The organism is Streptomyces sp. NPDC036813 (genome assembly GCF_055609245.1).
On record NZ_JBVJPV010000005.1, the window covers coordinates 1 to 55711 of the forward strand.

Sequence of the window (55711 nt, forward strand, 5' to 3'; positions counted from 1 at the left end):
AAGCCCTTCTTGATCGCCAGTTCCCGCACGGCGGCGTAGGAACCGGCGAACCCGATCCCCGCGATGATCAGGGCGCCGGACACGACCACACCGATCAGGATCCGGTGGACCCGGGTGAGCACCACCCGCGGCGTCCCACCGGGCGGCCATGGTGTCCCGCCGCTCCCCGCAGACCCGTGTCGCTCACCCGTGGCGTGTCGCTCCCCCGCCGGCACGTGGCATTCCCCCGTTCGAACCTCGGATGTGATCGCTTCTCACACTCTCATGATCGAGCGGCGCGGGGCCCGGCGCCCGCCCCCGGCACGTGCCGCAGGGTCGCGTGGCGGAAGATGGGGCGGACAGCACCGTGTGTGACAGGCCGAGGACCGGGCCGGAAAGGCCGGGGAAGGAGCACCGCCGATGGGTGGTACGGAGGAGGCCGCGGACCGGCGAGGTGAGCCGCCCGTGCCGCGCACGCTGTGCGACGTACGGGCTCTCGCCGTGCCCGGCGCCGCGCCCGGCGTGTCGTGGAAGCTCGCGGAGGCCGGGCGGCAACTGGACGCCAACGTGGTCCATCTGCCGCCGGGCCGGAGCGTGGACACCCACGTCGAACCCGACCTGGACGTGCTGCTCCTGGTGGTCGCGGGCGAGGGCACCGTCAGCGGTGGTGGCACCGACGAGCAGGTCCGGGAGGGGGCCCTGGTGTGGCTGCCCCGGGGCAGCAGCCGCAGCCTGGCGGCGGGCGACGGCGGGCTGCATTACCTGACGGTGCATCAGCGCCGGCCGGGGCTGCGGATCGGGCGGCGCGGACCCTCCGCACCATGAGCGTTTGACGATCCGTCAGCTCAGGGCCTGGGGTGTCAGGGACTCGGGTGTCGGCCGCAGGACCAGCGTGACGAAGCCGAACGCGTCGCGGTAGCCGTGCAGCCACTCGCTCCGGTGGGTGGTCGCCGCCTCCAGGGCCTGGACGCTGCCCGGATCGCCGGCGTGGTCCAGGGCCCATGCGGCCAGTGAGCCGGTCCAGGACCATTCGTAGGCGTCGAGTTCGTGCCGCGTGCTGATGTGGGCGTGGACCGGGGTCCATCCGTCGGCGACGATCCGGTCGACGGTGGTCGGCAGGTCGTCCATGTCGCCGAGCATCTCGACGGCGTCGGGGCCGGGCTCACGCTCCCAGAAGCCGTCGCCGACCAGGACGCGTCCGCCGGGCGCCAGGTGCTTGCGGGCGGCGGCCAGGGTGGCGAGCAGGCCGCCGAAGGCGTGGGTGGCGCCGACGCTGATCACCAGGTCGAAGGGGGCGGGCGCGGTGAAGTCCGCGGCGTCCTGGCGGTGGAGCACGAGACGCTCGTCCACGCCGAGGTCGCTCGCGCGTTCACGGGCGTGTGCCAGCCCGCGTTCGGATATGTCGACGCCCTCCGCACGCAGCCGTGGATGGGCGGTGAGGGCGCGCAGCAGCCACTCCGCGCCGCCGCAGCCGAGGTCGAGGACGCGGGCGTCGGCACGCGGGACGGCACGGTCCAGCAGCCGCCGTACCGCTTCGTCGTCGAGCGGGGCCGCGATGGGGTGGTCCGCGTGGGCGAGTCGGGAGATCTGTTCGCGATTCACCGACGGAGCGTGCCACGGCAGGCGACCGCACGCATGCGGTTTTCCCACAGGACCGCACGCATGCGGTTTTCCCACAGGGCGGTACGCCCGCCTGCTCGGCGGAACCGGCCCCACCGCGCCCGGTCCACGCTCCCCCGTACGATCACCTCGTCCCCCGTCCCGCGAGGAGTCCCGTCCGGTGAGTGCCGTCGTCCCGCCGTCCCGTTCCGCTTCCGGCCTGCTGCCCGTGCGGCCGTGGGCCCGCCGGGAGGGGGGCGAGCGGCTCCACGCGCTGGCGTGGCGGGCCGGGCCGGGCTGGCGGATGATCAGCAGCGCCGTCCTCGGCGGCGGCCTCGGAGAGCGGCGCTGGGTGCTCAACGCGCAGGTGTCGCACGGTTACCGGCGCACGGATCCCGACCGCCACCTCGCCGAACTGGCCGCGGACGCCGGGCTGCGGGGGCCCGGTGTGGGGCTGGTGACGGCCGCCGACGTCTCGCGTTCCGGTCAGGCCCGCGACGGCGGTGTGGAGGCGGTGGTCACCGCCGGGCTCGGGGTGCGGGGCTGGGCGGCCTCCCCCGCCGAGGGCGCGACCGTGCCGGCGCCCGCGGGCACGGTCAACATCGTCGTCGCGCTGCCGGTCGCGCTGACCGACGCCGCGCTGGTCAACGCGGTGGCCACGGCGACGGAGGCGAAGGTGCAGGCGCTGCTGGACGCCGGGTACGACTGCTCGGGCACGCCCACCGACGCGGTGTGTGTCGCCGCGCGGACGCCGCGCGCCGGCGAGGACGCCCACCCCTTCGCCGGCCCGCGCTCCCTCTGGGGCGCCCGCCTGGCCCGCGCCGTCCACGCCGCCGTACTCGACGCGGCGGGGCCGTGACGGACACGCGCCCCGGCCGTCGCCCTCCCCACTCCCCCTGCCGCGTGGCTGTCGCCGCCACCCGGCGACGTCGACGCGTCGGGCAGTTGGCCCTCACCCCGGCTCCCGCTCGCGGCCGTCACCGGCCGCTTCTCCCCGCCCCTCGTGGGCCGGTTCGCGCGGCCGGCTGCTGTCGGTCAGGACGGTGAGGGCTCGTTGCACCTCGCCGCGCGCCTCCCGCCGCAGTTCGTCCTGCTCGCGGGGGACGGCGTACCCGAGGTGCTCGGACCGATCGTGCAGCGGGGACGCAGCGCTTTGGTGAGGAACGCGGCCCGGGTGATGGGGCCGAGGCCGCACCAGCCGTGCAGGGCCCGCCCGGTGGGACGGACTCCCCGCCGCCCTCGCCCCGGCCCGCGGTCCGGACGCCATGGGCGAATGTGCCGATGCCGGGTACCGGGGACGGTTATGCCGGTCCGCCCTGCGAGCGGACGGGGTGCATGGCCCAGCGGATGGTGCGGGTCACGGCCTCGCCGGCCGGGCGCACCGTGAGCTCCTCGACGAGGGGCAGCCGGGGCAGCCACAGCAGGCTGCGCCCCCAGGGCGGCAGCAGGGCCACGGCGTTGGCGGCGAGCGGGGCGTACAGCGGCCGGACGGCGAGCGGCAGGGGCGGTTGCAGCAGCAGGAAGCGTGCCGCGGCCCGCGCTTCGGCGGTGGCCCGCAGTTCCGGCCGGTAAGCCTCCAGTACGGCGGTCAGCTCGGCCCGGTCGCGGGGCGGGTCGGGCACGCCGAGCGCCTCGGCGACGCGTGCGGTGTCGGCGACGTAGGCGTCGTACCCGGCGGCGTCCAGCGGATGCGCGCCGAAGCGCTGGTGGGCGCGGAGGAAGCTGTCGGTCTCGGCGGCGTGCACCCAGCCGAGCAGATGCGGATCGGCGGCGTGGTACGGCGTCCCGTCGGATGTGGTGCCGCGGATCCTGTCGTGGATGGCGCGGACCTGCTCGACGGCCCGCTGGGCGTCGGCGGCGGTGCCGTAGGTGGTGACGGCCAGGAAGGTGCTGGTGCGCTGGAGGCGGCCCCAGGGGTCGCCGCGGAAGCCGGAGTGCGCGGCCACGGCCGCCATGGCGAGCGGGTGCAGGGACTGCAGCAGCAGGGCGCCGAGCCCGCCGATGAACATGGACGCGTCGCCGTGCACGGTACGGATGGGACGGTCGGGGGCGAACCAGCGCGGGCCGGGGGTGTGGTGGATGCGGGCGCGGGTGCTCGGCCCGTCCGGTCCTGCCACCCGGCGGAACAGGGCCTGCCCCAGCTGCGTGCGCATCTGTGTCAGCACGGTCACCTCCCGCGGTGCGTTCAGTCTCCGGCATGCCCCGCGGGCGGGTCCAGCCCCGGGCCGGACGGCGTGCGCTCGACCGGGGTGCGCCGCGCAGGGGTCGCGCCGCCGGAGCGCTCCTGCCGTGCCGTCAGGCCGCGCGCGCTCGTGCTCTCGCGGCCGCCGGGCGGACGCGGTACGTCGTCTTGGCCGGGTCGACGAGGGGTTCGCCGAGGGTGATCCGGCCGGCGCGGTGCAGGGTGTCGCAGGCGTCGGTGGGCAGGGCCACGTATCCGCCGCCGGTGCCGCCGCGCCCGTCGAGCGGCCGCCAGTAGCCGTACCGGCGGCGGCCGCCTGTGTGCACGGTGAGGAAGACGGCCGTCGCCGGGTCGGAGATGATGCGCAGAAGGTCGGCGGCGGCGGGGCCGACGGGGGCGAGGGACCGGCTGCGGTGCGACAGGATCATCCCCTGCCCTTTCCACGTCGTTGATCAGTTATGCCGCATCATGCAGCACCCCACTGACAACGGCGTCGCGGCCGGCCGCCGGTCCGGCGGCTCAGTGGGCGTGGCCGGTCGCTTCCTCGGGCGCCACGGGCGCGGAAGCAGCGGGCACGGGCGCGGGGCCGCCCGCGCGGACCGTGAAGGCCGCCGTGCGGACCTTGCCCTCGTGCCGGAAGTCGAGGAAGAGGCGGTAGGCGCCGGCGCTCGGCGCCATGGCCGTGAAGGAGATCCGGGGGCCGGGGCGTGTCGTGCCGTCGCCGGGCTCGCCCTCGGGGTGGACGTGGAGGTAGGCGAGGTCCCCGGAGCGCAGGGCGACCAGGTGGCCATAGGCGCCGAGGTAGGGCTGGAGATCGCGGACCGGCTTGCCGCCTCGGGTCACGGTGAGCGTGAGGCCGCTGTCCCGGCCGGGCGTGAGCGTGCCGTCGAGGCGCACCTCGTAGCCGTCCACCCGGGCGGTGGTGCCCGTCTCGGGCAGTGCGGCCGGCCGGTACGGGCCGGAGACGGCGAGGTCGGCGCCGAGGGTGAGGGCGTCGCCGCCCGCCGGCTTGAAGTCGGCGAAGACCCGGTAGCCGCCGGCCCGGGGCAGGTCGACCGGTGTGGACCAGGTGCCGTCGGCGGCGCGCACGGGGTGCAGATGGCGGAAGACGGTGAGGTCGCGTGAGGCGACGATCAGGTGGAGCTCCTTGTCGTGCTGCGCCTGGTAGGCGGTGACCTTGCGGCCGGTGCCGTCCTGGACGACGGCGAACCGCAGGTCGGTTGTGCGGCCGGCCGCCACCCGCGGGGTCTTCAGGTCGAGCGTGTAGCCGTCGCGGGAGATCTCCAGGCCGCCGGGCGGTGTCTCCGCTCGGCCGCCGCCGTGTCCGGCCCGCGTGTCCCCGTGCCCGGCCTCCATGTCCCCGTGCCCGTCGCCGGTGTCCCCGGGTCCGGCGCTGTGGCCCTCGCCGTGGGTGCCGGTCTTCGCCGCCGGGGACACCGGATCGATCACGGTGCCCACGCCGTAGGCGGTGCCGAAGGTCGCGGCGAGGGCCGCGGCGAAGACGGTGATCCGCACACCGGTGTTCATGGCCAGCTCCTGTCCCCGGCTGCCGCGGGTCGGCGGCCGACACCACTCAAGATACCCCCGGGGGGTATCAAGTCAAGCCACAGGAGAGGTTGCCATCGAATACGAGAGGGGGGTATACCTGGGATCGTCAGAGATACCCCCCTGGGGTATATCGGAGCAGGGCCCGCCTCACGGGCTGCGAGGAGCAGACATGACCACCACCACGCCCGGCACGGCCGAGGTCGAGCTCGCCATCGGCGGCATGACCTGCGCCTCCTGCGCCGCCCGTATCGAGAAGAAGCTCAACCGCATGGACGGAGTCGAGGCCAGCGTCAACTACGCCACCGAGAAGGCCAAGGTCACCTTCCGGGAGGACATCGACGTCGCCGATCTGATCGCCACGGTGGAGGCCACCGGGTACACCGCCCAGGAGCCCGCGCCGGCGCGCACCGAGCCGGAGGGCGGCACCGCCCGGGACGCGCCCGACGAACTGCGGCCACTGCGGCAGCGGTTGACCACCGCCGTACTCCTCGCCGTGCCCGTGATCGCCATGGCCATGGTGCCGGCCCTGCAGTTCACCTCCTGGCAGTGGCTGTCGCTGACCCTGGCGGCACCCGTGGTGACGTACGCCGCCTGGCCCTTCCACAAGGCGGCCTGGACCAACGCCCGGCACGGCGCCGCGACCATGGACACGCTGATCTCGGTCGGCACGGCGGCGGCGTTCCTGTGGTCGCTGTGGGCGCTGTTCCTCGGCACCGCCGGCACCCCCGGTATGACGCACCCCTTCGCGTTCACCATCGCCCGCAGCGACGGCGCCGGGAACATCTATCTGGAGGCGGCGGCCGGTGTCACCGCCTTCATCCTGGCGGGCCGCTACTTCGAGGCCCGGTCCAAGCGGAAGGCCGGCGCGGCACTCAAGGCGCTGCTGGAGCTGGGCGCCAAGGAGGTCACCGTGGTGCGCGGGGGCCGCGAAGAGCGCGTCGCCATCGCCGAGTTGAAGGCCGGCGACCGCTTCCTCGTCCGGCCCGGCGAGAAGATCGCCACCGACGGAGTCGTCGTCGAGGGGTCGTCGGCGGTGGACGCCTCCATGCTCACCGGCGAGTCCGTGCCCGTGGAGGTCGGAACCGGGGACGCGGTCACCGGTGCCACGCTGAACGCGGGCGGACGGCTCGTCGTCGAGGCCACCCGGGTCGGCGCCGACACCCAGCTCGCCCGCATGGCCAGGCTGGTGGAGGACGCGCAGAACGGCAAGGCCGCCGCCCAGCGGCTCGCCGACAAGATCTCCGCCGTCTTCGTGCCCGTCGTGATCGCCCTGGCGCTCGGCACGCTCGGCTTCTGGCTCGGCAACGGCGCGGACCTGAGCGCCGCCTTCACCGCCGCCGTAGCCGTCCTCATCATCGCCTGCCCCTGCGCCCTGGGCCTGGCCACGCCGACCGCGTTGATGGTCGGCACCGGGCGCGGCGCGCAGCTCGGCATCCTGATCAAGGGCCCCGAGGTGCTGGAGAGCACCCGCAAGGTCGACACCGTCGTGCTGGACAAGACCGGCACCGTCACCACCGGCCGGATGACCCTCCTGGCCGTGCACGCCGCCGAGGGCACCGACGAGCCGGACGTCCTGCGCCTGGCCGGCGCCCTGGAGCACTCCTCCGAACACCCCGTCGCCCAGGCCGTGGCGGCCGGTGCCGCCGCCCGCGTCGGTACCCTGCCCGCGCCGGAGGACTTCGCCAACATCCCCGGACTCGGCGTGCAGGGTGTGGTCGACGGGCACGCCGTCCTCGTCGGCCGCGAGCAGCTCCTCGCCGAGTGGGCGATGTCCCTTCCGGACGATCTGCGGCGCGCCAAGGCCGAGGCGGAGGCGGCGGGCCGTACGGCCGTCGCGGTGGCCTGGGACGGAGAGGCCCGCGCGGTCCTGGAGGTCGCCGACGCCGTCAAGGACAGCAGTCCGGAGGCGATCCGGCGGCTGCGCTCCCTCGGACTGACCCCGATGCTGCTCACCGGGGACAACTCGGCGGTCGCGAAGGCCGTCGCCGCCGAGGTGGGCATCGCACCCGAGCACGTGATCGCCGAGGTGCTGCCGCAGGACAAGGTCGACGTCGTCAAGCGGCTGCAGGGCGAGGGGCGTTCGGTGGCCATGGTCGGCGACGGGGTCAACGACGCCGCAGCGCTCGCCCAGGCCGACCTGGGGCTCGCCATGGGCACGGGCACCGACGCGGCGATCGAGGCCGGCGACCTCACGCTGGTGCGCGGCGACCTCAGGGTGGCGGCGGACGCCATCCGGCTGTCCCGCCGGACCCTCGGCACCATCCGCTCCAACCTGTTCTGGGCCTTCGCCTACAACGTGGCCGCGCTGCCGCTGGCCGCCGCCGGCCTGCTCAACCCGATGATCGCGGGTGCGGCCATGGCCTTCTCGTCGGTCTTCGTGGTCGGCAACAGCCTGCGCCTGCGCGGTTTTAGGCCCGCAGACCGCTGAGCAGCCCCTCGTCACCGTCCTCGGTCAGGGGCCCGGGCGGCAGTGCCGCCCGGGCCCGAGGCGTGCCGTCGGACCGGCGGGTCAGGAGGCCGCCGCCGGCTGCCGTGCGGGCGCGGGGGACGTCAGCCGGCCCGAGCGGGCGAGCAGCGCGACACATCCGGCACACAGCGCGCCCGTCGCTGTGAGCGCCCACCAGGTCAGCTCCGGGTGGCCGGAGCGGGCGGCGGCGTCCCAGACGGCGCCCGTGGCGAGGTTGCCGAGCGTGATGCCGAGTCCCGACACGGTGTTGTAGAGCCCGTAATGGGTGGCGACCAGGCGGCCCCCGGCCAGGGAGACGACGGTGTCCATCTCGAAGGGGTACGCCATGGCGGTGCCCAGCCCGAGCAGCGCGACCGAGACGACCAGCGGCAGCAACGCACCGGCCCAGCGCAACGGATCACTCTCCGCGCTCACCGTGCCCGTCCGGGCCAGCAGCGGCAGGAAGGCCACGCCCATCAGCGCGATCCCCCCTACGAGGGCGCGTTGCGCCGACCACCGCGCACGGGCCCACGCGGTGACCTTGAGCTGACCGGCCACCGCCACCGCGGCCGACACCGCGAACAGGGCGGTCGTCACGGCGTCGCCCCGGTCCCCGGCCACCCGGCGCGCCTCGAGCGGCAGAGCGAGATACACCTGGAAGGTCAGCACGTACGAGCCGATCATGGCCGCGGAGAAGAGCAGGAAGGCACGGTTGGCGAGCACCGTGCGCCAGTCCGCGAGCACCCCGGCGGACACGGCCGGCTCCGCGCCCCGGCGACCGGGCAGCATCTGTGCCTGAACCGCCGTCAAAGCGGCGAAGAGTACGGCCGCGACCGCGCACACCAGCCGGAAGTCGGCCGTGAGCAGGGCCAGTCCGACGAGCGGACCGGCGAACATTCCGGCCTGGTAGAAGACGTTGAACGCCGCGAAGGCCTCCACCCGTCGCTCGCCAGCCTCCTGGGCGAGATACGCGCGTACCGCCGGGTTGAACAGGGCACCCGCGAAACCGGTCGCCGCCGAGGCCACGACGAGCGCCGGCAGGGAGGCGACCACTCCGAGCAGGCCGAAACCGAGGGTGCGCAGCACGCACCCGGCCATGATCACCGGCTTGTGGCCGAGCCGGTCGGCGAGGGTGCCGCCGAGCAGGAACATGCCCTGCTGGGCGAAGTTGCGCACCCCGAGCACCAGGCCCACCGCCCAGGCGGCCAGGCCCAGGTCCCGCGCCAGATGGACGGCGAGGTACGGCATCAGCATGTAGAAGGCGGTGTTGATGGTGAACTGCTGCACCATCAGCAGCCGCACACAGGGGTTGAACGACCGCAGCTGCGCGGCCAGGGTCCTCATCGGGTGGCCTCTTGCGGTGCGGCGACGCGGGTGCAGCGTGTCCAGCGGTCGACCACGCGCTCGCCGGGGTGGGCGATCTCGTCCGGATCCGGTGCCGGAAGACGGTCGAGGAGGCCGTGCCCCCGGCAGTAGTCGTCGCTGTAGACGGTGTTCCAGTACCGGTGGACACCGTCGGGGAAGACCGCCACGATCCGGGTGTCCGGGGGTGCCGTGCGGGCGAGCCAGTTCGCCACCAGGGCGACGGCGCCCACGCTCCAGCCGCCGCTGGCGTAATGGCCGCGGGCGAGCGCGCGGCAGGCCCACACGGCCTCGCCCGGGGCGACCCAGTGCACCTCGTCGAAGGCGGCGTGGTCGACGTTGGCCGGGTGGATGCTGCTGCCGAGGCCACGCATGAGGCGGGGGCCGGCGGGCTGCCCGAAGACCGTCGAGCGCACCGAGTCGACGCCGACGAGTCTCAGCCCGGGCAGGAAGGCGCGCAGGGCGCGGGCGACACCCGCCGAGTGGCCGCCGGTGCCGACCGCGGCGACCAGGGTGTCGATGTGGCCCAGCTGGACCAGAAGTTCCAGGCCCAGCGGGGCGTAGGCGGCGACGGTGTCGGGGTTGTGGTACTGGTCGGGGCACCAGGCTCCCGGTGTGCGGTCGAGGAGTGCGCGTACCCGTCGTCGGCGCGCCTCCTGCCAGCCGCCCGCCGGGTGCGGTTCTCGGACGACGTCCACCTCGGCTCCGAGTGCCCGCAACTGGTGCGTCATCAGCGGTTCCAGACCGGGGTCGGTGACGAGCGTGACCGGGTGGCCGTAGGTGATCCCGGCGAGTGCGAGGCCGAGGCCGAGGGTGCCGCTGGTCGACTCGACGACCGGGGCGCCGGGCGTGAGGTCGCCGCGGCGGCGGGCCGCGGCCACCAGGTGCAGCGCCGCCCGGTCCTTGATCCCGCCGGGGTTGGCGCCCTCCAGTTTCGCCCAGAAGCCGCGCCCCGGCGGGTTGAAGGGCTCGCCGATCCACAGCACGGGGGTGTGGCCGACCAGCCCGGCCGGTGTCCGGCGCGCCGCTCCGGCGAAACCGGGCGGGACGTGACCGTGTTTTTCGCGGGCGGGGTCGGTGACGGGTGGGGTGGTACCGCGCAGAACAGTGCTCATGTAAGGGGTCCTTCCGCAACCTCGCTCACAGCGGGGCCGCGCTCGGTGTGCCGTACACAGGGGATGGGCCGCCGGCCCGCTCGCGTCCCCGGGTTCCGGGGCCGGGCGGGCGGTCACGGTCAGGTACGGCTCACGCAGAGCAGGCGCAGGACGTCGGGCCCACGTCCGGCCGGTACACCGGTTGTCCCCGCGCCCGACGGAGGTGCCGACGGTGCGCTCGGGCCCCGGACCGTCAGCGCGGTGAACAGGAGGGTCAGCAGCGACGCCGCGCCGGGTACGCGGACGTCGCCGGCCCGGTCGGCCGGGTCGCAGCACAGCACACCGTGCCCGGGATGCCCAGGAGCGCCCGCGTCATGGCCGCCGCCGCAGTCCACGGCCTCCCGGACCCACACCCCGGCCGCCTGCACGGGGGCAGTCGCCGCGATGGGCGCCATGACCCGCGCGTGTTCCTCGTCCCCGTGGGAGTGCAGGGCGCACAGCACCACATGGGTCAGGAGCGTCAGCACCAGACCCACGAGGAGGGCGAGCGCCGGCGCGCGCACGGGCGTGCGGCCGGCGGTTTCCTGCGGCATGCGACCGATCGTAGGAGCTTGATCGCGGTTCGCCAGGGTTCGTCCCCGTACGAGTGAAAGACGGCAACCGACCCGCCCATGCCGCGGCGCGCCGCACAGGCGGGAGCGGCCGGGGAGGGTATGCGGCGTATACCCCTAGGGGGTATGCTGGAGCGACAGAGAGGGACGATTCCCGGCGGTGATGCGCCGGAGGCCGACCCACGCACCCATCCATCCGAGGGGACTCGACGTGAGTGATCAGACGAACTCCGGCTCCTGCTGCGGCTCTTGCGGGACCGGTGCCGCGACCGATGTGCGGACCCCGGGCGGGGTCACCGCCGTCTACAAGGTCTCCGGCATGACGTGCGGGCACTGTGAGGGCGCGGTCTCGCAGGAGATCTCGGCTCTGGACGGCGTCACCGCGGTCTCAGCGGTCGCCGCGACCGGGGAGGTCACCGTCACCTCGGCCGCCGCGCTGGACGACGCGGCGGTCCGCGCCGCCGTGGACGAGGCCGGGTACGAGCTCATCGGCAGGCTCTGAGGCCGACCGGACCCACACCCGTGCGGACACCCCCGTGCGGAAAAAGGGGCCGCCCGCGGCGCGGTGTGCGCGGCGGGCGGCCGGGAGCCGGGTGCCCGCCGTGACGCCGGCGGGCACCGCTCCGCTTCAGTTTCAGTGCCAGTACTTCATGTCCGTACCTCCTCCCCCGCTGCTCGTGGGCGCAGCGTGACCTCGAAGCGGTCGAGACCGCGCAGGGTCAGGTTGCGCCGGTGGCTCGGTTCCGCGACCGCCCGCGCCTCGGGGTACTGCCCGGCCAGGGTGGCGAGGACCGACCCGGCGAGCCGGATGGCCATCGACGCGCCCAGGCAGGCGTGGGCCCCGCGCCCGAACCCGAGGTGCGGGTTCGGGGTGCGGTCGAGTCGCAGCTCGGTGGGGTGGGCGAAGCGGAGCGGATCATGGTTGGCCGCTCCCAGCAACAGCGTGACCGGGTCGCCCGCCCGGATGGTGACGCCGCCGAGGTCGGTGTCCGCGACACAGACGCGGGCGTCCGCCTGGACCGGCGCGTCGTAGCGGATGAGTTCGTCGACCGCGGCGGCGAGCGGCGCCGCGTGGAAGGCGTCCAGGGCGCCGGGGGTGGTGAGCAGCGCGGCCGCGGCGTTGCCGAGGAGCCTCGAAGCGGATTCGTAGCCGGCGTGCAGCACGGCGCGCAGACTGTTGCGCAGGATCGTTTCCTCGACGCCGGAGGACCCGGCGTGCTCCGCGACGTGGGCGATCAGCCCTTCCTTGGGCGGATCGGTGAGCCAGCCACCGGCGTAGGCGGCGAGTTCGGCGCGGGCCGCCACAGCCGGCTCGTTCTTCTCGGGCCACAGACCGGCGTCCATGCCGTCGACGACGGTGCGCGACATCGGCACGAACCGGTCGAGGTCGGGGGCCGGGACGCCGAGGAAGGCGGTGATGAAGCGCAGCGCCAGCGGCTCGGCGAGTTCCCCGACGAAGTCGAAGGAGGGCCGGGACGCGAGGTCGTCGAACAGGGTGTGCACCTCGCTCTCCAGCCGCTCGTGCAGGGCCTGGCGGTCCTGGGCCCGGAAGCCGTCGAGGAGCAGGTGCCGGATGGCGGTGTGCTCCGGCGGGTCGAGCGTCTGCACGCTGAGCAGCGGGGCGGGGATCTCCTCGCCGGCCCGCCGCCAGTCGGAGGCGAAGCGGGCGCTGTCGGTGAGGACGGCGAGGCAGTCGGCATGCCGGGTCAGCACCCAGGAACCGAGCAGTTCGTGCCAGAAGACGGGCGCACTCTCCCGCAGCCGGGCGTAGGCGGGATACGGGTCGCGGAGCACTTCGGGCCGGGCCAGATCCAGCAGCGGATCCCCGGCGATCGCCTGCACGGCGCCCTGTTCCACGAACGTCTCCCCCCGCACACAGGCCCTGGTGGGGCCGCAAATGCTTCTGGCGAAACCGCTTCCGTCCCCCAAATCGCCGGTGGGCAACGGGGATTGACGGCTACTTCTTTCGATCCGAACGCCGGTGACGCTACCACGCGACCCGGTCGGCTGGTATGACTACCTGCCTCGGATCTTCCACAAACATCACGGGGAGCAGCGGATGCCCGAGCAGAGCCCGACGATCGTCCACGACGTGCCGGTCAATGTCGCTCAACAGCCCGATCCCTACCCGCTGTTCGAACGGATCCGCGAGCACGGGGCGGTACAGCGGGTACGGCTGAATCCGACCCTTGAGGTCTGGATGGTCACGGGGTACGACGAGGCCGTGTCCGCACTCACCGACCCGCGGCTGAGCAGCAGTCCGGTGGCCGTGCGGGGCCTCGAGGAGGAGATGGCCGAGCAGGAGCGCACCAACATCCTGATGTCCAGCATGGTGATCGCCGACGGCGACACGCATGTGCGGCTGCGCAACCTGGTCTCCAAGGCCTTCACCGCGCGCCGGGTGGAGGCGCTCGCGCCGCGCGTGCAGGAGCACACCGACGCCTTCCTGGACGCTTTCGCGGCGCGTGGATCGGCGGACCTGGTCGAGGAGTTCGCGCTGCCGCTGCCCATGGCCGTGCTCAGCGACCTCATCGGCATCCCGGCCGAGGGACAGCCGGATTTCGCCAAACTGGCCGTGGGGCTCATCATGCCTCCCAACACCCCGGAGCGGCTTGCGAAGGGCGCCCGGGCCCGCGCCGCGCTCGTGGAGTTCTTCCAGCCGCTGATCGAGCGGCGCAAGGCCGAGCCGCGCGACGACCTGCTCAGCGCGCTGTGCGCGGCGCAGGCCGAGGAGCGGATCAGCGACCGTGAACTGACCGCGATGACCATCTTGTTGACGCTCGCGGGACACGAGACCGTCGCGAGCCTCATCGCCAACGGCGTGCACGCGCTGCTGCGTCACCCGGACCAGCTCGCCGCCCTGCGCGCGGACCCGGAGCTGCTCCCCGGCGCGATCGAGGAACTCCTGCGCTACGAGGGCCCGGTCAGCCGTGGTGTCGCGCGCTTCACCGTCGAGGACTTCGAGATCGCCGGGGTGACGATCCCGGCCGGCGAGATGATCATCGTCGGGCTGGCAGCGGCCAACCGGGACCCGGCCCGTTTCGACCGGCCGGACATCCTCGACGTCGCCCGCCGTGAGATGCCGCAGCAGCTCGCCTTCGGGCACGGCGCGCACTTCTGCCTCGGGGCGCCGCTCGCTCGCTTGGAGGCCAGGATCGCCATCGGCACCCTGCTGCGCCGCTTCCCGGACCTGACGCTCGCCACGCCGGACGAGACGCTGTCGCGCCGTGAGGGCATCCTGCGCGGGATGGCGACACTGCCGGTCACGTTCGCCCCGCAGCGCGCATAGGCACCCGACGGGCCCGGCAGCACGCGTGGGCCACCTGACGAAGGGACTCCTCATGGCATCGGCCTCCCCCGCGGCGGAGTTCGACCACATCGCCCCGGTGTACGACGCCTCGCGCGGCGGTACCGACCGGGCCGCCGGCTTCGCCGACCAACTCGCCCCGCTCCTCGATCCGGCACAGCCGGTCCTCGACGTGGGCGTGGGCACCGGCATCGTGGCCGAGCAGCTGACGGCGCGCGGGCACACCGTGGTCGGCGTCGATCTCTCCCCCGGCATGCTCGCGCTGGCCCGGCAGCGGCTCGGTGACCGGGTCGCGGTGGGCGACGCCTGCCGGCTCCCCGTGCGGACGGCCTCGGTGACACAGGCCGTGTCCACCTGGCTGCTGCACACCGGACCCGACCGGACGTCCGTCTTCCGTGAGGTGGCCCGCGTGCTGCGGCCCGGTGGCCGCTATCTGGTCGTCCCGGCCCGCGGCCGGCGCCCCACCGACGACATCGGCCGGATCGTGGGCGCGCTGGAGGACCGGCTCGACCCGGAGGGACGGCGCCAGGACGGTCCGGACCACCTCGTGCCGGTGGCGCGGGCCCAGGGGTTCGTCTACACGGGCACGGCGAGCGAGCGGCCCGCCACCTTCGAGGTCTCGCCCCGTGCGATGGCGAAGTCGCTGGCCGGCGGCCTCTTCACCGGCGCCTGGCAGCTGGAGGGGGAGGCCGACTTCGCCGCCGTCGCCGAGGCCCGGGAGCAGCTGCTCGCGCTGCCGGACCCGGACACGCCCCGCGTGCGGCGGATGGCCGACTTCGTCATGGTCTTCACACGGGGCGCCTGACCGCGTCCGGGGCCGGCCCGCCCCGCGGGGCCCTCAGGCCCGGTGACCGGTGTGCTGCTGGGCGGCGTACGGTCCGCCCAGCAGCTCCGCCGCCCGGTGCTGGGTGTGCTCTGCTGCCTTCTGCGCCTCCGCGACGACGTCGCCGCGCTCGCGCAGCAGATCCTCGTAGATCGGGGGATGTTCGCTTTCTTTGATGCTGTACATCATTGCCGGTCCTTTCCGCTGTCGTGCGATCCAGATTTCCTCATGCCCGGTTGAGCCGGGCGGCGATCCCGTGGCCGATCAGCAAATAAATGATGGCGGGGAGACCATAATTGAGGACGAAGCGCAGGCTCTCTGTGTCCATCGTGAAAACGTCCTGTGCCCATCCGGACAGCCAGTCGGCGGCCGCGTGCACGAAATCGACGAAGGCGTTTTTCTCGTTCGCGTCGAGCAGGTGAAGAAGGATCCACAGGACCAGCACAGCGGCAGCGACGTCGGCGATGGTGCAGATGGCCAGGGCCGCCCGCCGGGCGGTGGCCTCATTGCGTGCGGCGCGGCCGGGCGGCGGGGGCCGGTCGTGGACGGGGTATCCGGAAAGCGGGTCGGTGCTGTTCACACGAAATCCGATCTGATGCGGCGGCGGGCGTGGCCCATTTCCTCCTTCTTCTGCGCCCCGCATTCGCCACGGTGTTACACCGCACCGCCAATCCCGCATATGTCCCGGCTCTTCGGGCACGGCCCGCCATATCGGTATCCGGACCGTCCGACGGACATATTTCAGCCGGGCCGCGGGCCGGTCTCGGGAGCGGCCACGGGGCCGGCGGGCCGGGCGGGGACGCTCAGGCGCGGGAAGGAGCGCGCCGCCGCCAGGAAGGCGAGGGTCGTCAGCACGAACGGCCAGGTGAAGGGGTGGCCACCGGACGGGGCCAGCAGGGCGACGACGGCCGGGGTCACGGCGGTGGCGGTCGCCGCGCCGAGCAGCGCGTACAGCAGGGTGCGCCGGGTCGCCGCGAGGAACACCCCGCACAGCGCGAGCGCGACGAGCACCGCGCTGCAGCCCGCCGTCCCGTCCGCGATACGTGCGGCCGGGACGCCGAGGATCCAGGCGGTGAGGACGCCGGTGGCACTGCCGGCGCAGGCGACGAGCCCGGCCACGCGGCTCACCAGGAACAGCCCGGCGAGCAGCAGCCCACCCGCGTACCACTCGTCCAGGAAGAAGACCTGTCCCACGTTGCGCAGGAAGCCCCGCCACAGCTCGGCCGGACGCAGGTCCGGCGGGCCGACGGCGGCTCGGGGCAGCGCGGCCAGGCTGTCACCGTAGGGCCAGACCCGTCCGAACGCGGGCGCGGCGACGGTCACGGCGCTCGCCAGCAGGCAGTACGGAGCGGTCAGCGGCGGCAGGCTCCACACGCGCAGCATCCGCACCACCGCCGCCGTGGCGACGGTGACGACGAGCGACCCCGCCATGGCGAGGAGCAGGGTGGACAGCCGTCCGGCATCGAGGAACGCCGCGCAGCACAGGGCGAACAGGCAGGCGTTGAAGCCCTCCAGTCCCGCCTCCACTCGCTCGCGGGCCACGCCGAACAGCTGAGCACCGGCGGCCCCCGACGCCGCCCCGGCCAGGGCGTAGGCGGCGTAGCGCCAGTCGGCCACGACCAGTGCGAGACAGAAGGCCGCGCCGGCCCAGGCGTTGCGCAGGAACATCACTTGGGCCACGCCGCGCAGCGCCTGCGCCCCGACCCCCGAGCCGTATCCCGTCCACCCCCACCGCACGCCGCCGGACCGCTCCACTCCCCGCCCCTCACCCGACAAGACCGACTTACTTTCCGTTATGCGGAAATACATTTCCTCCATACGATACAGAAGCGCCCTTCAGTTGGACAGACGACCCTGCGCAGACCCACGTCGGCCCACATGGGCCGACGGACCACTGGGCCCACGGGGCGCGCTCGGCCAGGATGAGGGCCTGAACTTCTCCTGTGAGGTGGTCCGTCCATGAGCATCGTCGATCTCGCCGCGCTCGGTGAGTCCTTCACCCGCGACCCGTATCCGGTGTACGCCCGGTTACGGGAGCAGGGCCCCGTGCATCACGTCCGGATGCCCGAAGGGGGCGCCCTGGCCTGGCTCGTGGTCGGCTACGAGGCCGGGCGTGCCACGCTCGCGGACCCCCGGCTCACAAAGGACTGGAGCAAGGCCTCCCCCTCCCTGCCCATCGGATCCGTCTCCTCCGGCATGCACATGCTCCGGGCCGACCCGCCGGACCACACACGCCTGCGCAAGCTGGTCGCCCGTGAGTTCACCACGCGCCGTGTGGAGGAACTCGCCCCGCTCGTCCAGAAGACCACCGACGTGCTGCTGGACCGGATGCTCGCGGCCCAGGACGGGCGCGCCGACCTCGTCGAGGCGCTGTCCTTCCCGCTGCCCATCACCGTGATCTGCGAACTCCTCGGCGTGCCCGACCTGGACCGGGAGTCCTTCCGCACCTGGTCGAACGAGGCGCTCGGCGGTGTGGACCCGGAGGTCCGCAAGGCCGCCGCGGTGTCGATGGCCGGGTATCTGGCCGAGTTGGTGGAGGGCAAGCGCGGGCGCTCGGGCAGCGACCTGCTGAGCGCGCTGATCCACAGCTCGGACGACGACGGCGACCGGCTGTCCCACGACGAACTGATCGGCATGGCCTGGCTGTTGCTCGTCGCGGGCCACGAGACCACGGTGAACCTCATCTCCAACGGCGTCCTCGCGCTGCTGACGCACCCCGGGCAACTCGCCGCCCTGCGGGCCGACCTGACGCTGATGGACGCTGCCGTGGAGGAGATGCTGCGCTACGACGGGCCGGTGGAGACGCCCACGTACCGCTTCACCGTCGACCCCGTGACCATCGGCGACACGGTCGTCCCGGGGGGCGGCGAGCTGGTCCTGGTCGCCCTGGCCGACGCCAACCGCGATCCCGGCCGGTTCGCCGACCCGGACCGGTTCGACATCTCCCGGGACGCCCGTGGCCATGTGGCGTTCGGCCACGGCATCCACTACTGCCTGGGGGCGCCGCTGGCCCGGCTCGAGGCCCGCATCGCGATCCGGGCGCTCCTGGAGCGCTGTCCCGACCTGGCCCTGGACATCCACCCCGCGGCCGTCACCTGGCGCTCGGGCATGCTGATTCGCGGTCCGCAGAGCCTGCCCGTACGGTTCACGCGGTAGCGGCGCGGCGGCCGCGTCAGCTCTGGGCGGGGGCGAGCACGACGAAGTCCGCCTGGAACGGGTCGAGGCAGACGGCGAGTCTGCCCACGCCCTCCATGTCCGCCGGCCCCATCTGCACGCTGCCGCCGCCCTCGGTGACCTTGGCGATCGCGGCGTCGCAGTCGGGGACGTCGAAGACCGGGTGCCAGTAGGGCCGGCCGCTCGTCAGGCTGAGGTCCGCCGGGCGGAGCTGCATCAGGCCGCCCTGCATGCGCTCCTCGGGCAGCCCGGAGGGCGTGATGATGGTGTACGCGCCCTCGCCGCCCGGCATCTCCATGTCGGAGTACTGCCAGCCGAAGACGGAGCCGTAGAACTCCTTCGCCGCGGCGGCGTCGGTCGTGTAGAGCTCGGTCCAGGACAGCGATCCGGGCGCGCCGACCAGCTCGAAGCCGGTGTTCTGCCCCGGTTGCCAGACGGCGAACTGAGCGCCCTGCGGGTCGGTGAACTGCGCCATCTTCCCCCAGTCGCCCAGGTCACGGGGCTCGACGCGCACCTTGCCGCCGGCCCGCTGCACCGCCTGCGTCGTGGCCTCTGCGTCGGTGACGCAGTAGTAGATCATCCAGGCCGAGCGCGCCCCCTCCTCGGTCAGCCTGCCGAGGCCGCCGACGGTCTTGCCGTCCTTGCGCAGCGCTCCGCCTTCCATGTCGCCGCCCATCGGCTCGAAGTCCCAGCCGAGCACCGAGCCGTAGAAGGAGGCGGCGGCCTTGATGTCCGGGGCGCCGAGGTCGATCCAGCAGGGCACGCCGGGAGCGAGGTCAGTGGTGATCACGGTCGGTTCCCTTCCGTAGGTTCGCTGCCACCCAGAGTGACACCGCCCACTGACAATCGCGCGCTGACGATCGCGCGTGACAGTCGCGCGCTGGACGGCTCCTGGTGCCGGCGAGGCCCGGAAACCCGTCCCACGCCCCCGGTGGCATGATCGACGGGTCTGGCGGACGAGCGGAGGGAGCGGGTCGTATGGCGGGAAGGACCGTGCTGATCACCGGCGCGTCGAAGGGGATCGGGCTGGCGACCGCGCGGCGCCTGGCGGAGCGAGGGGACCGGGTCCTCGGCATCGCCCGCTCCGGTGCGCAGGGGGACTTCCCCGGCGTCTTGTACCCGTGCGACCTCGGTGACGAGGAGCGGACGGAACGGGTCCTCGCGGCGATCGCCGCCGAACACCGGGTGGACGCGGTCGTCAACAACGTCGGCGTGGCCGTGCCGGAGCCGCTGGGCGAGGTCTCCCTGGACAGCCTGCGGTCGGTGTTCGACCTGAACGTCCGCGCCGCCGTGCAGGTCACCCAGGCGTTCGTCAGCGGGATGCGGGAGCGCGGCTGGGGCCGGATCGTCAATGTCACCAGCCGGTCGGTGTTCGGGGCGCGGCGGCGCAGCAGCTACGCGGCGGCGAAGAGCGCGCTGGTGGGGCTCACGCGGACCTGGGCGCTGGAGCTGGCCACCGACGGGGTGACCGTCAACGCGGTCGCGCCGGGGCCGGTCGAGACGGAACTGTTCCGCGCCTCGCACCAGGCCGGCGGCGAGGCGGAGGCCCGCGTCCTGCGGTCGCTGCCCGTGGGGCGGCTGGGGCGGCCCGAGGAGGTGGCGGCCGCGATCGCGTTCCTGCTCGGCGAGGACGCCGGCTTCGTCACCGGCCAGATGCTGGGTGTGGACGGCGGCGGCAGCATCCCGGGGCGCTGACGGCCGATACCGTCCCGCCGTCGCGCAGGGAGCTGCCGGGGCAGCACGCCGTCGCGGCGGAGCCGCCGGATCACCACGCCGTCGCGGCGGAGCCGCCCGGGTCGCCACGCCGTCGCGAGCGGGAGCCACGGAGCCGTCACGCCGTCACGCCGTCACGCCGTCAACTGCCGGGCCGTCATGCCGGAAGCGCAGGCCGTCACGTCGTCGTCGCCCCGGCGACCGCCACGACGTCACACCGTCACACCGCCGCGCCGGTCGTCGGTCGCCGGTCGCCGGTCGCCGGTTCAGTCCGCCGGTTGCCGGTCGCCGGTTCAGTCCGCCGGATGCCCCGGCTCGATGTCCAGCGCGTCGCGCAGGCGCAGCAGCGGCGCGTCGGTGTCCCGGGCGCCCCAGCGCTCAGGTTCGAGGACGAAGCAGACGTGGTCGCCGCTGTCCAGGACGTCCCGCACGACGCCCACGAACCAGGCCGCCGCATCCTCCAGGACGACCGCGCCGCCGTCCTCCCGGCGCCAGCGCGCCCGCGCGAACTTGTCGACGCTGTCGCCGGTCTCCCCGCCGAACAACGCGGCCAGTTCATGCTGGTCGCGGGTGAGCAGGTGCACGGCGAGCCGGTCCGCGGCGCGGGCCACGCCGTAGGTGTGATTGGCCTTGGACAGCCACACCGCGTACCGCGCCGGCTGGATGGAGCACTGGGCGGAGAACCCGACGAGGCAGCCCGACCGCTCCTGTCCCGCCGCGGCCGTGACCACGCACATCTCGGGGTTCAGCCGGTCCATGAACGCGTCGGCGCCCGCCATCTCCCATGCACTCCCGTCCCCGGCCACCGCCGGCCCCACGGCACGCTTCCACCGGTCACCCTACGACTGCCCGGATCCCCCGTCACAACGCCTGGTGGCGGCCCGGGGTGTGGCCGAAGGTGCGCCGGAAGACGTCGATGAAGGCGCTGGCGGACGCCCACCCGCACCGGTGCGCCACCGTCGTGACCGGGATGTCCTCGGCCAGCAGCACCAATGCGTGATGCAGGCGGACCTGGGTGCGCCACTGCGGGAAGGTCATGCCGAGGTGAGTGCGGAACAGGCGGGAGAGCGTGCGTTCACCGGCCCCGACCTCGCGGCCGAGTTCGGCGAGGGTGCGGCCGTCGGAGGGATCGGCGCGCACGAGCGAGCACAGCGCACGCAGCCGGGGCTCGGCCGGCATGGGCAGGTGGAGCGGCTGCTGGGGCGCGGCCCGCACCTGATCGAGCAGTACGGCCAGCAGGCGCCGCCGCTCCGGGGTTTCGGTGCCGGGGGTGTGCGTGCAGGCGATGATCAGCTCGCGCAGCAGCGGGCCGACGCTGAGCACGGTCGGCGTGTCCAGGCCGAGCGGGTTCGCCGTGGTGGGCAGGCCCAGCAGGTGCAGTTCGAGGTCGCCGTGGGCCTGGTGGGCGTGCACCGTCCCGGCCGGGATCCAGATGGCCCGGGTTGCAGGAGCGATCCAGGACCCCGCGTCGGTGGTGACGGCCAGGACACCGCGACCGGCGTAGGCGATCTGGTGGTCCTCGTGCCGGTGGGCGTCGATCCCGGTCCCCGGGGCCAGGCGCTGGGTGCGGGTCGGCGCGACCGGCGTGTGGCGGATCTTCGTCATTGATTGGCAGATTATCGGAAGTACGACACCAGGCGTGGCGTCGAGCATGAACAAGTGCGCAGGAACTCATCGATCACGCTGCTGTCCCTCGGCCATGCCTGTGTCGACGTCTATCAGGGCGCCGTGGCGTCCCTCGTCCCGTTCTTCGTCGCCGAGCGCGCCTACGGCTACGCCGCGGTCTCCGGGATCGTGCTCGCCGCCTCCCTGCTGTCGTCCGTGGCGCAGCCGCTGTTCGGGCTGCTGACCGACCGCCGGCCGCTGCCATGGCTGCTGCCGTGCAGCACGCTGTTGGGCGGGCTGGGCGTCGCGCTCAGCGGACTCGGTGGCTCCTACGCCCTGACGCTCGCGTTCGTGGCGCTCTCCGGCATCGGAGTCGCCGCCTACCACCCGGAGTCCGCCCGTGTCGCCCGGATCGCCTCCCGGGGCAGTCACAGCGCGATGGCCTGGTTCTCGCTGGGCGGCAACCTGGGTTTCGCGACCGCTCCCTTGCTGGTCGCCGCCGTCGTCGCGCCGGCGGGGCTGCGCTGGACGCCCCTCCTCGCCGTACCGGCCGCCGTCGGCTGCGCGCTGTGCCTGCCCGTCCTGCGCGCGCTGGGTCGCGGCGGACGGGGCGGCCGGGATACGGCGGTGGCGGCCGGCCGGGACGACACGGCGTCCTTCGTGAAGCTGGCGTGCGTCGTCGTGTGCCGCTCCGTCGTCTTCACCGGCCTGAGCACGTTCGTGGCCCTGCACGTCGAGCAGCGCACCCACGGCGGTACTCGGGCGGGCACGGCGGCGCTGTTCGTGCTGTACCTCGGCGGCGCGGCCGGCTCGGTGCTCGGCGGGATGCTGGCCGGCCGCTGGGACCGCGTGACGGTGTCCCGGTGGTCGTACCTGCTCAGCGTCGGCGCGGTCGCCGGGGTCGTCCTCGCACGTGGTCCCGTCCTCTTCGGCTTCGTCGCGCTGACCTCGATCGGGCTGTACGTGCCGTTCTCGCTCCAGGTCACGCTCGGTCAGGACTATCTGCCGAGCCGGATCGGCACCGCGAGCGGCATCACGCTCGGGCTGACGGTCAGCGTCGGCGGACTCGTCAGCCCGCTCGTCGGCGCCCTCGCCGACGCGACATCGCTGCGCACCGCGCTGACCCCGCTGATCCTCATGCCGGCGCTGAGCTGGCAGCTGCTGCGCACCCTGCCCGAACCGGCCACGCCCGTCGTGCCCACTTGGAGCACCGACCGGGACACGACGCCGTCCATTGGGTAACCGTGCACCGAATCCCGTCGAACCTGAGGACAGCGCATGCAGACCGTCACACTGAACAACGGCGTCGAGATGCCGATCCTCGGCTTCGGCGTCTACCAGATCCCGCCGGAGCAGACCGAGCAGGCCGTCAGCGACGCCCTCGCCGCGGGCTACCGGTCGCTGGACACCGCGGCCGCCTACGGCAACGAGGAGGCCGTGGGCCGTGCGATCAGGAGCAGCGGCATCCCGCGCGAGGAACTGTTCGTCACGACCAAGCTGTGGGTTTCCGACGCCGGTGAGGACCGGGCCCGGCGTGCCTGCGAGACCTCGCTGCGCAAGCTCGGCCTTGACCGCGTCGACCTCTACCTGATCCACCAGCCGTACGGCGACGTGTACGGCTCATGGCGCGCGATGCAGCGACTGCTGGGCGACGGCCTGGTGCGGGCCATCGGGGTGTCCAACTTCTACCCGGACCGCCTGGTGGACCTGATCGACCACAACGAGGTCACGCCCGCGGTGAACCAGATCGAAACCCACCCGTTCTTCCAGCGCACGGCGGACCAGGAGCTCATGCGTGAGCGCGGGGTGCAGATCGAGTCGTGGGGGCCGTTCGCCGAGGGCCGCAACCAGCTCTTCACCCACCCCGTGCTCGCCGGCATCGCCACCACGCACGGCAGGTCCGTCGCGCAGGTCGTGCTGCGCTGGCTGATCCAGCGCGGTGTCGTCGTCATCCCCAAGTCGGTGCGCGCCGACCGAATGGCGGAGAACATCGACGTGTTCGGCTTCGAGCTGACCGGTGAGGAGATGGCGGCGATCGCCGCGCTGGACACCGGGGCGTCGCTGTTCTTCGACCACCGCGACCCGGCCATGGTCAGCCGGCTGGGCACCGTCACCCTGCAGTCCTGAGCCGTAGGTCACCACCGGCCGCCGGGTCGCCACGCCGTCTCGGCGACCACACCGGCGGCCTGGTCACCACGCCGTCTCGGCGGTCACACCGGCGGCCTGGTCACCCACGCCATCTCGGCGGTCACACCGGCGGCCTGGTCACCTCGCCATCCGGCGGCCGGGTCACCACGCCATCTCGTCGATCAGCAGCGTCGCGTCCGGCAGGGCCGTGCCGCCCAGGTTCTGCTCGGCCCAGATCACCTTGCCGTGCGCCGCGTACCGGGTGCCCCACCGCTCGGCGAACTGGGAGACCAGGAACAGGCCCCGGCCGCCCTCGTCGGTGGTGGCGGCCCGGCGCAGCCGCGGTGAGGTGTTGCTGCCGTCCGACACCTCGCACACCAGGGTGCGGCCGAGCAGGAGGCGCACCCGGACGGGTGGGGCGCCGTAGCGGATGGCGTTGGTGAGCAGTTCGCTGAGGATCAGTTCCGTGGTGAACGACTCCTCCTCCAGCCCCCACTCCTGGAGCCTGCGGCCGACCTCGGACCGGACGCGCGACACCTCCGTCACGTCGAACGGCACGTCCCAGGTGGCCACCTTGGCCGGGTCCAGCAGCCGGGTCCGGGCGACGAGCAGCGCCACGTCGTCCGTGGGGTGCGCGGGCAGCATCGTGTCCATCAGCGCCCGGCAGGTCTCCTCCGGGGTGCCGCCCGGGGCGGCCACGGCCGTGCGCAGCATGGCGAGGCCGTCGTCGATGTCGCGTCCCCGGTCCTCGATCAGCCCGTCCGTGAACAGCACCAGGCGGCTGCCCTCGGACAGTTCCAGCTCGCCGCACTCGAACGGGAACCCGCCGACGCCGAGCGGCGGCGACACCGGGACGTCGGGGAACGTGACCCGGCCCTGCGGGTCCACGACCGCCGGGGCGAGGTGCCCGGCGCGGGCCAGGGTGCAGCGGCCGCCGACCGGGTCGTAGATGGCGTACAGGCAGGTGGCGCCGGTCAGCGGGGCCGGGGCGGTGTCCGCCGTCTCCGCCTGCGTGTCCAGCCGCGCCACCATCTCGTCGAGATGTCCGAGCAGCTCGTCCGGGGCCAGGTCCAGCGAGGAGAAGTTCAGCACGGCCGTGCGCAGCCGGCCCATGGTGACCGCCGCGTGCAGCCCGTGTCCGACGATGTCACCGACGACCAGCGCCACCCGGAAGCCGGGCAGCGGGATGACGTCGAACCAGTCGCCGCCCACGCCGGACTGCGCCGGCAGGTATCGCCAGGCGACCTCCAGCGCGTCCTGTTCCGGCAGGTCGCGGGGAAGGAGGCTGCGCTGGAGGGTGACGGCCATGGCGTGCTCGCGCGAGTAGCGGCGGGCGTTGTCGATGGCCACCGCGGCCCGGGCCACGAGTTCCTCGGCGACCGCGACGTCCTCCTCCTCGAACGCGGCCGAACCCTCGCCGCGCCACAAGTTGACCATGCCGAGGACCACACCACGCGCCCGCAGCGGCACCGTGATCAGCGAGTGGATGCCGTAGTCCAGGGCCCGCCGCGCCCCCGCCGGGTCGTGGGCCCGCCAGTCCTGCGCGGTGTGCAGGTCCGTCACGAGGACGGCCTTCCCGCCGTGCAGGGCGGCGACCATGGGCGTGTCGGCCGCCACGAACCGGATCAGATCACCGACCGGCTGCAGCGGATGCCCGGTCTGCGACTCGCTGAGCGCGGTGCGCCGCATCTGCTTCACGGCGCCGGAGGGCTCCTCGCCGCGCAGGACGGAGTCCAGCAGCTCGACGGTGACGAAGTCCGCCATGCGCGGGACGGCGACCTCGGCGAGCTCCTCCGCGGTGCGCCGCATGTCGAGCGTGGTGCCGATGCGCACCCCGGCCTCGTACAGCAGGGTCAGCCGGCCGCGGGCCACCTCGGCCTGACCGGAGAGGGCGCGCAGTTCGGTGGTGTCGCGGAACGTGGCCACCAGGCCCTGGACGCCGCCGTACGGCTCGGTCAGCCGGGTGTTGACCGCGAGGAGCCGGTCCCCGGCCGGGACGACCTGGTCGGAGACGGCCTCGCCGGAGGCGAGGATGCGGGTCGGGCCGGGGCCGAGCCCGAGGTCGGTGACCTGCCGCTGGTCGGCGTCCGCCGGGAGGTCCAGCAGCCGGCGCGCCTCGTCGTTGGCGAGCAGCACCCGTCCGTCGGCGCCGATGATCAGCACCCCTTCGCGCACGGCGTGCAGGACGGCGTCGTGGTGCTCGTACATCCGGGTCATCTCGGCGGGACCCAGGCCGTGCGTCTGCCGGCGCAGCCGGCGGCCGACCAGGGCGGCACCGCCGGTCGCGAGCGCCAGCGCCACCGCCGACGCGCCGAGCATCACCGGCACCTGATGGTTCAGCACGTGACCGAGGGTCTCGACCTGGATGCCGGCGCTGACCATGCCGACCACCCGGCGGCTGGCGTCGGTCACGGGCACCACCGCGCGCACGGCGTCGGACGGCTCGCCGTGGAAGGTCTCGGTGAACGCCTCGCCCGCGGCGGCCCGTTCGACGCCCTGGGCCCGGGTGCCGATCAGGGAGGGGTCGGTGTCGGTGAGCCGCACGCCGCGTTTGTCGAGGACGGTGATGAAGTCGACGCCGGATCCGTGGCGCGCCTGCTCCGCCGGCCTCTGCAGCAGCGCGTTGGGGTTGGGTGAGCGCAGCGCGAGGGCGGTGCCGGGCGCGTGCGCGAACGCCTCGGCGGTGGCGAGGGAGCGGTTCCTGGCGTTGCGCTCGCCGTCGTAGCGGCCCTGCACCACCAGGGCGGTGGCGGCCGCGGCGACGAGCACCAGCATGATCAGCGCCTGGAGCAGGAAGACCTGGGTGGCGAACGTGCGGACGCTCAGCGACGGCGACAGACGGTGACCCGGTGACCGGCGGTCCGTCGCGCCGTCGCGGTCCTCACGGCCTGCGGCGGTTCCCCGGCGCCCCCGCCTTCTCGGGGCTTCCGGGGTTTCTTGGTCTCCCGGGGGCCGAGGCGCATCACGCAGCCGCCGTGCGCCGCTCGGCGGCGGCGCGGCCCTCGCCCGGGACCAGCGCGACCGTCCGCCCATGTCCCCCTTTGTAGCACCGCACCTCCGCGACGGGCGAACGGTGACGGCCCGTCCGGGGCAACGGCCACGCGGTCCGGCGCAGCGACCGGCTGCCGCCGTGAGGAGCAGAGCTGCGGCGCACGCGGGCGACGGCCGCGAGGATCATCACCGCCGCGACCGCGGGCCGTCGTGCCCCGGGGCAGCGCTGTCGTGACAGCGGGCCGCCGCCGTCCGGGGCAACGCCGCCGCGACTCCTTGCCGCCGCCGTCCGGCGTAACCCTGCCGCGACCGCGTGCAACGCCGGCACGAGCCTCGCTGACTCGCCTCGGGGCCGCCGTCACGAGCATCGCTGACTCGACCGCGTGCCCCGGGTTCCCGGCGAGTTCGTCGGCGGCGGACCGCCGGGGGCCGACGACGTCGCACGGCACGCGGCCCCAGCGGGCCGGGGCGAGGGCGAGCGGGCCGCGGGCCGGGACAGACGACATGCGGCACGTTCCGACCGTCCTGGCGCGAGGGCGGTCGTCCGGGGATGCCGGGCCGGCGCCCACGGCCGGCGCCGGGGCCGGGGCCGGGTGCCGAGGGCCGGGCCCCCGCGCCCAGCGCCCGCGCCCGGCGCCCGGCGCCCGGGACCGGCGACGCCCTGAGCCCGGCGTGGCTGCACCTGGCTCCCTTCGTCGGCGTCTCCTGATGGCGCCGGGTAAGGGTGACCTTGGCGTCGGCCTGCCCGGTCGTACGGGACATCACAACGTCGGCCTCGGCGCGACGCGGACAGGAACAGGGACGGGGAGAGGGAGAGACCGAACGACGCTGATCTCGTCGGACCCCTGGTCCATGCTGCGGAAGCTGTCGCAGCGACCCGCTGGACTGTGCCACGACCTGGCCCGGTCACTCCCCGTCTCCCTGGGCTTCCCCCTCCACTTCTCCTCTACACAGGAGTGTCGGCGGACCAGGTCGGGCGGCCGCGGGAGAGGGCGCCGGTCAGGGCGCGCAGGGCGCCGGTGAGCGTCCCCACGTCGGGGGCGTTGCCGAGGCACAGCCGGAACGCGCGCGGCGGCGGCTGGTCGGTGGCGCTGTAGTACAGGGTGGGGCTGACGGAGATGCCCTGGCCGTCGGCGAGGGCGAGCGCCTCGGAAGCGGTCCAGGGCGCGTGCAGTTCCACCCAGGTGTGCAGGGCGTCGGCCCGGACGTGGCTGACCGCCGGCGCCTCGGCGAGGAGGTGTACGGCGGCGGCGCGGCGGCGGCTCATCTCCAGGCGCTGCCAGTCGAGCAGGCGCTCGGCGGTGCCGTCCTCCAGCCAGCGCAGGGCGACGGCGGTGGCGAGCGGGGACGGGTTGAAGACGGTGGCGCGGATGAGCGCGCCGAGGCGGCCGGCCAGCTCGGGCGGTCCGGCGAGGAACCCGCAGCGCAGGCCCGGTGCGAGAGTCTTGGACAGGCTGGTGAGGAAGAGGGTGCGTTCGGGGGCCAGCGCGGCCAGCGGGGGCAGGCCGGCGTGGTCGGAGAGCAGCCCGAAGACGTCGTCCTCGATGATGACCAGGTCATGGCGGCGGGCGATCTCGACGATGGCCTCGCGGCGGCCGAGGGGCTGGGTCGCGGCGGTCGGGTTGTGGGCCGTCGGCATGCAGTACAGGGCGCGCGGGGAGGGGGCGGCGGCGCAGGCCTCTTCCAGCGCCTCCGGGATGAGGCCCTCGCCGTCCATGGCGACGCCGGACATGCCGATGCCCAGCAGCTGGGCGGCGGTCTTGGCGCCGGGGTAGGTCAGCGCCTCGGTCAGCAGGGTCTCGCCGGCGCGCAGCGCGGCACCGAAGGCCACCAGCAGGGCGTGCTGGCTGCCGGAGCTGATCGCCACCTGGTCCGGGCCGACGTCCAGGCCGCTGCGGGCGAGCCAGCCGCAGGCGGTGCGCCGGTGCTCGTAGGCGCCGATGTCGGACTCGTAGCCGAGCAGCGCGCCCAGGTCGGGGGTGCCTGCGAGCGTCGTGAGGGTGCGGCGCAGCAGCTCCTCGTGTCGGCCCCGAGCGGGGGCGTTGACCGCCATGTCGTGACGGACGGGCGCGTCGGCGTCGCCGGGGTCCGGCGTGTCCCGCAGGTGCGGGATACCGGAGGCGCCGGCGACGAAGGTGCCGCGTCCCACGGTGCTGCTGACCAGGCCCTGCTCCTCGGCCTCGCGGTAGGCGCGGCTGACGGTGGGGACGGCGACGCCGAGCGCTCGGGCCAGTTCACGGTGGGTGGGCAGGCGGTCGCCCGCCGACAGCCGGCCGGTGGTCACCGCGGTGGCGATCGTCTCCGCGATGCGCCGGTAGACCGGCCCACTCGTCCCGTCGTCGGCCAGCAACTGCGCGAACAGGCGGGGATCGGCCGCCATCGCTCTCCTTCTTCTCGTCCAGGCGTCTGCTCGCCCGGGCGTCTGCTCGCCCGGGCGTCGCGGATGGTGCTCGTAGGGGGCCCGTCACGGGCGTACCCGGGGACCGTTACAGGTCGATCATGACGCTTGTGGTGGGACGAGCACAGCACACGGGGACCTGTCCCGGCTCCACAGGGGCCGTCGGTTCGATCACATAGGCGACCTCGCCGTCGTCGAGACCGGTCACACAGGTGCCGCACAGGCCCGTGCGGCAGGAGGCGTCGGGACGCAGGCCGGCCTGTTCGGCGAGGGCGAGCAGGCTGAAGGTGTTCTCCCGCCAGGGCACGGTCACCCCGGAGCGGGCGAAGGTCACCGTGACCGGCTGTCCGTCGGCGTCGCGCGCCACGGGACCGGTGTCCGCCTGCCCCTCCGCCCGCTCCTCGCCGTTCAGAGGCCGGGCCGCGCCGAAGAACTCGTGGTGCACCCGGTCGGCGGGGACGCCCAGACCGGCCAGGGCGGCGACGACGTCGGCCATGAAGCCGGCGGGCCCGCAGACGTAGTAGTCCGCGTCGAGCGAGGGCAGGATCCGCTCCAGAACCTCCGGGGTGAGCCGACCCGTCTCGTCGAAGTCACGTCCGGGTGTGTCCTCGGGGGCGGGGCGGCTGAACAGCAGGTGGGTGCGGAGCCCGTCCCGGGATCCGGCCAGCCGGCGCACGTACGGCCCGAAGGCGAGCTCGCGCGACGAGCGGGCCTGGTGGACGAAGTGGACCGGACGCGCCGACTCGCCGTCCTGCCCGGCGAGTTCGTCGAGCATCGCCAGCACCGGGGTGATGCCGATGCCCGCGCTGACGAGCACGACGGGACGGCGGCCCGGCCGGAGCACGAACCGGCCGCGTGGCGCCCGCGCCCGCAGCCGCGCGCCGACCGCGATGTCCGAGTGCAGATGCCCGGAGGCGACGCCCGCGGGGGCGCCCGGCACGTCGGACGGGGCCGGCTCGCGCTTGACGGCGATGCGGTAGCCGAGGCCGTCGTCGGTGCGTCCGGCCACGGTGTAGGTGCGCACCACGGGCCGCGGCGCCGCGGGGACGTCGAGCGAGAGGGTCAGGAACTGCCCGGCCGCGAAGTCCGGCAGCCGCTCGCCGTCCGGGTCGGCCAGGTCGAAGGAGACGACGTCCGCGGCCTCCTGGCGGCGGCCCGTGACGACGAGGGCGCGCTCACCCCGCCATCCCTCCTGCGTTCCGCGGGCCCGGGCCAGCAGCCCCTCGGCCTTGGTGCGCAGGAGCGGCGGCAGCGCGGCGCACCGCAGGACGCGGGCGAGGGCCGCCTCGTCGGGCCGCTCCCGGTGCAGGACGCGGGCCAGTTCCGCGACGGTGAGACCGCCCTCGCCCCGGCGCACCCGCTCGATCTTGTCGCCGGCCCGGATCGGGCCGGGCTGGAGCACGCGGCAGAAGAAGCCCACGCGGCCACTGCTGAGATAGCGGGCCGGGAAGTCCTCCTCGCCGAGCCGGACGGCCATCTTGCGGCAAGGGATGCGCGGTTGGGTGACCCGCAGGAGGACCTCGCCGATGCGCAGCTCGTCACCGACGGCGACCTCGTCGTCCGCGGGAGCGTCGACGGTGAGGTTCTCGCCGAAGGTGCCGGGCGCCAGGTCACGGCCCAGTTCGCGGCGCCAGTCGTCGTAGTGACGGAGCTGGTAGCACAGCAGCGCACGGTCGCGGTCGTCGGCGTCGTCGACGTGGTCGTCCGCGACGAGGCCGTCAGGGCCCACGAGCACGGCGCCCGGCGCGGGGCGCTTGTCGAAGCCGGTGACGATCGTCTCGCCCTGGACGGTCATCGGCTGCGCCTGCCCGAGGTTGACCGAGAGCAGCTCTCCGAAGATGTGGGTCATGCGGAGAAAGTAACAGTACAATTTGCGAGCATGCAAGGCATTGTCCAAAGACAAAGACTCCGCAGGTGGACGCCTCCATACGGCCCTTCCCGCCCTGCGTCGCGCCACGTGCGGTGTGAGACTGCTGAGCGGTGACCGCCGCGGGCGCGACGAGGGGAGCACGGGTGGTGATGACGCCAGAGACCGGCGACGACCTGCTGGAGCAGTTCCTGGCCGACCCGGCCAACTCCACTCTGGACCTGGGCACCGCGGCGGCCCGCGTGACCAAGGCCCTGGGTCTGCAGCAGTCCGTGGTGTATCTCGCCGATCTGCAGCAGCGCCACCTGATCCCGCTCACCGACGTGACGTCCACGCTGCCCATCGACGGCTCGCTCGCCGGGTGGAGCTACCGCACCCAGTCGCTGCGCGTGGAGGAGTCCGAGACCGGTGCGATGATCGCCTGGTTCCCGCTGCTGGACGGCGCCGAACGGCTGGGCGTCCTGGCGGTGCACACCCCCGCGCTCACCGCCGCCTCCCTGACCCGCGGCCGGGCGCTGGCCATGCTCCTGGCCATGATGATCACCTCACGGCGGGCGTACCAGGACTCCTTCGTACGGCGGACCCGCACGGACCGGATGCAGCTGCCCTCCGAGATGCTGCGCGCCTTCCTCCCGCCGCGCACGATCGGCAACTCCCGGGCCGTCTCCACGGCCGTCCTGGAACCGGCCTACGAGATCGGCGGCGACGCCTTCGACCACGCGCTCACCGAGACGATGCTGCACGCGACCGTGCTGGACTCGCTGGGTCACAACCTCGCCTCCGGGCTGACCAGTGCCGTGTCGCTGGCCGCCTGCCGCAACGCCCGCCGCTGCGAGCTCGACCTGCCCGATCTGGTCAACAGCGTCGACAGCGCGCTCGCGACCTGGCTGCCCGAGCAGTTCTGCACCGCCGTCGTGGCCCAGCTGGACCTGGCCACGGGGATACTGCGCTGGAGCAACTGCGGCCATCCCGCGCCGCTGCTGATCCGCGACAACCGGCTGATCGTCGACGCGCTGGAGCGCGAACCCGACCCGCCGCTCGGGCTGGCGCGGCTGCTGTCCACCCGGGAGCGGCACACCCACGAGATCGCGCTGCAACCCGGCGACCGGGTGCTCCTCTACACCGACGGGGTCACGGAGGCGCGGACCCCGGACGGGGAGCTGTTCGGGCTCCAGCGGTTCGCCGACTACGTCATCCGGGCCACCGCGTCCGGAGAACTGGCCGCGGAGACGCTCCGGCGTCTGATCCACTCGATCCTGGACGGCCAGGCCAGCCGGCTGCGGGACGACGCGACGATCCTGATGTTCGAGTGGCAGCCGCCGGTGACCGTGACGTGACCGGTCCGCGCTGCGGGGCCGGTGGTCAGCGTTTCAAGAACTTCCGTCCGGCTTGTTGACTCGCTGTCTCACCGGCTGCACATTACTTAGCGGTAGAACCGTGCAGTAACCCTGCGGGCGGTCCTCCCCGGCCGTCGCCGTGCGCCCCCCACGCTCATGACACGGCCGTAGGCACCTCCTTTCTGCTCGAGCCGCATTTCTCGCTCCCCCTGCACGCCGCCCGGGCACAGCCGTGCCCGCGCTCGCGCGTGCGCTTCCCGAGAAAGAGAGAGCACATGCCGAAGCATGCCCTGCGTCATGTCATGCCCGCGACAGCCGCGGCCGTGGCCCTGAGCTTCACCGGGGCTCCCGCCCACGCCACCACCGCTCCGCTCGACTACGTGGCCCTCGGCGACAGCTACAGCGCCGGATCGGGGGTCCTGCCCGTCGACCCCACCAACCTGCTGTGCCTGCGGTCCACGGCCAACTACCCACACGTCCTGGCCGATCGGACGGGCGCCCGCCTGACCGACGTGACCTGCGGCGGCGCCCAGACCAAGGACTTCACGCAGGCGCAGTACCCGGGCACGGGCCCGCAGCTCGACGCCGTCGGTGCGGGCACCGACCTGGTGACGCTGACGATCGGCGGCAACGACAACAACACCTTCATCAACGCCGTCGTGTCCTGCGGCACGGCCGGTGTGCTCAGCGGTGGCAAGGGCAGCCCGTGCAAGGACAAGTACGGCACGTCCTTCGACGACCAGATCGAGGCGAACACCTACCCGGCGCTCAAGGCCGCGCTCGCCGGCGTGCGCGCGAAGGCGCCCCACGCGCGCGTGGCGGCCCTCGGATACCCCTGGATCGTCCCGCGGACGTTCGACGCGTCCTGCTTCGTCAAACTCCCCCTCGCCGAAGGAGATGTGCCCTACCTGCGTGCGATCCAGGCCCATCTCAACGCCGTCGTGGCGCGCGCCGCCGAGGAGACCGGAGCCGCCTACGTCGACTTCAGCGAGGCGTCCGAGGGCCACGACGCCTGCCAGGCCCCCGGAACGCGCTGGATCGAGCCGCTGCTGTTCGGGCAGAACATCGTGCCGGTCCACCCCAACGCGCTCGGTGAACGGCACATGGCCGAACGCACCATGGGCGACCTCGGCCTCGGCTGACCCGGCGCACGGCCTGAACGGGGCGGCGATGCGATGATCACCCGCATGTCCTCGTCGCCGCTTGCCGCGTCCTGGCCGCGTGTGCTGCACACGCCCCGATTGCTCCTGCGCCCCGCCGAGGCCGCCGACGCGCCGGACTTCATCCGGCTGTGGACCGACGCCGAGGTGCGGCGGTATCTCGGCGGGCCGGTCGCCGAGGAGCGACTCGGGGCCTGTCTGCGGCACTTCGCCGGTCGGCCCGGCGTGTTCGCCGTCACCGCCCGGAGCACGGCGGCGGTCCTCGGCTCGGTGTCCGTCGATCCGGCCTCCCGGTTCGACGACCGCCGCGAGGTGTCGTACTCCTTCCTGCCCGAGCACTGGGGACACGGGTACGCCCGTGAGGCCGTGTCGGCCGCGGTCGACTGGGCCTTCGACCACGTGCCCTCGGCCGAGCCCACGGTCGTCGCGGTCACCCAGGAAGCCAACCTCCGCTCGCGCCGGCTGCTGGAAGCCGTCGGCATGCGGCTGACCGAGACCTTCGTGGAGTGGGACGCCCCACAGGCGCTGTACTCCGTCCGGCGTGCCCCGTCCGCCTGACAGCCGGGGTCAGTCGGTCAGGTGGCGCACCACCGAGCGCATCGCGCGGCGCAGGGGCGGGCGGATCTCCTCGGGCGGGTCGAGGGTCTCGAAGCCGTGGTGGCCGGCGGGGATGTCGACCAGTTCCAGGTCCGCGCCGCACTCCTCGGCGGCCGTCACGAACTCCTCGACGGTGGCGGCGATCTCCGGCGCCTCCAGCCCGGCGCGCAGGAGGACGAGCGGCAGTGCGCCCGCCTTCTCCACCGCACGGGCCGGCTGGAACCTCGTGTCGGTCAGGCCCCAGTTGGGCAGCGGGGCCAGGATCGGGTAGGACGCGGCCAGGCAACGCAGCCACGGTGGGGGCGCGGCCAGCCAGGGTGCGGTGAGCAGGCCGCCACCGGAGAGGAACCACAGGGCGATCCGGTCGGCGTCCACCCGGGGATCGGCCCGCACCAGGTCCACCGCTGCGGTGACGTCGGCGGCGGCGCGCCCGTAGTCGCCGACGTCGTGCAGCCGGTGGTCCAGGGTCACGCCGACCATGCCGTCGGCGGCGGCCAGGCGGGCGTACCCGACCAGGGTCGGCCACTCGCGCGGGGTGGGCCGGGATCCCGCGGGCAGCGGGCCGCCGTGCACGAACACCACCGCCGGGCGCGGGCCGTCGGCGTCGGGGACGTACAGGTCGACATGTCCCTTTCTCTCCCGGGGCAGTTCGGGTACCTCCAGCGGGAACGGGCGCAGATGGGCAGGCGGTTCACTCAGGGCGGCCGGGCGCAGGCGGCGGCCCTCGCCGGCTGCCGCCGCCCGCAGGACCTCGGCCAGTTCGGCAGGGCACGACAGCATCGGCCAGTGACCGGTGTGCAGTTCGAAGAACGAGACCCGGGGGCCGGCCAGGGCCTGGAGAGCCGGATCGCCGAAGTCGACGAGCCGTTGCACCAGGTCAACGCTCACCCCGTTGCCGGTGCACAGCACGCCGGTGGTGGGCACCGCGGCGACCGCGTCCGTCAGCCGCAGCGGCTGGAGCAGGGTGGCGAGCGGCTGCGGAGCGGCCAGCGCGGTCAGCCGGTCCAGCGCCGCGTCCGGGACCCCGGCGATGCTCCCCCAGCGCTGCCACTGCTCGCGGGTCGCAGGAGGCGCCAACTCGCCCTCCTCTTCCCCTCTTTCGGCCCGTTCGGCCAGGCGGGCGCGCAGTTCCTGGTCCGGTACGGCGGCCAGGGCCGGGACGCCGTCGCGCGGCAGACCGGCGTCCAGGTACACGACGCGGGCGATGCGCTCCGGGCGCCGGTCGGCGGCACCGAGCACCGGATGGATGCCGTAGTCGTGGCCGACGAGCACGATCTGCCGGCCGGACGCCGGGGCCACCGCGTCGATCGCCGCGAGCACGTCCGCGATGTGCGTCTCCAGATCTGTGCGGATCCCCGCCGCCGGGCGGTCCGCGTCGAGTGCGGTGAGGGACACCGCGTGCGCCTCGGCGCCCGCCTCGGCGAGCCGCGCGGACGTCGCCTCCCACACGTGGGCGCCGGTGAACGCGCCCGCCACCATGATGAACACCGTCATGATCGTCTCCTTGCTCGGGGTGACGGCCGGTACCGTAGGAACTCCTCTTGGGGGAGGTTCAACTGTCTGCATCGCACGAGGCCTTGTGGAGCATCGGTGAGCTCGCCGAGCGCGCGGCCGCCACCGTGAAGACCGTCCGCTTCTACTCCGACCGAGGTCTGCTGCCGGAGGCCGGTCGCAGCGGCGGCGGACACCGCCGGTACGGTCCCGAGGCGCTGGAGCGGCTCCGGCTCATCCGCTCGCTGCGCGCCCTGGACCTGCCGCTGCCCGAGGTGCGCCGGATCCTCGACGACGAGGAGGCGGCCGGTCCGGCGCTGGAGGACGCCGTCGCCGGGCGGCTGCGCGATCTCGGCTCTCAACTGCGGGCGCTGCGCTGGCGGGAGGCGGCGCTGCGGCTGGTGCAGGAGTGTCCGCCCGGGGAGCGGGCCGACCGGGTGCGGCTGCTCGGCGCGGTGGCCGGTCTGCCGAGCACGGACCCTCTGGCCCGCTTCTGGCGGGGCTGGCTGCCGGCGCGGATGCCGGCCCGGGCGACGGCCGCGTTCATGGAGGTGGCGGTTCCGCAGCCGCCCGCCGAGCCGGCTCCGGAGCAGGTGCTCGCCTTCGCCCGGCTGCACGCCATGACGAGCAGCCCCTGCCCGGGCGGTACCCAGCCCCGGCCGGACGTGCACCGGGTGGCCGGTCCCGGCGGGGCGGCCGTGCTGTACACGGGGCTCGCAGAGGCGTACGAACTGACCGGTCCGCAGCTGCGCCTGGAGCGGACGCCACGGCCCGGTGAGGCGCTGGACGCCTACGTGGCGGCGTACGCGAGTGCCTACGGCGCCCGGGACACCCGGGACTTCCGCCGGCGGCTCGCCGGGCTGCTCGCGGCCGAGCCGCGCCTGGACCGGTACTGGGAGCTGACGGCCGTGGTGATCTCGGCCCCGGGCGGCCGGCCGGAGCCGACTCCGGGGGCCGCGGACGGCTGGCTGCGGACGGCACTGGAGGCGGACAACGCCGGAGCGGCGTAGATCACACGGCAGAAATGGAACCGGACATTCCTGGCGGGCACACGATTCCCGCACCTTCACCGGCACGTGGGACGCCTTCGCTTGCGAGGTCGAGACGGTGGCTTCACCTACGTAATTAACGGTTACTTCGCTTGATGACCTATAAATATGAGGCCGTCGGCGACTTCCGTGAGAGCGGTATGTACGGATATCGCATGATTTAACGTCATCATCCATGACTGACACGGCGACACGTCCCAAAGGCGGGACACGGCCACCGGACGACGGCACGGCCCTCGGCGAGGGCGTACGGGGCAAGGGACTGGGCGGCAACTCCGTCGGACTGCTGGGCAGTGCGGTGATCGGCGTCTCCACCGTCGCCCCCGTCTACTGCCTCACCTCCACCCTCGGCTCCACCGCCGGCGAGGTCGGTGTGCACATGCCCGCCGTGTTTCTCGCCGGGTTCCTGCCGATGCTGCTGGTCGCCTTCGCCTACCGGGAGCTGAACAAGGCGGTCCCGGACTGCGGTACCTCCTTCACCTGGACGGTGAAGGCGTTCGGCCCGCACATCGGCTGGATGTGCGGCTGGGGCCTGGTGATCGCGACCGTGATCGTGCTGTCCAACCTGGCCGGGGTCGCCACGTCGTACTTCTGGCTGCTGGCCGGCCAGCTCTCCGGCAGCGACGCGGTGGCCGCGCTGGACGGCGACAAGGCCGTGCACATCGTCACCTGTCTGGCGCTGATCGGCGGCGCGACCGCGATCAGCTACCGCGGCATGACGACGACGAAGGGCGTGCAGTACGCGCTGGTGGGCATCCAGCTCGTGGTGCTCGCCCTTTTCGTCGTCCTGGCCCTGCGGGCCGCCCACTCCGGCTCCTTCGCCGGCCACCTCGGCTTCTCCTGGTCCTGGCTCAACCCCTTCGAGGTCAAGTCCTTCGCGTCGTTCAGCGCGGGCCTCTCCCTGTCGATCTTCATGTACTGGGGCTGGGACACCTGTCTGACGGCCAACGAGGAGACCATCGGCAGCGACAAGACCCCCGGCCGGGCCGCGCTGATCGCGATGGTGGTACTGGTCGGCTCCTACCTGACCACCGCGGTGGCCGCCCAGATGGCGGTCGGCTCCGGCACCTCCGGCCTGGGCCTGGCCGACCCGGACACCTCCGACAACGTCTTCGCCGCGCTGGCCGGCCCGGTCATGGGTGACGCCCTCGGCATCCTGCTGTTCGTCGCCGTCCTGGCCTCGGCCGCCGCCAGTCTGCAGACGACGTTCATCCCGGTCGCCCGCACGGTCCTCGCGATGGCCACCTACGAGGCCCTGCCGGCGTCGTACGCGCACGTGCACGAGCGGTTCCGCACCCCCGGGCGGGCCACCGTCGTCGCCGGCGCCGCGACGGCCGTCTTCTACACCGTCATGACGCTGGCCAGCGAGCACGTCCTGGTCGACACGATCTACGCGCTCGGCCTGATGATCTGCTTCTACTACGCCCTCACCGCCTTCGCCTGCGCCTGGTTCTTCCGCGGCGACCTGACCCGCTCCGTGCGCGACGCCGTCTTCAAGGGCCTTTTCCCGGTGCTCGGCGGCATGCTGCTGACCGCCGTCTTCGGCAAGACGCTGTACGACATGTGGAATCCGGCGTACGGCAGCGGGTCCTCCGTCCTCGGCGTGGGTTCCGTCTTCGTGATCGGCGTCGGCCTCCTCCTGCTCGGCGTGGTGATCATGCTCGTGATGCGCCGCCGCAGCCCCGCGTTCTTCCGCGGCGAGATCCTCACGGCAGCCACCCCGGCCCTCGTCGTCGACGAGCCGTAAAACCCGCCCTTCGCGCTCCCCATGGGCGGCGACCGGACTGCGCGCCGGTCGCCGCCCATGCCTGTCGGCCCGGTTCACGCGATGCTGGTGGGGGGCGGCCCGTGCGGTCACCCCTCAGGAGGATCCGACCGACGGCCGGGAGGCGAAGCCGGTGATCGCCGTCAACCCGACGGACAGCGCCTCGGTGCTGGCCGCCTTCGGCGCGCTCGGCGTCCTGGTGGTGATCTTCGCCGAGTCGGGGCTGCTCGTCTTCGGCTTCTTCCTGCCCGGGGACACCCTGCTCTTCCCGGCCGGAGTGCTGTGCGCGGACAGCTCCGGGCACGGGGCACGGCTCGAGCTCTGGCAGGTGCTGCTGTGCGGCGCGGTCGGGGCCGTGGTCGGCGGGCAGGTCGGCTACCTGCTGGGGCGTCACGGCGGAAAGGCGTTGCTGTCCCGCAACTCCAGCACTCGGCTGCGCGAGGGAGCGGGCCGGGCGGAGCGGTTCCTGGCCCGCTACGGCTACGGCAAGGCGCTGGTGCTCGGCCGTTTCGTACCGGTGCTGCGGACCGTGCTGCACCCGGTGGCCGGCGCGCTCGGCGTTCCCGTGCGGACCTTCACGCTGTGGCAAGCGGTCGGCGGTGTGCTGTGGTCCCAGACGCTGATCCTGGCCGGATATCTGCTGGGCACGTCGGTGGCGCACGTCGACGTCTATCTGATCCCGATGGTCGCCGCGATCGTCGTGCTCTCCCTGCTGCCCCTGCTGTGGGAGGCGTTGCGGGTCCGGCGCGCGCGGGGACACGCGCGTGCCCCGGAACACGGCCGGGACCGCTCCACGGTCCGCAAGGCGCCGGCCGAGGACTCCCCCGCGCGGTCCTCCGAGCCCGAGCTCCCGGCCTCCGAATCCCCCGTGCAGGAAGACGACTGAGCTCGCAGGTGGAGATCGCCGCCGGTCGGGTACCCGCCGCTTCGTACCGATCCGTCACGCCATGAACACGGAGGAACGAAGATGAGCACGGTCAAGGAAACCGTCGAGGTCGACGTGCCGGTCCACACCGCGTACAACCAGTGGACGCAGTTCGAGGAGTTTCCGCACTTCATGGAGGGTGTCGAGGAGGTAAGGCAGCTGGACGACCGCCACAACCACTGGACCACGAAGATCGGTGGTGTGACGCGCGAGTTCGACACCGAGATCGTCGACCAGCTCCCTGACGAGCGCATCACCTGGCGCACGACCAGCGGCGACACCGACCAGAAGGGCAGTGTCCGCTTCCAGCGCGTGGACGACACGCACACGCGCGTGGAGCTGGTGATGGAGGTCGAGCCGAGCAGCGCGGCGGAGAAGGTGGCGGACCTGGTGGGCACGATCGACCGCCGCGTCAAGGGCGACATGAAGCGCTTCAAGCAGTACATCGAGGAGCGGGGCGCCGAGTCCGGGTCGTGGCGCGGCCGCATCGCGCCCGGCGAGACGGGCGGCATGCCGGGCGGCACGGGCGGGATGCCCGGCGGTACCGGCGGGATGCCCGGCGGCACGGGCGGCATGCCCGGCGGCACGGGTCTCTGACCATCGAGACCGTCCGGCGGACGGGGCGCACGCCGGTTCACCCGCGCGCCGCGCGCCCCATGCGCGGCGCCCCGTGCCGTGGGACGTTGGCAGTGCTCGCGCCCCCGCAGGGGCGTCGTGACGTTGCCGCGCCGATCAGGTGCTGCACCGGTCCGGCGGCGGAGTTCGGCTCCGCCGCCGGACCGTGCGCGCCATGCGCCCGGGCGGGCGCGTACCGGCGCCGCGTCGGCGGCGTCATGCGCCCCGGCGCCGCACGTTCGGGATCGCGCCCGCGGTGCGCGGTGCGGCGCGGCGGACGGTCATCCACCCGCAGGGCAGCCCGGCCGCGCCACACGGCGCGGCCGGAGACAAGGGATCACACATGAGCGAAAGCAACCCGTTGAAGAAGGCGGCCGAGAAGGTCTTCGGCGGTGACACGGGCCCCGCCGACGGCATCCCCGGCCGCCCCGGGCCCGAGCCGCCGTCCCTCGAGGAGCCCACCGAGGCGCGCGAGCCGCTGCCGCCGAAGCCGGACCAGACCGGCCCCGGCACCTACTCGCCCACCGGCGTTCCCACCGGCACCGACCAGGCGGCGATGGCCCAGCAGGGCGCCCGTCTGACCACCGCGCAGGGCACCCGGCTGTACGACACGGACCACTCGCTGAAGGCCGGGCCGCGCGGACCGGTACTGCTGCAGGACCACCATCTGCGCGAGAAGGTGATGCACTTCGACCACGAGCGCATCCCGGAGCGGGTGGTGCACGCGCGGGGCGCCGCGGCGCACGGCATCTTCCGCGGCTACGGCACCGCCACGCCGGTGACCAAGGCGGCCTTCCTCGCCAAGGACGCCGAGACCCCGGTGTTCGTGCGCTTCTCCACCGTCCTGGGCTCACGCGGCTCGTCGGACACGGTGCGCGACACCCGTGGCTTCGCGACGAAGTTCTACACCAGCGAGGGCGTCTTCGACCTGGTCGGCAACAACATCCCCGTCTTCTTCATCCAGGACGCGATCAAGTTCCCGGACGTCGTCCACGCCGCCAAGCCGCACCCGGACCGGGAGATCCCGCAGGCTCAGAGCGCGCACGACACCTTCTGGGACTTCGTCAGCCTGCACACCGAGGCCACCCACCACACCCTGTGGAACATGTCCGACCGGGGCATCCCGCGGTCGTACCGGACGATGGAGGGCTTCGGCGTCCACACCTTCCGGCTGGTGAACGCCGACGGCGGAACGACCCTGGTGAAGTTCCACTGGAAGCCGAAGCTGGGCGTGCACTCCCTGGTCTGGGAGGAGGCGCAGATCGCGGGCGGCGTCGACCCGGACTTCCACCGGCGGGATCTGGCCGACGCGATCGAGGCGGGCGCCTACCCGGAGTGGGAGCTCGGCATCCAGACCTTCCCGGACACCCCCGAGCAGACCTTCGAGGGCATCGACCTGCTCGACCCGACCAACCTCGTGCCGGAGGAGCTGGCCCCGGTGCAGCCGATCGGGCTGCTCACCCTCAATCGCAACCCGTCGAACTTCTTCGCCGAGACCGAGCAGGTCGCCTTCCACCCGGGTCATCTCGTGCCCGGCATCGACATCACCGACGACCCGCTGCTCTCCGGTCGCCTGTTCTCCTACCTGGACACGCAGATCACCCGGCTGGGCGGCCCCAACTTCCCGCAGGTGCCGATCAACCGTCCGCACGCGCCGGTCAACGACATGCTGCGGGACGGCATGCACCAGACCGCCGTGCACCGCGGTGCGGCACCGTACCGGCCCAACTCCGTCGACGGGGGCTGCCCGTTCACCGCCGGCGCGGACATGGGCGCCTACGTCGAGGCGCCGGTGCGGGTGCCGGAGGCGACGAAGGTGCGCCAGGCGCCCCAGTCGTTCGACGACCACTTCAGCCAGCCGCGGCGGTTCTGGCTGAGCATGAGCACGGTGGAGCGCGAGCACATCATCGGCGCGTACACCTTCGAGCTGGGCAAGTGTTACGAACAGGCCGTCAAGGAACGGGCGTTGCAGGTGCTGGCCAACATCGACCCGGAGCTGTGCGCTGGTGTCGCCGCGGGTCTCGGGCTGCCCGAGCCCAAGCCGACCGTACCGCTCGCCGACGTCGAGCCGAGCCCTGCGCTGTCCCAGGTCGGGCAGACCTGGCCGACGGACGGCCGCATCGTCGGGATCGTCACCGGCCGCGACGGCGACCTTGCGGGGGTGCGCGCCGTGCGCGAGGCGGTGCTCGAGAGCGGCATGGTCCCGCTGGTCGTCGCGCCGACGGGCGGTGTTCTCGGTGACGGCGAGGGCGCGGTGACGGTGCAGCGCAGCTACGCCACGGCCCGCTCGGTGGAGTTCGACGCCGTCCTGGTGGCCGGGGCGCCGGGTGTGGGCGACGACGCCTACGGCGCCCGGGACGCCAAGGGCGCGCCCGCGGCCGTACCTCAGGGCTCCTCTGACCCGCGGGTGGCGCTGCTGCTGTCGGAGGCGTTCCGGCACGGCAAGGCCATCGCCGTGTGGGACGGCGCCGAAGGGGTGCTGCAGTCGGCCGGTGTGCCCGCCGACGCCCCCGGCGTGGTCCGCGCCGACAGCGCCACGGCGGCGGTGGGCGAGGTCACCCGTCTGCTGGGCGCCCACCGGGTCTGGGAACGGTTCACGGGCGAGGCCTGAGCCGGACCGACGGCTCACAGCCGTACCGGTCAGGGGCCGCGTGCAGCACACCCGTGCTGCACGCGGCCCCTGCGCGTCCGGGTCTTCCCCGCGCGCGTCCGGCCGTCTCCCGTACACGTCCGGGCGTCCGACGCGCCCGGGGCTCCCTCGGGCGTCCGGCAATCCCGCGTCCGGCAATCCCGAACGGACGGCGGGCAGCCGAGCGGCGCGGGACCCGTGTCAGCGGTCCCGCGCCGCTCGGCTGCTCGACGGCGGTGCCGTCAGCCGGTCGCGCTGTCCTCGCGCAGCCTGACCTGCTGCTCCAGCCGCTCCAGGCTGGCGTCGAGGGCCTCCTGCACCCGCTGCTCGCCGGGGTCGTGTTCCTCGTCGAAGAACGACAGGTGCACGGTGACCTCGCTGGCCCCGCTGCCCATCCCGGCGACCTGGAGCCAGCCGGCGTAGTCGCCCTGGTCGCGGGTGCCCCACTCGAGACGCATCTGTTCGGGCCGTGGCTTGAGCAGGGCGGCCGTGTCGTGGCCGCCGCGGTCTTCGTGCACGGTGACGGCCGGCAGGTCGTCGGCCCGCACATGCAGGGCCTGCGGCAGCCAGGCGTCCAACTGGTCCACCTGCGCGGCCTGATCGAAGACGTGCTCGGGCTGCGCCGGCATCGTGCGCGAACGCTCGTACTCGCTCATCGCTGCACCGTTCCTCGGGTCGGGAGCTACGCCTCGTACCGCGTGCCCCTCCTGCCGTGGTCCAAGCCGTCCCGCGCACGGCACGCGAAGTTTCCGGCCCGGTCACCGCAGCGCCCGCGCCCGGTCACCGCAGCGCCCGCGCCCGGCCGCCGGGGCGACCGGTGACGTCCGCAAGATCAACACCGTTTTGCCCACCCCCGACCGAGGAGTGTGCGTGCAGAGCATCCGACCCGGCGCCGCCGGCGCGTGCGTCGTCGCGGCCGCCCTGGCGCTCGCGACCGCCTGACCGGCCGCGGCCGACGACACGGACCTGCCGGCCGTCCGTCCCCGGCTGGAGACCCCCGCCCTGTACGACGACGCGGCCGGCGGGAAGGCCGACGCGGACGACCCCGCCAACTGGCGCGACGCCGCCCGAGCCCGACCACAGCCTGGTCGTCGCCACGGCCAAGCAGGGCGGGCTGCGGGTCTACGACCTGGACGCGCGGGTCGTGCAGTCCGTCCCGGCGCCCGCCCCGGCGCACGCGGGCGACGCGCCCGGGCGGCGACGAACTTCGAGTTCGTCGGCCTCGGCGACATGCTGGACGCTCTGGACGACTGACCCGCGTGGGCTCCGCGCGCCGCGGCGCCTACGATGAGCGCGGGTGTGGGAGGAGGCGGGCGGCGTGGACTTCGGCGGACATGTCCCCTGGGGACAGCGGTGGGCCGCACGGGCGTCGCTGGCGGCGGCCGCGGCCGCCGTTGTGCTGCCCGTCCTGGTCGGCGGTGTCACGGGGCTGCTGCTCATGCTGGCCGGCACGGCCGGGCTCGGTGTGACGGCCGCCGCCCTGTGGTGGGCGCTGTCCCGGCGGGGCCCGGTCCGCGTGGCGGCGACGGTGCTGGCCGTGGCCACGCCCGCGGCCGTGCTCGCGCTGTTCGCGGTGACGTTCCTGTGGGCGCTCCTCGTCTCCCCGGCGCTGTGGGGCGTGGCCGTGTGGTGCGGCCGGTACGCCCTGCGCAGCAGCGGTGAGCACGCCCTGCGGATGCGCGAGCGGGCCGTTTCGCCGCCCCGGCGGCCGTTCCTGATCATGAACCCGCGTTCCGGTGACGGCAAGGTGGAGCGCTTCGGCCTGAAGGAGAAGGCGGAGGCGCTCGGCGCCGAGGTGGTCCTGCTGGACCCGGCCGAGGAGCAGGACGTCACGGTGCTGGCGCAGGCGGCCGTCCGGCGCGGCGCGGACCTGCTGGGCGCGGCGGGCGGCGACGGCACGCAGGCGCTGGTGGCGGCGGTGGCCGCCGAGCACGGCCTGCCGTTCCTGGTGATCAGCGCGGGCACCCGCAACCACTTCGCCATGGATCTCGGGCTGGACCGGGAGGACCCGGCCGCCGGTCTGGACGCCCTTGCCGACGGGGTGGAACTGCGGGTGGACCTGGGCTTCGCGAGCGGGCACCCGTTCGTGAACAACGCCTCGTTCGGCGCCTACGCCGCGGTCATCCAGAACCCGGCGTACCGGGGCGACAAGGTGGGCACCGCGCTGGAGATGCTGCCCGATCTGCTGACCCGTCAGGACGGTCCGCGGCTGACGGCCCGGCTGCGAGGGGCCCCGGCCGAGGCCTCGGCGCTGCACCAGCCGCACGCCGTACTGGTGAGCAACAACCCCTATCGCACGGGTGACCCGCTGGGGCTCGGCCGGCGGGACCGGCTGGACACGGGGACGCTCGGCGTACTGGGCATCCGGGTGGACAGCGCGGTGGAGGCGGCGGCGCTGCTGCTGGATCCGCAGCCCGCCGGGCTCACCATCGCCGCGGCGCGTGAGGTGGTCGTGGACGCGGACCAGGCGGTCATCGAGGTCGGCATCGACGGCGAGGCGCATGTGCTGACCACCCCGGTGCACTGCCGCATCGCCCGCCGCGCGCTGCGGGTGCGGGTGCCCCGGCAGCGCCCCGGGGTGCCCGAGCCGCCGCCCCGGATGAACTGGCGGCGGGTGCGCAAGCTCGCCGCGTCGGTGGGCCGCACGGCCGTGCCGCGGCGGATGCGCGGCTGACGCTGCGTCAGCGCTCGTGCGCGGCCGGGCCGTTGTGCTGCCTGCGGGCGTTGTTGTAGATCCGCATCAGGTGTTTCGCGACGGCGCAGGCGGCTCCGTCGGCGTGACACTGACGGCACGTGCGCATGTGCTGCTGGTAGGTCGCGCGGGCTTCTTCGAGGGCCGCATTCTCAGAGGGCATGACAAATCTCCGGATGAGGGCGCGTGCTTCAGACAGCGCCGGAATTGACTGTACGGTGCACCCGGAGACAAGGTGATCATGTTACTGGCGGTACTGGAAAGTCGGCTCCGCACCACCCCTGCGGACACGGACAGTAGTCGCTTGCCGGTCGGCGGCAGGGCCGGAGGACGTGACCCTGGACGAAGCCGGGTCAGGGGACGTCGCCCTGCCAGTCGAAGCGGCTCGGGTCCGACGCGCGGGGCGCGTACACCGCGCGGCCCCCGGGACCGTGGCGGCCTATCTCGGTCGGCAGGGCCACGCTCCCGCCCGCAGGGCGCTGCGCCGCGTCGGTGACGTCCAGCAGCAGTCCGTCCAGCGGGCCGCCCACCAACTCGGCGTAGACGCGGCCCTGCCGGGGCGAGGCGTCCTCGTGGTCGGCGCCGTACACACGCCCTTGCATGAACTCCGTCTCGTCCATGGTCACAGCGTCGCATCCACCACTGACAACGGCGCGTGCACCCGTGCGGCCCGGCCGCACCCCCGGGCGGCCCCACCCCGGTCCGTGCCCTCAGGCCACCGCGACGGGGCGCGGCTCGCGCCACATGGACCACAGGGGCGGGCCGTCGGGTCCGAGCCGCAGTTCCTCACGCACACGGAAGCCGAAGTGCTCGTAGAAGGGGAGGTTGTCGGGCTTCGACGACTCCAGATGCACCGGCAGGCCCGCCGCGTCGGCCTGCGCCAGCCCGGAGCGCAGCAGGGCGGCTCCATGGCCGAGACCGCGGGCGGCGGGGTCGGCGCCGATCACGGCGAGGTACCAGTGCAGCTCCCGAGGGCTGTGCCCGGCGGCCTGCTCGACGGCGTCCCGGAACGCGGGGGCGCGCTCGCCCAGCACGTCCATGAGCCGGCGGATCGTCTCCTCGTCCGGAACCGCCTTGTCGCGCGCGTCGGCGGGCACCCAGAAGGCCACGGCCGCATCGGTGCGTTCGCACACGCCGTGGAGGCCGTACTGACGGGTGAACAAGATGGCGAAGTACTCCCCCAACTGCCGGGCGCGCAGGGCCTCGTCGGGGAAGAACCAGCGCATCATCGGGTCGTCGTCGAAGGCGCGGGTCAGGACGCGGCCGATCAGGGAAACGTCTTCCGGCGCCGCCGCCGCGATCTCGGGTATCGGCATGCGGGCATTGTGCCACCGGCGCCAACAGCCCGGGACACAGGGGTCGTTGACACCCGGACCGGGGTCAACCGGTCACGGTGGCCCGAGGGAGGTACGGCCGCCCGCGTCGCGGAGGCGGACTCCGATCCGCCGTGGCGGCGCGTGGGTCCGTCACAGGGGGCAACCTGCCGGGCGCCGGGGCGAGAACCGGCAAGGCACCCCGCGGCGCCACTGGACCTATGTTGAAGAAGTGACGAAAAGGTATTTATGGGATTTTCTGCATCATCAGCCCAAAACGGGTGAACCAGGAAGGTGGGTATCCGCTCAACCGCACAGGGAGATGGTCATATGCCTTCCACCGACCGCATGATCGACGAACTCGTCGACGTCGAGCTCGAGGAAGTCCTGGATCCCGCCGAGCCCGACGGTGTCTACCGCGACAGCAGGGAGTGCGCCGCGCTCGCACTGCAGGCCGGCACCACGAGCCTCCTGCTGTCCCCGCCGACCCCCCGCCCGAAGAAGGGCTGACGGATCGAACGGGAGCATCGCATGGAGCAGTCAGGTACTTCGACCCTTCTCCAGGGCGTGGTGCAGGACCTCGCTTCCGGCGTGGCCTCCGCCCTCCGCGGCGGCGGCCACGCCCCCCTGCCCGGCGAGGCCCTGAACGACCGGGCGGACGGCGTCACCCTCGCCGCGGTGCGGGTGCTGGGAGCCGATCTGCTTCTGCCGTACGTCCTGTCGGGCACGGCGCCCGCCGCGCACGAACTGGCCACGGTGCACACGGCGGCCCAGGCGTTCGGGCCCCGCCCCGACGCCGCCCCGGCGGTGGCGTGGAGCCACTGGGGCATGGTCCGTGCCCTGCGCCGCGTCGACCCCGCCTTCGGCGGCCCTCCCCCCGCCGAGCCCGGCACGGACTGGCTGCGGGAGGAACCCTGGCAGGGGCTGACCCATCGGCTCGCCGTCCTGGCCCCGCTCGCCGTGCCGGGTGAGGACAGCGCCGTGTTCCGCGGGGCACAGCAACGGGTCGTCGACGTCAGCCGGGGCTTCGTGCGGGCCGTACGCCGCCGCGACTGGCGGCAGGCCGCCGGAGCCGGACGCTGGCTGGCCCTGCTCGAGGACGTCCCCGAGACCCTCGGGCTGGACACCGGGCTGGACTTCGTGGAACTGATGGGAGACGGCGACGCGTGCGTGGCCCTGCAGGTGCGGGCCGCACGCCTGATGCGCGCCGGGGTGACCGCGTGAGCGCGACCCGCGTACGGGAGGTGACCGAGGCGGCGTTCACCTGGGTCTCCGCCGAACGCGACCGGTTCGTCCTCGGCGACGGCACCCTCGACGACCCGCAGGTGGTGAACACCACCTGGAAGCCGCTCGGCGAACTCGCCCAGGTCTGCTCCACCACGCTGGCCTGCACCGCGCCCGCGGACCCGCTGCACGCCCACGCCACGGACCTGCTGGAGTACGCGTGGAAGCAGACCGGGCAGGGCGACCTGCTCGTCCGTCAGCAGCGCCGCGAGCCCTTCGCCACGTACCCCTTGGAGGTGTACGCCGCGTTCGCGTCGGCGGGCCTGCGCCACGACGGTTTCGCCGCGCTGGCCGCCCAGGTGGCCGGCACCCGCGGCCGCCGGCTCGTCGAGCAGTGGCCGGTACGCCGGTTGGGTGTGCTGCTCGCCGAACGGCACTGCGGTCGCCGGCCCGACGGCGAGGTGGCGGAGGTGCTGCGCCGCACCTGGCTCGGCGGCCTGCCCGAGCCGTGGACGTTCGAACGCCTCTCCGGCTACACACTGACCCACGTCGTCTACCACCTCACCGACTGGGGCCGCGGCGGCCCCGGCCTCCCGCCGGACCTGGCCGGCTATCTGGAGCTGTGGCTGCCTGCCTGGCTCGACACCTGTCTCGACGCGGGCATGTGGGACCTGTCCTGCGAACTGCTGGCCGTGGCGGCGAGCGTACCGTCCGCGTCCGGCCCCGCCGGGCACGAGGACGCCTGGAGCGCGCTCGCCGCCGCCCGGCACCCGACGGGCGCCATCCCCGAGGAGGCCGGCGGCGCGGCGGCCCCCGGCGACGCCCCGGACTTCCTCGGCCACTACCACTCCACCCTCATGGCGGCCTTCGCGGGCGTGCTGGCCCTCGGCCGCCTCGACGGGGACACCACCCGGGTCCCCCAGGGCCGACAAGGAGCACCCGCATGACCGGCGCGCGCCTGATGCACACCGTCGGGGTCCGTGCCCTCGAATGGCTGTGGGCCCACCGCGACGGCTTCCGCCTGGAGGTCGACGTGGATCCGGAGGTGGGCTTCCTCGAACGCTTCAAGCCCCTCGGTGAACTCGCCCTCGTGTGCACCGTCCTCTTCCGCGAGGGGGTGGCCGGCTCGCGCCAGACCGAACTGGCCCGCAGCCTGCTCGACCACGTGTGGCGCGACACCCTCGACGGCGGCCGCATGCTGGACCGCGGACAGCGCACCGAGCCGTTCTCGCCGATCCCGTTCGAGGTGTACCTGCCCTTCCGGGAACTCGGTTACAGCCGGCCGGAGATCGAGCGGACCACCGCGCTCAACCACCGGCTGGAGAGCTGGTCCGCCTTCGAGACGACCCCCACCCGCAGGCTCGGTCTGTCGGCCTTCCAGCGCCGCTTCGGCCTGACCCCGCGGACGGCGGAGGCCGAGGCCTACCGCGGTACCTGGCTCGCCCGCCGCCCCGAGCCGTGGACGGTCGAGGGCCACACCGCCTACGACATCACCCACGCGGTGTTCCACCTCACCGACTGGGGCGAACACCCCGGGGGCCTGCCCGCCGACGCCGCCGACTACCTGGCGCTGTGGCTGCCGGTGTGGCTCGACGACTGGCTGGACCTGCAACGCTGGGACCTGCTCGGCGAGTTGCTCGTGGTCGACGCCTGCCTGCCCCGGCCCACCCTCGACGCCCGGGCCTGGGAGGGCTTCGCCGCCGCCCAGCAACCGGACGGCGCCATGCCCGCGGTGCGCACCATGCCGCAGGGCGAGCGGGACGAGGTGTTCGACATGGTCTACCACCCCACCCTGGTCGCCGCGTTCGCCTCCACACTGGCCCTGTCCCGGGTCCTGTCCGAACTGGCCCCCGCGTCATGAACGGCGAGCACCGCACACGGTGGCCGGACATGGCGGCCCTCGACGAGACCCGGGCCGGCGCGGCTCCCACGGTGTCCGGCGACGAGGACCGCGTCCGCGAACGGCTCGCGGCCGCCGTCGACGCCGCCGACGCGCCCGACGCCGTGTTCGCCCTGTCCCGGCGCGGGCACCGGATCGTCCACAGCGGCGGCCACCGCAGCGGCCCCACCGCCCGCGAAGAGCTGCGCTACGAGATCGGCTCCGCCTCGAAGACGTTCACGGGACTGCTCCTGGCCGAGCTGATCCGGCGCGGCACGCTCACCGGCGGCGAGCCGGCCGCCGCGTTCCTGGCACCCGGCCGGGCGACGCACACCGACGGGATCACCCTCACGCACCTGATCACGCACACCTCGGGACTGCCCGCCCTGCCGCGCGACTTCCTGCCGCGTGCGCTGCCCGCCTGGCGCACCCAGCCCTACGCCCGCTACCCGGCGGAGCGGGTCGTCGAGGCGTTCCTGCGTGCCCGGCCCCGGCACCGGCCCGGCAGCCGCTGGCACTACTCCAACTTCGGCGTCGCCGTGCTCGGCCACGCCCTCGCCGCGGCCACCGGGGCCTCCTGGGAGGACCTGGTCACCGCACATGTGCTGGGCCCGCTCGCCCTGCACGCCACCGCGCTGCGGGCGGGCTCCCCGGACACCGACGCCGTGGGGTACACCAGGGACGGCCGGACACTCGTCGCGGCCTTCGATCCCGGCGGGTTCCAGGCCGCCGGCGCCGTCCGGGCCGCCCCGCACGACCTGCTCACCTTCCTCGAGGCCCACCTCGAACCGGCCGGCTCCGCGCTGAGCGACGCGCTGGCGGCGGTCCGGGTGCCGGTGCTGCGCCGGGGCCTGGGCCACCGGCACACGCACACCCTCACCTGGTTCCGGCATCCGACGGACGGCGGGCCGATGTACTTCCACAGCGGCGCCACCCTGGGCCAGCAGGCGTTCCTGGGGTTCCGGCCGGACACCGGCACCGCGCTGGCAGCGGTGTGCACCCGCCGGTTCCGCTCCGGTGACCCCTTCGTGGCGACGGCGTACGCGCTGCTCGCGGGCGACGAGATCGAAGACGCGCGATGAGAGGCACCCCGGGTGCACCGGGGTGCCGGACCGGTCAGGCGTCGCTCACACGCGCTGCCACAGCGCCGGTGTGTTCTCCGGTGCCCAGGCACCCTGCGCCTGGTGGGACTGCAGGCACTGGTAGCGCACCTTGCCGTACGTCACGGTCGCCCCGGTCTCGTACACCCGGCCCGTGGCCCACGCGTCGGCGGCGGTGTCCTGCGGGAGGGGGGCGTTGTTCTGGGCCGTGGCGGTCACCAGGGTGAGCCCGAAGTCGCTCAGCGTCGGGTTGATGGGCTGGAAGAACGTCGTGCCGCCGCTGGTGCAGTCGCCCGAGCCGCCGGAGGTCGTGCCCTGGGCCTGCGCGCCGGCCATGTACGGGCCGCCGGAGTCACCGGGCTCGGCACACACCGTGGTCCGGGTCAGGCCGTTGACGGTGCCCTCCTCGTAGGTGACGGTGGCGTTCTGCTCCTGGATCGTGCCGCAGTGCCAGCCGGTCGTGGAGCCGGAACGGCACACGGACGCCCCCACCATCGCCTCGACGGAGCCGGCGACGTTCACCGTCGCCCCGCCTTCGCCGCGCACCGTGGGGGTGACGGTCCAGCCGCTGGTGACCCCCACCCACGACATGTCCTTGCCGGGGAACGTGGACGCCTGGAAGGTGCCCTGCTCGGTCCCGTTGGGGTCGGTGGTCTTGTCGCCGGGCTTACCGCAGTGGCCCGCCGAGGCGAAGCCGTTCTGCTCGCCCTTGGTGACGGAGAAGCCGATGGAACAGCGGAATTCGTTGTTGATGTGGTAGGCGTCGCCGCCGACGATGTCGGCCAGCGGGCGGGGCCGGTCCTTCGAGACCCGCACGGTGACCTGCTTGGCGGGCACACCCGCGGCCTTGACCAGGGCGTTGCCGGCCTGTCGGCTGGTGGCCTGGACGACGACGCGGTTGGTGCGCACGTCGACGTACCGCACGGGCGTGATCACGGCCCTCGCGCGCAACGCGGCCTTGTCCAGCTTGTCCTTGACCGCCCGCAGGTCGCTCAGCGACACCTTGACGACGACGGGCTTCGCGCCCTGGGCGCGGATGGCGGCGGCGTCGGAGGCGCGCGTGGTGGCGACCGTCAGCTGCGCGGCGGTGGCGCCCTTGACCCAGGCACCGGCGAAGCGCGCTCCGAGGGTGTTGCGCAGCCGGCCCGCGCGGGTGCCGGCCTCGGCCTCGTTCACCAGCCGGGCGGTGGCCTGAGCGGAGGTCAGTTTCAGGTCGCGCTGGAGTGCCTGCAGCATCGCCGCCGAGGGCCGGTCCGCCCCGAGCGTCTGCGCCGCGGACGGGACGGGACCGGGGGCGGGCGGCGGGGTGGCGCCCGCGGCGGGGTGGACCGCGGCCAGGGCGAGGGCGCCGGCCGCCACCAGGGCGGCGCGGCCGGTGCGCGCGGTGTGTCTGCCGACCATACGAAGAGCCTCCTTGGGCTGGAACGGGGGGTGAGAGACGTCGGACGTCGTGGAGCCATAGGCTTTGCCGCGTCGTCCGCGCCTCATGACGCCGGCGGAGGTGTTTCCCGCGATGGGGGACGCAAGAGCGGGCAAGTGCAGTAGGCGTGAGCGGCCTACCGCACGGTGGCGGTCCGCGTCGGCGGGTGCTGCGCCGGGACCCGTTCGAGCACACCGCCCGCGAAGACGTCGTACAGGGGCAGCGTCTCCAGATGGACGTAACCGATGTGGCAGTCGCACACGGCGAGCGGGCAGGGGCGGGGGCGCAGGGCGGCTCGATAGGAGCCGTCGTAGAGGTTGCCGAGTTCGGCGCGGACGAAGTGGCAGCGGCGCACGGTGCCGTCCCCGTCGACCGAGAGCACCGACTCTCCGGTGCGGCAGGGCAGGCCGGCGCTGGCGTGCGGACGGCGGCTGTAGGGGAAGAGCGGGTCCAGCGCCGTCCACGACTCGGCCTCGGCGTCGTCGTAGAGACGGCCCTCGGCCGCGTTCACCCACAGGTACACGTGGGCGGGCAGGTCGGCGCGCAGCCGCCGGGCGGACTCGAGGTGCGCGGGCAGGCCCACGATGCCGACGCTGAAGCGCACGCCGCGCGCGGCCAGGTCGCGGCACTTGGCGAGGAAGCGGTCGTACGGCGTCTGGCCGGGGTGGTAGGTGCACCACAGGGCGAGCGTGTCGAGGTCGGCGCCGGCGAGCCAGTCGGTGCGGCAGCTCAGGTTGGTCTGGACGGCGACGCGGCGGATGTGCGGCTGGTGCGACAGCTCGGTGAGGGCACGCCGGTACCAGGAGCGGACCAGGGCCTCGCCCCACGGGGTGAAGAGCACGGACAGACGGTCGCCGGTCCGGTCCGCGGCCCAGTCGGCGAACCGTTCCAGGCAGGCCCGGTCGGCGCGCAACTGCCCGGGGCTGTCGCGCCGCTTGGCGAAGGGGCAGTACGGGCAGTCGTAGTCGCAGGAGGCGAGCGGGCCGCGGTAGAGCAGCGTCAGGTCCATGGTGTACGGCCTCACTTGCGGGCGTAGGCGGCCATGGCGGCACGCACGGCCGGGGAGAACAGCTCGGGTCCGACGGCGTCGGAGTGGGCGAGGCCTTCCGGGGTGAGGCGCAGGGTGCCGCTCGCGGGGTCGCCGGCCAGCCAGCCGCGTGCGGCGAACCGCTCCAGCTGCGGGCCGAAGTCGTCCGCCGGCGTGCTGCCGAAGCGGGCCCGGTACTCCGCCACCGTCAGGCCCTCGGTCTGCAGCAGGGATTGCAGCAGGTGCCGGCGGCGGGCCTCGTCGGCGTCGATCCGGCGGCCGTGCTCGGCGTGCGCGAAGTCCTCGGTGGCGACGTAGGTGTCGATGATGCCGCGGATCTCGTGCATAGAGACGGCGTAATCGAAGGAGTAGTGCAGTGCGGCGGTGTAGGAGCGGGCGCCGCAGCCGAGACCGATCATGCCGTCGGTCTGGCAGGCGTGGTCGTCGGGGCCCTGTGGCGGGGCGCCGGCGCGGCGGAACATCCGCATCGACTGCTGGGTGTAGCCGTGCGCGAGGAGGTGGTCGCGGCCGGCGCGGTACAGGCGCAGGCGCTGCTCGTCCCAGGCCGGGTCGGTGTCGTCGGCGCGGCGGGCGAGGCCGGTCAGAGGGCGTATGTAGAGCGGGTAGAGGTAGAGCTCCTCGGGCTGCCAGGCCAGGGCGGCGTCCAGGGAGCGCAGCCAGCTGTGCTCGCTCTGGCCGTCGATGCCGTAGATCAGGTCGATGTTGAGCACGGGGATGCGGGTGTCGCGGATGCGGGCGAGGGCGGCCTCGACGTCGGCGCGGCGCTGGGGGCGCACGGCGGCGCGGGCCTCGGCCTCGTCGAAGCTCTGCACACCGAGGCTGAGCCGGGTGGTGCCGCGCTCGGCGAGCACGCCGAGCCGGTCGGCGGTGGCCGTGGCGGGCGACGCCTCCACGGACAGGGGGATGCGGGTCAGGTCGGCGCCCATGTGCCGCTCGGCGATGTCGCACAGCCGGGTCAGCTCGGCGGCGGTGAGGAAGGTGGGGGTGCCGCCGCCGAAGGCCGCGGTGGCGAAGCGGACCGGCTCGTCGTCGCCGAGCGCCTCGCGTACGGCGTGGGCCTGCCGTTCCAGGGCGTCCAGGTAGGCGCCGGTCAGCCCGTCGGGTGCGCCGATGCGGGTGAAGAGGTTGCAGAAGCCGCAGCGCACTTCGCAGAACGGGATGTGCAGGTAGAGCGAGAGCGCGTCCTTCGCCTCGCCCGCCCACAGGGTGCGCAGGGGCGGACGGTCGGGCAGCGAACGGTAGGCGGTCTTGTGCGGGTAGGCGTAGACGTAGCTCTGGTACGGCCGCGGGGGCTCCGGGAGTTCGGTCGTGGGGGCGGTCATCGGGCGGCCTCGGCAGGGTCTGCGGGTTCGGCGGATGCTGTTCGTTCGGCCGGGTCGGTCGGGTCGACCGGGTCGGTCGGGTCGAGGAAGAAGTGGGCGTAGGGCACGGTCCACACCGACTCGTGGCCGAGGCGGTGGCCGGTGTAGCCGTCGTCGCCGTAGGCCGTGCCGTGGTCGGAGCAGACGATGGCGAGGCAGCGGCGCCGGCTGCTCGCGGCGGCGAACAGACGGCCGATGTGCCGGTCCACGTACTCCAGCGCGGCGGCGTGGGTGGCGCGGGAGTCGCCGGCCTCGCGGGTGGCGCCGGGCAGATGGAACCAGTTCGGCTGGTGCAGCGCGGCGACGTTGACGAACAGGAACAGCCGCTGGTCGCGGGGCAGCGCGCGCACGACCTGTTCGGCGCACTCGACCTGTGCCTCGAACGACGTGGGCGAGGTGACGCCGAACTCCGGCTGCCAGTGGGCCTCCTGGAAGAGGCCGGGCAGTACCGAGCCGAGCGGTCCCTGCTGGTTGAAGAAGCCCACTCCCCCGATGCACACCGTGCGGTAGCCGTCCTTGGCGAGTGCGCTCACCAGATCGGGGGTGTCGTAGACGTAGGTGCGTTCGGCGGTGGTCTCGCTGCCGGCGAAGCGGGCCGCGAACAGCCGGGGATGCGGGCCGGGGGCGGCCGGGGTGGGCAGGAAGCCGGCGAAGATCGCCTGATGGGAGGCGTAGGTGAAGCTGCCCGGGGCGTGCCGCTTCTCCCACTTCCCGCCGGGCAGATGGCGGGCGAGGTGGGGGATGCGGCCGGCCGCCGCGAGCTCGGCGGCGACGTCGAAGCGCAGGGTGTCGAGGGTGACGAGCAGCAGGTCGTGACTGCCGACGATCTCGCTCATGTCCAGGTCAGGCGTGGGCATGGGGTGTTTCCGTTCCGTGGTGGTGCCGTGCCGGGGCCGGGGTGCGCCCGGGCGGGCCGTGCGGGTCCCGGGCGGCCCGCACCGCGTTCGGGGGTGCCGAGCTCCGTGCTCGGGACGTACGCGGGTCGCGCAGCAGCGCGGCGACCTGGGCGGCGTAGGTGTCCAGACCCTCGGCGCCGCTGCCGGGCAGGCCGGTGAGCCGGGGCAGCAGGTCGCCGAAGGCGTTGACCTCGCCGACCGCGACCCGCCGCCAGCCGACGGCCGGGAGCAGGTCGACGCCGACGCACAGGGTGCGCGGGAAGCAGGCCGCGGCCCGCTCGCACACGGCGAGCACGTCACCCCAGGGCAATCCCGCGTCCTCGAAGGCCCGGCGTGCCGTGTCCAGGTCGCCACGGCTGCCGCCCAGGTGGAGGTTGGTGAGCG

Annotated in this window: 52 protein-coding genes and 1 pseudogene (1 of these 53 cut by a window edge); 25 read left to right on the forward strand and 28 right to left on the reverse strand. The window is 73.7% G+C overall.

Annotated features, from left to right (window positions below; translation table 11 throughout):
• On the reverse strand, positions 1-125 hold a 125-nt coding region (locus ACZ67Q_RS12465; RefSeq protein WP_471181058.1), incomplete at its 3' end, for a DUF2637 domain-containing protein.
• A gap of 274 nt (positions 126-399) precedes the next feature.
• Here ACZ67Q_RS12465 and ACZ67Q_RS12470 point away from each other — a divergent pair.
• Complete coding sequence (locus ACZ67Q_RS12470; protein ID WP_471180132.1) at positions 400-804, forward strand: cupin domain-containing protein; 405 nt, start codon at positions 400-402, stop codon at positions 802-804.
• Positions 805-819: 15 nt separating this feature from the next.
• Here the strand turns inward: ACZ67Q_RS12470 and ACZ67Q_RS12475 are convergent, their stop codons facing one another.
• Positions 820-1581: an SAM-dependent methyltransferase gene (locus ACZ67Q_RS12475; RefSeq protein ID WP_471180134.1), complete on the reverse strand. Its 762-nt coding sequence runs from the start codon at positions 1579-1581 to the stop codon at positions 820-822.
• A 178-nt stretch (positions 1582-1759) separates the two neighbouring features.
• Here ACZ67Q_RS12475 and ACZ67Q_RS12480 point away from each other — a divergent pair, with 178 nt between their 5' ends.
• Positions 1760-2437, forward strand: a complete 678-nt coding sequence (locus ACZ67Q_RS12480) for an adenosylcobinamide amidohydrolase (RefSeq protein WP_471180137.1) — start codon at positions 1760-1762, stop codon at positions 2435-2437.
• Between the two features lie 442 nt (positions 2438-2879).
• On the opposite strand, the gene ACZ67Q_RS12485 is transcribed toward ACZ67Q_RS12480, so the two are convergent.
• From ACZ67Q_RS12485 to ACZ67Q_RS12495, 3 genes are all read right to left on the reverse strand, one after another.
• Positions 2880-3731: an oxygenase MpaB family protein gene (locus tag ACZ67Q_RS12485; protein WP_471181060.1), complete on the reverse strand. Its 852-nt coding sequence runs from the start codon at positions 3729-3731 to the stop codon at positions 2880-2882.
• A 142-nt stretch (positions 3732-3873) separates the two neighbouring features.
• Positions 3874-4188, reverse strand: a complete 315-nt coding sequence (locus ACZ67Q_RS12490; RefSeq protein WP_471180139.1) for a hypothetical protein — start codon at positions 4186-4188, stop codon at positions 3874-3876.
• Positions 4189-4279: 91 nt separating this feature from the next.
• Positions 4280-5287 (reverse strand): hypothetical protein, encoded by a 1008-nt coding sequence (locus tag ACZ67Q_RS12495; protein WP_471180141.1) that lies wholly within the window; start codon positions 5285-5287, stop codon positions 4280-4282.
• Between the two features lie 190 nt (positions 5288-5477).
• On the opposite strand from ACZ67Q_RS12495, the gene ACZ67Q_RS12500 reads away from it, so the two are divergent.
• Positions 5478-7736, forward strand: coding sequence for a heavy metal translocating P-type ATPase (locus ACZ67Q_RS12500; protein WP_471180144.1), 2259 nt, complete (start codon positions 5478-5480; stop codon positions 7734-7736).
• A gap of 81 nt (positions 7737-7817) precedes the next feature.
• Here the strand turns inward: ACZ67Q_RS12500 and ACZ67Q_RS12505 are convergent, their stop codons facing one another.
• The 3 genes from ACZ67Q_RS12505 to ACZ67Q_RS12515 form a co-directional block, all read right to left on the reverse strand.
• Positions 7818-9098 carry an MFS transporter gene (locus ACZ67Q_RS12505; RefSeq protein WP_471180147.1) on the reverse strand — a complete coding sequence of 427 codons (1281 nt, stop codon included), beginning with the start codon at positions 9096-9098 and terminating at the stop codon, positions 7818-7820.
• Positions 9095-10231: a PLP-dependent cysteine synthase family protein gene (locus ACZ67Q_RS12510; RefSeq protein ID WP_471180150.1), complete on the reverse strand. Its 1137-nt coding sequence runs from the start codon at positions 10229-10231 to the stop codon at positions 9095-9097. Before ACZ67Q_RS12510 ends, ACZ67Q_RS12505 begins: the two co-directional genes overlap by 4 nt.
• A 119-nt stretch (positions 10232-10350) precedes the next feature.
• Complete coding sequence (locus ACZ67Q_RS12515; RefSeq protein WP_471180152.1) at positions 10351-10803, reverse strand: hypothetical protein; 453 nt, start codon at positions 10801-10803, stop codon at positions 10351-10353.
• 229 nt (positions 10804-11032) lie between these two features.
• On the opposite strand from ACZ67Q_RS12515, the gene ACZ67Q_RS12520 reads away from it, so the two are divergent.
• Entirely contained in the window at positions 11033-11323 is a 291-nt protein-coding gene (locus tag ACZ67Q_RS12520; RefSeq protein ID WP_471180155.1) for a heavy-metal-associated domain-containing protein, read from the forward strand.
• Between the two features lie 146 nt (positions 11324-11469).
• Here the strand turns inward: ACZ67Q_RS12520 and ACZ67Q_RS12525 are convergent, their stop codons facing one another.
• The gene (locus ACZ67Q_RS12525; RefSeq protein WP_471180158.1) at positions 11470-12678 is read right to left on the reverse strand and encodes a cytochrome P450; all 1209 of its coding nucleotides are present in this window, start codon (positions 12676-12678) and stop codon (positions 11470-11472) included.
• Positions 12679-12880: 202 nt separating this feature from the next.
• Here ACZ67Q_RS12525 and ACZ67Q_RS12530 point away from each other — a divergent pair, with 202 nt between their 5' ends.
• Together ACZ67Q_RS12530 and ACZ67Q_RS12535 are read left to right on the forward strand one after the other, a co-directional pair.
• Positions 12881-14110 (forward strand): cytochrome P450 family protein, encoded by a 1230-nt coding sequence (locus ACZ67Q_RS12530; RefSeq protein ID WP_471180161.1) that lies wholly within the window; start codon positions 12881-12883, stop codon positions 14108-14110.
• A gap of 52 nt (positions 14111-14162) precedes the next feature.
• A complete protein-coding gene (locus ACZ67Q_RS12535; protein WP_471180164.1) occupies positions 14163-14933 on the forward strand; it encodes a class I SAM-dependent methyltransferase in 771 nt (256 codons plus the stop codon).
• A 33-nt stretch (positions 14934-14966) separates the two neighbouring features.
• Here ACZ67Q_RS12535 and ACZ67Q_RS12540 read toward each other — a convergent pair whose 3' ends face one another.
• From ACZ67Q_RS12540 to ACZ67Q_RS12550, 3 genes are all read right to left on the reverse strand, one after another.
• Complete coding sequence (locus ACZ67Q_RS12540; protein WP_471180167.1) at positions 14967-15140, reverse strand: hypothetical protein; 174 nt, start codon at positions 15138-15140, stop codon at positions 14967-14969.
• Between the two features lie 37 nt (positions 15141-15177).
• Positions 15178-15531, reverse strand: coding sequence for a hypothetical protein (locus ACZ67Q_RS12545; protein WP_471180169.1), 354 nt, complete (start codon positions 15529-15531; stop codon positions 15178-15180).
• Positions 15532-15692: 161 nt separating this feature from the next.
• Entirely contained in the window at positions 15693-16706 is a 1014-nt protein-coding gene (locus ACZ67Q_RS12550) for an urea transporter (protein ID WP_471180172.1), read from the reverse strand.
• A gap of 204 nt (positions 16707-16910) precedes the next feature.
• Here ACZ67Q_RS12550 and ACZ67Q_RS12555 point away from each other — a divergent pair, with 204 nt between their 5' ends.
• Positions 16911-18107 (forward strand): cytochrome P450 family protein, encoded by a 1197-nt coding sequence (locus ACZ67Q_RS12555; protein ID WP_471180175.1) that lies wholly within the window; start codon positions 16911-16913, stop codon positions 18105-18107.
• Between the two features lie 16 nt (positions 18108-18123).
• On the opposite strand, the gene ACZ67Q_RS12560 is transcribed toward ACZ67Q_RS12555, so the two are convergent.
• Entirely contained in the window at positions 18124-18915 is a 792-nt protein-coding gene (locus tag ACZ67Q_RS12560) for a VOC family protein (protein ID WP_471180177.1), read from the reverse strand.
• A 188-nt stretch (positions 18916-19103) separates the two neighbouring features.
• On the opposite strand from ACZ67Q_RS12560, the gene ACZ67Q_RS12565 reads away from it, so the two are divergent.
• Entirely contained in the window at positions 19104-19820 is a 717-nt protein-coding gene (locus ACZ67Q_RS12565) for an SDR family oxidoreductase (protein ID WP_471180180.1), read from the forward strand.
• 311 nt (positions 19821-20131) lie between these two features.
• Here the strand turns inward: ACZ67Q_RS12565 and ACZ67Q_RS12570 are convergent, their stop codons facing one another.
• Together ACZ67Q_RS12570 and ACZ67Q_RS12575 are read right to left on the reverse strand one after the other, a co-directional pair.
• Positions 20132-20617, reverse strand: coding sequence for a flavin reductase family protein (locus ACZ67Q_RS12570; RefSeq protein WP_471180183.1), 486 nt, complete (start codon positions 20615-20617; stop codon positions 20132-20134).
• 82 nt (positions 20618-20699) lie between these two features.
• The gene (locus tag ACZ67Q_RS12575) at positions 20700-21443 is read right to left on the reverse strand and encodes an AraC family transcriptional regulator (protein WP_471180185.1); all 744 of its coding nucleotides are present in this window, start codon (positions 21441-21443) and stop codon (positions 20700-20702) included.
• Positions 21444-21497: 54 nt separating this feature from the next.
• Here ACZ67Q_RS12575 and ACZ67Q_RS12580 point away from each other — a divergent pair, with 54 nt between their 5' ends.
• On the forward strand, positions 21498-22685 hold the full coding sequence (locus ACZ67Q_RS12580; RefSeq protein WP_471180188.1) for an MFS transporter: 1188 nt from the start codon (positions 21498-21500) through the stop codon (positions 22683-22685).
• A gap of 36 nt (positions 22686-22721) precedes the next feature.
• Positions 22722-23570: an aldo/keto reductase gene (locus ACZ67Q_RS12585; RefSeq protein ID WP_471180190.1), complete on the forward strand. Its 849-nt coding sequence runs from the start codon at positions 22722-22724 to the stop codon at positions 23568-23570.
• A 162-nt stretch (positions 23571-23732) separates the two neighbouring features.
• Here ACZ67Q_RS12585 and ACZ67Q_RS12590 read toward each other — a convergent pair whose 3' ends face one another.
• From ACZ67Q_RS12590 to ACZ67Q_RS12600, 3 genes are all read right to left on the reverse strand, one after another.
• Positions 23733-26345 (reverse strand): SpoIIE family protein phosphatase, encoded by a 2613-nt coding sequence (locus tag ACZ67Q_RS12590; protein WP_471180193.1) that lies wholly within the window; start codon positions 26343-26345, stop codon positions 23733-23735.
• A 1162-nt stretch (positions 26346-27507) separates the two neighbouring features.
• The gene (locus ACZ67Q_RS12595) at positions 27508-28941 is read right to left on the reverse strand and encodes an aminotransferase-like domain-containing protein (protein WP_471180196.1); all 1434 of its coding nucleotides are present in this window, start codon (positions 28939-28941) and stop codon (positions 27508-27510) included.
• A 106-nt stretch (positions 28942-29047) separates the two neighbouring features.
• Positions 29048-30808, reverse strand: coding sequence for an MOSC domain-containing protein (locus ACZ67Q_RS12600; RefSeq protein ID WP_471180199.1), 1761 nt, complete (start codon positions 30806-30808; stop codon positions 29048-29050).
• Between the two features lie 170 nt (positions 30809-30978).
• On the opposite strand from ACZ67Q_RS12600, the gene ACZ67Q_RS12605 reads away from it, so the two are divergent.
• The 3 genes from ACZ67Q_RS12605 (at position 30979) to ACZ67Q_RS12615 (ending at position 33881) form a co-directional block, all read left to right on the forward strand.
• Positions 30979-32163: a PP2C family protein-serine/threonine phosphatase gene (locus ACZ67Q_RS12605; protein ID WP_471180202.1), complete on the forward strand. Its 1185-nt coding sequence runs from the start codon at positions 30979-30981 to the stop codon at positions 32161-32163.
• 275 nt (positions 32164-32438) lie between these two features.
• Positions 32439-33305, forward strand: a complete 867-nt coding sequence (locus ACZ67Q_RS12610; protein ID WP_471180204.1) for an SGNH/GDSL hydrolase family protein — start codon at positions 32439-32441, stop codon at positions 33303-33305.
• A gap of 45 nt (positions 33306-33350) precedes the next feature.
• Entirely contained in the window at positions 33351-33881 is a 531-nt protein-coding gene (locus ACZ67Q_RS12615; protein ID WP_471180207.1) for a GNAT family N-acetyltransferase, read from the forward strand.
• 9 nt (positions 33882-33890) lie between these two features.
• Here ACZ67Q_RS12615 and ACZ67Q_RS12620 read toward each other — a convergent pair whose 3' ends face one another.
• Positions 33891-35414: an alpha/beta hydrolase gene (locus ACZ67Q_RS12620; RefSeq protein ID WP_471180210.1), complete on the reverse strand. Its 1524-nt coding sequence runs from the start codon at positions 35412-35414 to the stop codon at positions 33891-33893.
• A gap of 62 nt (positions 35415-35476) precedes the next feature.
• On the opposite strand from ACZ67Q_RS12620, the gene ACZ67Q_RS12625 reads away from it, so the two are divergent.
• From ACZ67Q_RS12625 to ACZ67Q_RS12645, 5 genes are all read left to right on the forward strand, one after another.
• Positions 35477-36421, forward strand: coding sequence for a helix-turn-helix domain-containing protein (locus ACZ67Q_RS12625; protein ID WP_471181063.1), 945 nt, complete (start codon positions 35477-35479; stop codon positions 36419-36421).
• Positions 36422-36635: 214 nt separating this feature from the next.
• Positions 36636-38207 carry an APC family permease gene (locus ACZ67Q_RS12630; protein WP_471180213.1) on the forward strand — a complete coding sequence of 524 codons (1572 nt, stop codon included), beginning with the start codon at positions 36636-36638 and terminating at the stop codon, positions 38205-38207.
• A 151-nt stretch (positions 38208-38358) separates the two neighbouring features.
• Positions 38359-39111: a DedA family protein gene (locus tag ACZ67Q_RS12635; protein ID WP_471180216.1), complete on the forward strand. Its 753-nt coding sequence runs from the start codon at positions 38359-38361 to the stop codon at positions 39109-39111.
• 81 nt (positions 39112-39192) lie between these two features.
• Positions 39193-39747 carry an SRPBCC family protein gene (locus ACZ67Q_RS12640; protein ID WP_471180218.1) on the forward strand — a complete coding sequence of 185 codons (555 nt, stop codon included), beginning with the start codon at positions 39193-39195 and terminating at the stop codon, positions 39745-39747.
• 361 nt (positions 39748-40108) lie between these two features.
• Positions 40109-42376 carry a catalase gene (locus ACZ67Q_RS12645; RefSeq protein WP_471180221.1) on the forward strand — a complete coding sequence of 756 codons (2268 nt, stop codon included), beginning with the start codon at positions 40109-40111 and terminating at the stop codon, positions 42374-42376.
• A 260-nt stretch (positions 42377-42636) separates the two neighbouring features.
• Here ACZ67Q_RS12645 and ACZ67Q_RS12650 read toward each other — a convergent pair whose 3' ends face one another.
• Positions 42637-43050, reverse strand: coding sequence for an SRPBCC family protein (locus ACZ67Q_RS12650; protein WP_471180224.1), 414 nt, complete (start codon positions 43048-43050; stop codon positions 42637-42639).
• A 310-nt stretch (positions 43051-43360) separates the two neighbouring features.
• Here ACZ67Q_RS12650 and ACZ67Q_RS12655 point away from each other — a divergent pair.
• Positions 43361-43592: pseudogene (locus ACZ67Q_RS12655) on the forward strand (phytase); the annotation flags it as partial.
• A gap of 99 nt (positions 43593-43691) precedes the next feature.
• Positions 43692-45068, forward strand: coding sequence for a diacylglycerol/lipid kinase family protein (locus tag ACZ67Q_RS12660; RefSeq protein ID WP_471180227.1), 1377 nt, complete (start codon positions 43692-43694; stop codon positions 45066-45068).
• A 7-nt stretch (positions 45069-45075) separates the two neighbouring features.
• On the opposite strand, the gene ACZ67Q_RS12665 is transcribed toward ACZ67Q_RS12660, so the two are convergent.
• The 3 genes from ACZ67Q_RS12665 to ACZ67Q_RS12675 form a co-directional block, all read right to left on the reverse strand.
• On the reverse strand, positions 45076-45249 hold the full coding sequence (locus tag ACZ67Q_RS12665; RefSeq protein ID WP_471180230.1) for a hypothetical protein: 174 nt from the start codon (positions 45247-45249) through the stop codon (positions 45076-45078).
• Between the two features lie 190 nt (positions 45250-45439).
• Complete coding sequence (locus ACZ67Q_RS12670) at positions 45440-45706, reverse strand: hypothetical protein (RefSeq protein ID WP_471180232.1); 267 nt, start codon at positions 45704-45706, stop codon at positions 45440-45442.
• A gap of 90 nt (positions 45707-45796) precedes the next feature.
• The gene (locus ACZ67Q_RS12675) at positions 45797-46402 is read right to left on the reverse strand and encodes a GNAT family N-acetyltransferase (RefSeq protein WP_471180235.1); all 606 of its coding nucleotides are present in this window, start codon (positions 46400-46402) and stop codon (positions 45797-45799) included.
• A 327-nt stretch (positions 46403-46729) separates the two neighbouring features.
• Here ACZ67Q_RS12675 and ACZ67Q_RS12680 point away from each other — a divergent pair, with 327 nt between their 5' ends.
• The 5 genes from ACZ67Q_RS12680 to ACZ67Q_RS12700 are packed head-to-tail and all read left to right on the forward strand — an operon-like array spanning position 46730 to position 50584.
• The gene (locus tag ACZ67Q_RS12680; protein WP_361638199.1) at positions 46730-46909 is read left to right on the forward strand and encodes a hypothetical protein; all 180 of its coding nucleotides are present in this window, start codon (positions 46730-46732) and stop codon (positions 46907-46909) included.
• Positions 46910-46930: 21 nt separating this feature from the next.
• Positions 46931-47623 (forward strand): hypothetical protein, encoded by a 693-nt coding sequence (locus tag ACZ67Q_RS12685; RefSeq protein ID WP_471180238.1) that lies wholly within the window; start codon positions 46931-46933, stop codon positions 47621-47623.
• A complete protein-coding gene (locus ACZ67Q_RS12690; protein ID WP_471180241.1) occupies positions 47620-48570 on the forward strand; it encodes a DUF6895 family protein in 951 nt (316 codons plus the stop codon). Before ACZ67Q_RS12685 ends, ACZ67Q_RS12690 begins: the two co-directional genes overlap by 4 nt.
• Positions 48567-49484 (forward strand): DUF6895 family protein, encoded by a 918-nt coding sequence (locus ACZ67Q_RS12695; protein ID WP_471180243.1) that lies wholly within the window; start codon positions 48567-48569, stop codon positions 49482-49484. Before ACZ67Q_RS12690 ends, ACZ67Q_RS12695 begins: the two co-directional genes overlap by 4 nt.
• 29 nt (positions 49485-49513) lie before the next feature.
• The gene (locus ACZ67Q_RS12700; protein WP_471180246.1) at positions 49514-50584 is read left to right on the forward strand and encodes a serine hydrolase domain-containing protein; all 1071 of its coding nucleotides are present in this window, start codon (positions 49514-49516) and stop codon (positions 50582-50584) included.
• Between the two features lie 45 nt (positions 50585-50629).
• Here the strand turns inward: ACZ67Q_RS12700 and ACZ67Q_RS12705 are convergent, their stop codons facing one another.
• From ACZ67Q_RS12705 to ACZ67Q_RS12725, 5 genes are all read right to left on the reverse strand, one after another.
• Complete coding sequence (locus ACZ67Q_RS12705; RefSeq protein ID WP_471180248.1) at positions 50630-52003, reverse strand: alpha-lytic protease prodomain-containing protein; 1374 nt, start codon at positions 52001-52003, stop codon at positions 50630-50632.
• A gap of 155 nt (positions 52004-52158) precedes the next feature.
• On the reverse strand, positions 52159-53031 hold the full coding sequence (locus ACZ67Q_RS12710; protein ID WP_471180251.1) for an STM4011 family radical SAM protein: 873 nt from the start codon (positions 53029-53031) through the stop codon (positions 52159-52161).
• An 11-nt stretch (positions 53032-53042) separates the two neighbouring features.
• Complete coding sequence (locus ACZ67Q_RS12715) at positions 53043-54392, reverse strand: STM4012 family radical SAM protein (protein WP_471180254.1); 1350 nt, start codon at positions 54390-54392, stop codon at positions 53043-53045.
• Positions 54389-55267, reverse strand: coding sequence for an STM4013/SEN3800 family hydrolase (locus ACZ67Q_RS12720; RefSeq protein WP_471181065.1), 879 nt, complete (start codon positions 55265-55267; stop codon positions 54389-54391). Before ACZ67Q_RS12720 ends, ACZ67Q_RS12715 begins: the two co-directional genes overlap by 4 nt.
• A 7-nt stretch (positions 55268-55274) precedes the next feature.
• Positions 55275-55711: the end of an STM4014 family protein gene (locus ACZ67Q_RS12725; protein ID WP_471181067.1), read on the reverse strand. 817 nt of this gene lie beyond the right edge of the window; the window shows 437 of its 1254 coding nt (coding positions 818-1254); the start codon falls outside the window, past its right edge — the gene reads right to left on this strand; the stop codon is at positions 55275-55277.

Coding starts and splice junctions, on each gene's coding strand:
- ACZ67Q_RS12670 (WP_471180232.1), bottom strand. CDS start 45,706: ATGGACGAGACGGAGTTCATGCAAGGGCGTGTGTACGGCGCCGACCAC.
- ACZ67Q_RS12605 (WP_471180202.1), top strand. CDS start 30,979: ATGACGCCAGAGACCGGCGACGACCTGCTGGAGCAGTTCCTGGCCGAC.
- ACZ67Q_RS12530 (WP_471180161.1), top strand. CDS start 12,881: ATGCCCGAGCAGAGCCCGACGATCGTCCACGACGTGCCGGTCAATGTC.
- ACZ67Q_RS12535 (WP_471180164.1), top strand. CDS start 14,163: ATGGCATCGGCCTCCCCCGCGGCGGAGTTCGACCACATCGCCCCGGTG.
- ACZ67Q_RS12495 (WP_471180141.1), bottom strand. CDS start 5,287: ATGAACACCGGTGTGCGGATCACCGTCTTCGCCGCGGCCCTCGCCGCG.
- ACZ67Q_RS12710 (WP_471180251.1), bottom strand. CDS start 53,031: ATGGACCTGACGCTGCTCTACCGCGGCCCGCTCGCCTCCTGCGACTAC.
- ACZ67Q_RS12675 (WP_471180235.1), bottom strand. CDS start 46,402: ATGCCGATACCCGAGATCGCGGCGGCGGCGCCGGAAGACGTTTCCCTG.
- ACZ67Q_RS12695 (WP_471180243.1), top strand. CDS start 48,567: ATGACCGGCGCGCGCCTGATGCACACCGTCGGGGTCCGTGCCCTCGAA.
- ACZ67Q_RS12555 (WP_471180175.1), top strand. CDS start 16,911: ATGAGCATCGTCGATCTCGCCGCGCTCGGTGAGTCCTTCACCCGCGAC.
- ACZ67Q_RS12650 (WP_471180224.1), bottom strand. CDS start 43,050: ATGAGCGAGTACGAGCGTTCGCGCACGATGCCGGCGCAGCCCGAGCAC.
- ACZ67Q_RS12485 (WP_471181060.1), bottom strand. CDS start 3,731: ATGCGCACGCAGCTGGGGCAGGCCCTGTTCCGCCGGGTGGCAGGACCG.
- ACZ67Q_RS12610 (WP_471180204.1), top strand. CDS start 32,439: ATGCCGAAGCATGCCCTGCGTCATGTCATGCCCGCGACAGCCGCGGCC.
- ACZ67Q_RS12490 (WP_471180139.1), bottom strand. CDS start 4,188: ATGATCCTGTCGCACCGCAGCCGGTCCCTCGCCCCCGTCGGCCCCGCC.
- ACZ67Q_RS12510 (WP_471180150.1), bottom strand. CDS start 10,231: ATGAGCACTGTTCTGCGCGGTACCACCCCACCCGTCACCGACCCCGCC.
- ACZ67Q_RS12705 (WP_471180248.1), bottom strand. CDS start 52,003: ATGGTCGGCAGACACACCGCGCGCACCGGCCGCGCCGCCCTGGTGGCG.
- ACZ67Q_RS12505 (WP_471180147.1), bottom strand. CDS start 9,098: ATGAGGACCCTGGCCGCGCAGCTGCGGTCGTTCAACCCCTGTGTGCGG.
- ACZ67Q_RS12565 (WP_471180180.1), top strand. CDS start 19,104: ATGGCGGGAAGGACCGTGCTGATCACCGGCGCGTCGAAGGGGATCGGG.
- ACZ67Q_RS12595 (WP_471180196.1), bottom strand. CDS start 28,941: ATGGCGGCCGATCCCCGCCTGTTCGCGCAGTTGCTGGCCGACGACGGG.
- ACZ67Q_RS12715 (WP_471180254.1), bottom strand. CDS start 54,392: ATGACCGCCCCCACGACCGAACTCCCGGAGCCCCCGCGGCCGTACCAG.
- ACZ67Q_RS12680 (WP_361638199.1), top strand. CDS start 46,730: ATGCCTTCCACCGACCGCATGATCGACGAACTCGTCGACGTCGAGCTC.
- ACZ67Q_RS12700 (WP_471180246.1), top strand. CDS start 49,514: ATGGCGGCCCTCGACGAGACCCGGGCCGGCGCGGCTCCCACGGTGTCC.
- ACZ67Q_RS12500 (WP_471180144.1), top strand. CDS start 5,478: ATGACCACCACCACGCCCGGCACGGCCGAGGTCGAGCTCGCCATCGGC.
- ACZ67Q_RS12685 (WP_471180238.1), top strand. CDS start 46,931: ATGGAGCAGTCAGGTACTTCGACCCTTCTCCAGGGCGTGGTGCAGGAC.
- ACZ67Q_RS12665 (WP_471180230.1), bottom strand. CDS start 45,249: ATGCCCTCTGAGAATGCGGCCCTCGAAGAAGCCCGCGCGACCTACCAG.
- ACZ67Q_RS12470 (WP_471180132.1), top strand. CDS start 400: ATGGGTGGTACGGAGGAGGCCGCGGACCGGCGAGGTGAGCCGCCCGTG.
- ACZ67Q_RS12620 (WP_471180210.1), bottom strand. CDS start 35,414: ATGACGGTGTTCATCATGGTGGCGGGCGCGTTCACCGGCGCCCACGTG.
- ACZ67Q_RS12570 (WP_471180183.1), bottom strand. CDS start 20,617: ATGGCGGGCGCCGACGCGTTCATGGACCGGCTGAACCCCGAGATGTGC.
- ACZ67Q_RS12600 (WP_471180199.1), bottom strand. CDS start 30,808: ATGACCCACATCTTCGGAGAGCTGCTCTCGGTCAACCTCGGGCAGGCG.
- ACZ67Q_RS12645 (WP_471180221.1), top strand. CDS start 40,109: ATGAGCGAAAGCAACCCGTTGAAGAAGGCGGCCGAGAAGGTCTTCGGC.
- ACZ67Q_RS12590 (WP_471180193.1), bottom strand. CDS start 26,345: ATGCTGGTGCTCGTCGCCGCGGCCGCCACCGCCCTGGTGGTGCAGGGC.
- ACZ67Q_RS12720 (WP_471181065.1), bottom strand. CDS start 55,267: ATGAGCGAGATCGTCGGCAGTCACGACCTGCTGCTCGTCACCCTCGAC.
- ACZ67Q_RS12640 (WP_471180218.1), top strand. CDS start 39,193: ATGAGCACGGTCAAGGAAACCGTCGAGGTCGACGTGCCGGTCCACACC.
- ACZ67Q_RS12515 (WP_471180152.1), bottom strand. CDS start 10,803: ATGCCGCAGGAAACCGCCGGCCGCACGCCCGTGCGCGCGCCGGCGCTC.
- ACZ67Q_RS12585 (WP_471180190.1), top strand. CDS start 22,722: ATGCAGACCGTCACACTGAACAACGGCGTCGAGATGCCGATCCTCGGC.
- ACZ67Q_RS12540 (WP_471180167.1), bottom strand. CDS start 15,140: ATGATGTACAGCATCAAAGAAAGCGAACATCCCCCGATCTACGAGGAT.
- ACZ67Q_RS12630 (WP_471180213.1), top strand. CDS start 36,636: ATGACTGACACGGCGACACGTCCCAAAGGCGGGACACGGCCACCGGAC.
- ACZ67Q_RS12615 (WP_471180207.1), top strand. CDS start 33,351: ATGTCCTCGTCGCCGCTTGCCGCGTCCTGGCCGCGTGTGCTGCACACG.
- ACZ67Q_RS12575 (WP_471180185.1), bottom strand. CDS start 21,443: ATGACGAAGATCCGCCACACGCCGGTCGCGCCGACCCGCACCCAGCGC.